Annotated in this window: 52 protein-coding genes (2 of these 52 running past the window's edge); 19 read left to right on the forward strand and 33 right to left on the reverse strand. The window is 67.8% G+C overall.

Annotated features, from left to right (window positions below; genetic code table 11):
* The 4 genes in view from ACPTTC_RS15080 to ACPTTC_RS15095 are tightly spaced (at most 46 nt apart) and all read left to right on the forward strand, a layout consistent with a single transcriptional unit that may run on beyond the window.
* On the forward strand, nucleotides 1-415 hold the 3' portion of the coding sequence (locus ACPTTC_RS15080) for a Fur family transcriptional regulator (protein WP_175970954.1). The gene continues 47 nt to the left of window position 1, outside the view; only the last 415 of its 462 coding nucleotides appear in the window; its start codon lies beyond the left edge, outside the window; it ends in the stop codon at nucleotides 413-415.
* Between the two features lie 46 nt (nucleotides 416-461).
* Nucleotides 462-1,376: a metal ABC transporter solute-binding protein, Zn/Mn family gene (locus ACPTTC_RS15085; protein ID WP_423392943.1), complete on the forward strand. Its 915-nt coding sequence runs from the start codon at nucleotides 462-464 to the stop codon at nucleotides 1,374-1,376.
* A gap of 14 nt (nucleotides 1,377-1,390) precedes the next feature.
* The gene (locus tag ACPTTC_RS15090; RefSeq protein WP_423392944.1) at nucleotides 1,391-2,275 is read left to right on the forward strand and encodes an ABC transporter ATP-binding protein; all 885 of its coding nucleotides are present in this window, start codon (nucleotides 1,391-1,393) and stop codon (nucleotides 2,273-2,275) included.
* Nucleotides 2,268-3,050, forward strand: coding sequence for a metal ABC transporter permease (locus ACPTTC_RS15095; protein WP_423393366.1), 783 nt, complete (start codon nucleotides 2,268-2,270; stop codon nucleotides 3,048-3,050). The genes ACPTTC_RS15090 and ACPTTC_RS15095 overlap by 8 nt, the downstream gene beginning before the upstream one ends.
* Before the next feature lie 126 nt (nucleotides 3,051-3,176).
* Here ACPTTC_RS15095 and fghA read toward each other — a convergent pair whose 3' ends face one another.
* The 3 genes from fghA to ACPTTC_RS15110 form a co-directional block, all read right to left on the reverse strand.
* The gene (gene fghA / locus ACPTTC_RS15100; protein ID WP_423392945.1) at nucleotides 3,177-4,025 is read right to left on the reverse strand and encodes an S-formylglutathione hydrolase; all 849 of its coding nucleotides are present in this window, start codon (nucleotides 4,023-4,025) and stop codon (nucleotides 3,177-3,179) included.
* A 16-nt stretch (nucleotides 4,026-4,041) separates the two neighbouring features.
* Nucleotides 4,042-5,148, reverse strand: coding sequence for an S-(hydroxymethyl)glutathione dehydrogenase/class III alcohol dehydrogenase (locus tag ACPTTC_RS15105; RefSeq protein WP_011353045.1), 1,107 nt, complete (start codon nucleotides 5,146-5,148; stop codon nucleotides 4,042-4,044).
* A gap of 275 nt (nucleotides 5,149-5,423) precedes the next feature.
* The gene (locus ACPTTC_RS15110) at nucleotides 5,424-6,860 is read right to left on the reverse strand and encodes a xylulokinase (RefSeq protein WP_423392946.1); all 1,437 of its coding nucleotides are present in this window, start codon (nucleotides 6,858-6,860) and stop codon (nucleotides 5,424-5,426) included.
* A 439-nt stretch (nucleotides 6,861-7,299) separates the two neighbouring features.
* Here ACPTTC_RS15110 and ACPTTC_RS15115 point away from each other — a divergent pair, with 439 nt between their 5' ends.
* On the forward strand, nucleotides 7,300-8,676 hold the full coding sequence (locus ACPTTC_RS15115) for a nucleobase:cation symporter-2 family protein (protein WP_226200794.1): 1,377 nt from the start codon (nucleotides 7,300-7,302) through the stop codon (nucleotides 8,674-8,676).
* Between the two features lie 381 nt (nucleotides 8,677-9,057).
* Here ACPTTC_RS15115 and ACPTTC_RS15120 read toward each other — a convergent pair whose 3' ends face one another.
* The 3 genes from ACPTTC_RS15120 to ACPTTC_RS15130 are packed head-to-tail and all read right to left on the reverse strand — an operon-like array spanning nucleotide 9,058 to nucleotide 15,074.
* Entirely contained in the window at nucleotides 9,058-10,581 is a 1,524-nt protein-coding gene (locus ACPTTC_RS15120; RefSeq protein ID WP_423392947.1) for an efflux transporter outer membrane subunit, read from the reverse strand.
* Nucleotides 10,581-13,781 (reverse strand): efflux RND transporter permease BpeB, encoded by a 3,201-nt coding sequence (bpeB, locus tag ACPTTC_RS15125; protein WP_423392948.1) that lies wholly within the window; start codon nucleotides 13,779-13,781, stop codon nucleotides 10,581-10,583. Before bpeB ends, ACPTTC_RS15120 begins: the two co-directional genes overlap by 1 nt.
* Before the next feature lie 15 nt (nucleotides 13,782-13,796).
* Nucleotides 13,797-15,074, reverse strand: a complete 1,278-nt coding sequence (locus ACPTTC_RS15130; protein ID WP_226200797.1) for an efflux RND transporter periplasmic adaptor subunit — start codon at nucleotides 15,072-15,074, stop codon at nucleotides 13,797-13,799.
* Nucleotides 15,075-15,476: 402 nt separating this feature from the next.
* Here ACPTTC_RS15130 and ACPTTC_RS15135 point away from each other — a divergent pair, with 402 nt between their 5' ends.
* On the forward strand, nucleotides 15,477-16,118 hold the full coding sequence (locus ACPTTC_RS15135; RefSeq protein ID WP_011353051.1) for a TetR family transcriptional regulator: 642 nt from the start codon (nucleotides 15,477-15,479) through the stop codon (nucleotides 16,116-16,118).
* Nucleotides 16,119-16,207: 89 nt separating this feature from the next.
* Here the strand turns inward: ACPTTC_RS15135 and ACPTTC_RS15140 are convergent, their stop codons facing one another.
* Complete coding sequence (locus ACPTTC_RS15140) at nucleotides 16,208-16,885, reverse strand: cysteine hydrolase family protein (protein ID WP_423392949.1); 678 nt, start codon at nucleotides 16,883-16,885, stop codon at nucleotides 16,208-16,210.
* A gap of 151 nt (nucleotides 16,886-17,036) precedes the next feature.
* On the opposite strand from ACPTTC_RS15140, the gene ACPTTC_RS15145 reads away from it, so the two are divergent.
* Nucleotides 17,037-18,053, forward strand: coding sequence for a helix-turn-helix domain-containing protein (locus ACPTTC_RS15145; RefSeq protein WP_226200799.1), 1,017 nt, complete (start codon nucleotides 17,037-17,039; stop codon nucleotides 18,051-18,053).
* Nucleotides 18,054-18,095: 42 nt separating this feature from the next.
* Here ACPTTC_RS15145 and ACPTTC_RS15150 read toward each other — a convergent pair whose 3' ends face one another.
* The 7 genes from ACPTTC_RS15150 to ACPTTC_RS15180 all read right to left on the reverse strand — a co-directional run bounded on the left by ACPTTC_RS15150 (nucleotide 18,096) and on the right by ACPTTC_RS15180 (nucleotide 23,669).
* Nucleotides 18,096-18,803, reverse strand: coding sequence for a CoxG family protein (locus ACPTTC_RS15150; RefSeq protein WP_423392950.1), 708 nt, complete (start codon nucleotides 18,801-18,803; stop codon nucleotides 18,096-18,098).
* Nucleotides 18,804-18,832: 29 nt separating this feature from the next.
* Complete coding sequence (locus ACPTTC_RS15155) at nucleotides 18,833-19,192, reverse strand: DUF427 domain-containing protein (protein WP_175956505.1); 360 nt, start codon at nucleotides 19,190-19,192, stop codon at nucleotides 18,833-18,835.
* A 137-nt stretch (nucleotides 19,193-19,329) separates the two neighbouring features.
* Complete coding sequence (locus tag ACPTTC_RS15160) at nucleotides 19,330-19,767, reverse strand: carboxypeptidase-like regulatory domain-containing protein (RefSeq protein WP_423392951.1); 438 nt, start codon at nucleotides 19,765-19,767, stop codon at nucleotides 19,330-19,332.
* Between the two features lie 105 nt (nucleotides 19,768-19,872).
* Nucleotides 19,873-21,357 carry a DegQ family serine endoprotease gene (locus tag ACPTTC_RS15165; protein WP_175956501.1) on the reverse strand — a complete coding sequence of 495 codons (1,485 nt, stop codon included), beginning with the start codon at nucleotides 21,355-21,357 and terminating at the stop codon, nucleotides 19,873-19,875.
* Nucleotides 21,358-21,468: 111 nt separating this feature from the next.
* A complete protein-coding gene (locus tag ACPTTC_RS15170) occupies nucleotides 21,469-22,815 on the reverse strand; it encodes an ATP-binding protein (protein WP_175956499.1) in 1,347 nt (448 codons plus the stop codon).
* 3 nt (nucleotides 22,816-22,818) lie between these two features.
* The gene (locus ACPTTC_RS15175) at nucleotides 22,819-23,481 is read right to left on the reverse strand and encodes a response regulator (protein ID WP_175956497.1); all 663 of its coding nucleotides are present in this window, start codon (nucleotides 23,479-23,481) and stop codon (nucleotides 22,819-22,821) included.
* Entirely contained in the window at nucleotides 23,448-23,669 is a 222-nt protein-coding gene (locus tag ACPTTC_RS15180) for a hypothetical protein (RefSeq protein ID WP_226200803.1), read from the reverse strand. Before ACPTTC_RS15180 ends, ACPTTC_RS15175 begins: the two co-directional genes overlap by 34 nt.
* Here ACPTTC_RS15180 and dacB point away from each other — a divergent pair.
* The 3 genes from dacB (at nucleotide 23,668) to ACPTTC_RS15195 (ending at nucleotide 27,737) form a co-directional block, all read left to right on the forward strand.
* Nucleotides 23,668-25,194: a D-alanyl-D-alanine carboxypeptidase/D-alanyl-D-alanine endopeptidase gene (gene dacB, locus ACPTTC_RS15185; protein WP_423392952.1), complete on the forward strand. Its 1,527-nt coding sequence runs from the start codon at nucleotides 23,668-23,670 to the stop codon at nucleotides 25,192-25,194. The two genes, ACPTTC_RS15180 and dacB, sit on opposite strands and share 2 nt — an antisense overlap.
* 393 nt (nucleotides 25,195-25,587) lie before the next feature.
* Nucleotides 25,588-26,502 carry a sterol desaturase family protein gene (locus tag ACPTTC_RS15190; RefSeq protein WP_423392953.1) on the forward strand — a complete coding sequence of 305 codons (915 nt, stop codon included), beginning with the start codon at nucleotides 25,588-25,590 and terminating at the stop codon, nucleotides 26,500-26,502.
* Between the two features lie 95 nt (nucleotides 26,503-26,597).
* Complete coding sequence (locus tag ACPTTC_RS15195) at nucleotides 26,598-27,737, forward strand: SGNH/GDSL hydrolase family protein (RefSeq protein ID WP_423392954.1); 1,140 nt, start codon at nucleotides 26,598-26,600, stop codon at nucleotides 27,735-27,737.
* An 81-nt stretch (nucleotides 27,738-27,818) separates the two neighbouring features.
* Here the strand turns inward: ACPTTC_RS15195 and ACPTTC_RS15200 are convergent, their stop codons facing one another.
* The 6 genes from ACPTTC_RS15200 to pyk all read right to left on the reverse strand — a co-directional run bounded on the left by ACPTTC_RS15200 (nucleotide 27,819) and on the right by pyk (nucleotide 34,609).
* Nucleotides 27,819-28,847 carry an L-threonylcarbamoyladenylate synthase gene (locus ACPTTC_RS15200; RefSeq protein WP_011353063.1) on the reverse strand — a complete coding sequence of 343 codons (1,029 nt, stop codon included), beginning with the start codon at nucleotides 28,845-28,847 and terminating at the stop codon, nucleotides 27,819-27,821.
* Nucleotides 28,848-28,855: 8 nt separating this feature from the next.
* Entirely contained in the window at nucleotides 28,856-30,052 is a 1,197-nt protein-coding gene (locus ACPTTC_RS15205; protein ID WP_423392955.1) for a 5-(carboxyamino)imidazole ribonucleotide synthase, read from the reverse strand.
* Between the two features lie 80 nt (nucleotides 30,053-30,132).
* Entirely contained in the window at nucleotides 30,133-30,654 is a 522-nt protein-coding gene (purE, locus tag ACPTTC_RS15210) for a 5-(carboxyamino)imidazole ribonucleotide mutase (protein ID WP_039360624.1), read from the reverse strand.
* A gap of 16 nt (nucleotides 30,655-30,670) precedes the next feature.
* Nucleotides 30,671-31,561 (reverse strand): phosphoribosylaminoimidazolesuccinocarboxamide synthase, encoded by an 891-nt coding sequence (locus ACPTTC_RS15215; protein ID WP_423392956.1) that lies wholly within the window; start codon nucleotides 31,559-31,561, stop codon nucleotides 30,671-30,673.
* 233 nt (nucleotides 31,562-31,794) lie between these two features.
* A complete protein-coding gene (fba, locus tag ACPTTC_RS15220; RefSeq protein WP_011353066.1) occupies nucleotides 31,795-32,859 on the reverse strand; it encodes a class II fructose-bisphosphate aldolase in 1,065 nt (354 codons plus the stop codon).
* Nucleotides 32,860-33,172: 313 nt separating this feature from the next.
* On the reverse strand, nucleotides 33,173-34,609 hold the full coding sequence (pyk, locus tag ACPTTC_RS15225) for a pyruvate kinase (RefSeq protein WP_226200808.1): 1,437 nt from the start codon (nucleotides 34,607-34,609) through the stop codon (nucleotides 33,173-33,175).
* Here pyk and ACPTTC_RS15230 point away from each other — a divergent pair.
* A complete protein-coding gene (locus tag ACPTTC_RS15230; protein WP_021164118.1) occupies nucleotides 34,608-34,736 on the forward strand; it encodes a hypothetical protein in 129 nt (42 codons plus the stop codon). The two genes, pyk and ACPTTC_RS15230, sit on opposite strands and share 2 nt — an antisense overlap.
* A 157-nt stretch (nucleotides 34,737-34,893) precedes the next feature.
* Here ACPTTC_RS15230 and ACPTTC_RS15235 read toward each other — a convergent pair whose 3' ends face one another.
* From ACPTTC_RS15235 to ACPTTC_RS15245, 3 genes are all read right to left on the reverse strand, one after another.
* Complete coding sequence (locus ACPTTC_RS15235) at nucleotides 34,894-36,090, reverse strand: phosphoglycerate kinase (protein ID WP_423392957.1); 1,197 nt, start codon at nucleotides 36,088-36,090, stop codon at nucleotides 34,894-34,896.
* A gap of 279 nt (nucleotides 36,091-36,369) precedes the next feature.
* The gene (locus ACPTTC_RS15240) at nucleotides 36,370-36,693 is read right to left on the reverse strand and encodes an AzlD domain-containing protein (RefSeq protein ID WP_174940363.1); all 324 of its coding nucleotides are present in this window, start codon (nucleotides 36,691-36,693) and stop codon (nucleotides 36,370-36,372) included.
* Nucleotides 36,690-37,445: an AzlC family ABC transporter permease gene (locus ACPTTC_RS15245; protein WP_175956477.1), complete on the reverse strand. Its 756-nt coding sequence runs from the start codon at nucleotides 37,443-37,445 to the stop codon at nucleotides 36,690-36,692. The genes ACPTTC_RS15240 and ACPTTC_RS15245 overlap by 4 nt, the downstream gene beginning before the upstream one ends.
* 193 nt (nucleotides 37,446-37,638) lie before the next feature.
* On the opposite strand from ACPTTC_RS15245, the gene ACPTTC_RS15250 reads away from it, so the two are divergent.
* The 6 genes from ACPTTC_RS15250 (at nucleotide 37,639) to ACPTTC_RS15275 (ending at nucleotide 42,207) form a co-directional block, all read left to right on the forward strand.
* Nucleotides 37,639-38,562, forward strand: a complete 924-nt coding sequence (locus ACPTTC_RS15250) for a branched-chain amino acid transaminase (RefSeq protein WP_011353071.1) — start codon at nucleotides 37,639-37,641, stop codon at nucleotides 38,560-38,562.
* A 50-nt stretch (nucleotides 38,563-38,612) separates the two neighbouring features.
* Nucleotides 38,613-38,807, forward strand: a complete 195-nt coding sequence (locus ACPTTC_RS15255) for a zinc-finger domain-containing protein (protein WP_006749970.1) — start codon at nucleotides 38,613-38,615, stop codon at nucleotides 38,805-38,807.
* Nucleotides 38,808-38,955: 148 nt separating this feature from the next.
* Nucleotides 38,956-39,993: a lipopolysaccharide heptosyltransferase II gene (gene waaF, locus ACPTTC_RS15260; RefSeq protein ID WP_175970930.1), complete on the forward strand. Its 1,038-nt coding sequence runs from the start codon at nucleotides 38,956-38,958 to the stop codon at nucleotides 39,991-39,993.
* 115 nt (nucleotides 39,994-40,108) lie between these two features.
* Nucleotides 40,109-40,555: a nuclear transport factor 2 family protein gene (locus ACPTTC_RS15265; RefSeq protein WP_006749968.1), complete on the forward strand. Its 447-nt coding sequence runs from the start codon at nucleotides 40,109-40,111 to the stop codon at nucleotides 40,553-40,555.
* Between the two features lie 34 nt (nucleotides 40,556-40,589).
* Nucleotides 40,590-41,627: a hydrolase gene (locus ACPTTC_RS15270; RefSeq protein WP_175956473.1), complete on the forward strand. Its 1,038-nt coding sequence runs from the start codon at nucleotides 40,590-40,592 to the stop codon at nucleotides 41,625-41,627.
* Nucleotides 41,620-42,207 carry a DUF2946 family protein gene (locus ACPTTC_RS15275; RefSeq protein WP_423392958.1) on the forward strand — a complete coding sequence of 196 codons (588 nt, stop codon included), beginning with the start codon at nucleotides 41,620-41,622 and terminating at the stop codon, nucleotides 42,205-42,207. Before ACPTTC_RS15270 ends, ACPTTC_RS15275 begins: the two co-directional genes overlap by 8 nt.
* A gap of 39 nt (nucleotides 42,208-42,246) precedes the next feature.
* Here ACPTTC_RS15275 and ACPTTC_RS15280 read toward each other — a convergent pair whose 3' ends face one another.
* Nucleotides 42,247-43,941: a M48 family metalloprotease gene (locus ACPTTC_RS15280; RefSeq protein ID WP_423392959.1), complete on the reverse strand. Its 1,695-nt coding sequence runs from the start codon at nucleotides 43,939-43,941 to the stop codon at nucleotides 42,247-42,249.
* 274 nt (nucleotides 43,942-44,215) lie between these two features.
* Between ACPTTC_RS15280 and moaC the strand changes: the two genes are divergently transcribed.
* Complete coding sequence (gene moaC / locus ACPTTC_RS15285) at nucleotides 44,216-44,704, forward strand: cyclic pyranopterin monophosphate synthase MoaC (protein WP_423392960.1); 489 nt, start codon at nucleotides 44,216-44,218, stop codon at nucleotides 44,702-44,704.
* 91 nt (nucleotides 44,705-44,795) lie between these two features.
* Nucleotides 44,796-46,001 (forward strand): hypothetical protein, encoded by a 1,206-nt coding sequence (locus ACPTTC_RS15290; RefSeq protein ID WP_423392961.1) that lies wholly within the window; start codon nucleotides 44,796-44,798, stop codon nucleotides 45,999-46,001.
* 119 nt (nucleotides 46,002-46,120) lie between these two features.
* Here the strand turns inward: ACPTTC_RS15290 and ACPTTC_RS15295 are convergent, their stop codons facing one another.
* From ACPTTC_RS15295 to recA, 9 genes are all read right to left on the reverse strand, one after another.
* Nucleotides 46,121-46,471 carry a TonB family protein gene (locus tag ACPTTC_RS15295; RefSeq protein WP_175970924.1) on the reverse strand — a complete coding sequence of 117 codons (351 nt, stop codon included), beginning with the start codon at nucleotides 46,469-46,471 and terminating at the stop codon, nucleotides 46,121-46,123.
* Nucleotides 46,472-46,925: 454 nt separating this feature from the next.
* Nucleotides 46,926-48,704, reverse strand: a complete 1,779-nt coding sequence (locus ACPTTC_RS15300) for a PglL family O-oligosaccharyltransferase (RefSeq protein WP_423392962.1) — start codon at nucleotides 48,702-48,704, stop codon at nucleotides 46,926-46,928.
* Between the two features lie 153 nt (nucleotides 48,705-48,857).
* The gene (locus ACPTTC_RS15305) at nucleotides 48,858-49,454 is read right to left on the reverse strand and encodes a pilin (protein ID WP_423392963.1); all 597 of its coding nucleotides are present in this window, start codon (nucleotides 49,452-49,454) and stop codon (nucleotides 48,858-48,860) included.
* A 97-nt stretch (nucleotides 49,455-49,551) separates the two neighbouring features.
* Nucleotides 49,552-50,256, reverse strand: a complete 705-nt coding sequence (locus ACPTTC_RS15310; protein ID WP_423392964.1) for a TerC family protein — start codon at nucleotides 50,254-50,256, stop codon at nucleotides 49,552-49,554.
* Between the two features lie 156 nt (nucleotides 50,257-50,412).
* A complete protein-coding gene (gene sucD, locus ACPTTC_RS15315; protein ID WP_124652116.1) occupies nucleotides 50,413-51,294 on the reverse strand; it encodes a succinate--CoA ligase subunit alpha in 882 nt (293 codons plus the stop codon).
* A 68-nt stretch (nucleotides 51,295-51,362) separates the two neighbouring features.
* Nucleotides 51,363-52,529: an ADP-forming succinate--CoA ligase subunit beta gene (sucC, locus tag ACPTTC_RS15320; RefSeq protein ID WP_175760170.1), complete on the reverse strand. Its 1,167-nt coding sequence runs from the start codon at nucleotides 52,527-52,529 to the stop codon at nucleotides 51,363-51,365.
* Between the two features lie 68 nt (nucleotides 52,530-52,597).
* Nucleotides 52,598-53,194, reverse strand: coding sequence for a DUF2889 domain-containing protein (locus tag ACPTTC_RS15325; RefSeq protein WP_423393367.1), 597 nt, complete (start codon nucleotides 53,192-53,194; stop codon nucleotides 52,598-52,600).
* A 146-nt stretch (nucleotides 53,195-53,340) separates the two neighbouring features.
* Nucleotides 53,341-54,210, reverse strand: a complete 870-nt coding sequence (recX, locus tag ACPTTC_RS15330) for a recombination regulator RecX (protein ID WP_423392965.1) — start codon at nucleotides 54,208-54,210, stop codon at nucleotides 53,341-53,343.
* On the reverse strand, nucleotides 54,210-54,993 hold the 3' portion of the coding sequence (gene recA / locus ACPTTC_RS15335) for a recombinase RecA (protein WP_175956449.1). Its footprint extends 287 nt past the window's final position; 784 of the gene's 1,071 nt are visible here — the last part of the coding sequence; its start codon lies off the right edge, out of view — the gene reads right to left on this strand; it ends in the stop codon at nucleotides 54,210-54,212. Before recA ends, recX begins: the two co-directional genes overlap by 1 nt.

A 54,993-nucleotide genomic window follows, 5' to 3' on the forward strand; every position in this document is an offset into this window, starting at 1 on the left:
ATTCGCCGCCGAGCACGGGCTCGCGTGGACGCCGCTGCGCCGCCAGGTCTACGAACACGTGCTGGCCGCGCAACGCCCGATCGGCGCGTACGACCTGCTCGCCGAACTCGAGCCGCAGCGCGGCCGCGTGCCGCCCACGACCGTCTATCGCGCGCTGGATTTCCTCGTCGAGCACGGCTTCATCCACCGGATCGAATCGAAGAACGCGTTCTTCGCGTGCTGCGAGATCGGCGTGCCGCACGAAGGGCAGTTCCTGATCTGCGATTCGTGCGGCGACACCGTCGAGATTCCCGGCGGCGACCTCGCCAAGCAGTTGTCCGCGAGCGAGCCCGCGCACGGCTTCGAAGTCCACCACCAGGTCGTCGAGCTGAGCGGCCTGTGCGGGCATTGCAAGCACAAGCCCGTGCAACGCTGACGCGTATCGTGCGGCGCACGCGCCGCCCCTTCCAACGAGGAGTTCCATGTCCATTGCCCTGAAGCGCGCGCCGCGGCGTGCCCTGTCGCCTGTCCGCTGGCTCGCCAGCACCGTTGCCGTCCTGTCGCTCGCGGCGCCCGCGTTCGCGCAGGCCGCGACCGTCAACGTCGTGGCCGCCGAGAATTTCTACGGCGACGTCGCGACGCAGATCGGCGGCAGCCATGTCGCGGTGACGAGCATCCTCAGCAACCCGGACCAGGATCCGCACCTGTTCGAAGCGAGCCCGAAGACGGCCCGCGCGCTCCAGCACGCGCAGGTCGTGATCTACAACGGCGCCAACTACGATCCGTGGATGAGCAAGCTGCTCGGCGCGTCGAAGCAGGCGAAACGCGCGACGATCGTCGTCGCCGACCTGGTCGGCAAGAAGGCCGGCGACAACCCGCACCTGTGGTACGACCCGGCGACGATGCCGGCCGCCGCGCGCGCGATCGCGGCCGAGCTTGGCCGCGCCGACCCGGCGAACAAGGCCGACTACGACGCGAACCTGCAGAAGTTCGTCGCGTCGCTGAAGCCCGTCGACGACAAGGTTGCCGCGCTGCGCGCGCAGTACAAGGGCGTGCCGGTCACGGCCACCGAGCCCGTGTTCGGCTACATGTCCGACGCGATCGGCCTCGACATGCGCAACCAGCGCTTCCAGCTCGCGACGATGAACGACACCGAGGCGAGCGCGCAGGACGTCGCCGCGTTCGAGAGCGACCTGCGCAAGAAGCAGGTGCGCGTGCTGATCTACAACAGCCAGGCTGAAGAACCGATGACCAAGCGCATGCTGAAGATCGCGCGCGACGGCGGCGTGCCGACCGTCAGCGTCACCGAGACGCAGCCGGCCGGCAAGTCCTTCCAGCAATGGATGGCCAGCCAGCTCGACGCGCTCTCGGCCGCGCTGGCCGCCGGCAAGCAATAAGCAACCGCAACGAAATGACCGTCACTCCTCACGCACTCGCCGTCGATCGCGTCACGCTCGAACTGGGCGGACGCACGATCCTGCGCGACGTCAGCTTCTCGATCGAACCCGGCGAATTCGTCGGCGTGCTCGGGCCGAACGGTGCGGGCAAGACGACGCTGATGCGCGCGGTCCTCGGCCTCGTGCCCGTGTCGGCCGGCACGCTGTCCGTCGGCGGTGTGCCGGTCGTGCGCGGCAACGCGTCGATCGGCTACATGCCGCAGATCAGGAGCGGCCTCGCGAACCGCAGGATGCGCGGCTACGACTTCGTCGCGATGGCCGCCGACGGCCACCGCTGGGGGCTGCCGCACACGAATGCGGCGACGCGCCGCGACGTCGACCGCGTGCTCGATCTCGTCGGCGGCCAGGCGCTCGCGCGCCGACCGCTGTCGGAACTGTCCGGCGGCGAGCGGCAGCGCCTGCTGCTCGCGCAATGCCTGCTCGGCAGCCCGAAGCTGCTGCTGCTCGACGAGCCGCTGATCAGCCTCGACCCGAACCACCAGCGCGGCGTGGTCGAGCTCGTGCGCAACGTACAGCGCGAGCTCGGCATCACCGTGCTGTTCTCCGCGCACGAACTGAATCCGCTGTTGAACGCGCTCGACCGCGTGCTGTATCTCGGCAACGGCGTTGCCGCGCTCGGCACCGTCGACGAGGTGATCACGAAGCCCGTGCTGTCGCGGCTCTACGGTTCGCCGATCGACGTGATGCGCGTGAACGGCAAGATCTTCGTGATGTCGGGCGACGTCGAGATCGAGAAGCACGATCACGAACACGAGGACGACGACGGCCACTCGCACCGCGGTGGCGGTGGCCATCACCACCACGGACACGCTCATCCCGGGCATGCTCACGATGTTTGAATACGACTTCATGATCAACGCCTTCGCGGCGTCGGGGATCGTCGCGGTGCTCGCGGGCATCGTCGGCTACTTCCTGGTGCTGCGCGGGCAGACCTTCGCCGGCCATGCGCTGTCGCACGTCGGCTTTACCGGCGCGACGGGCGCGGTGCTGCTCGGCATCTCGCCGATCTGGGGGATGGTCGGCTTCACGCTCGCGGCCGGCATTGGAATGGGCGCGCTCGGCGAGAAGCTCGCGGGCCGCGACGTCGCGATCGGCGTGATCCTGTCGGGCGCGCTCGGCTTCGGCCTGCTGTTCCTGCATTTCTACACGTCGTTCGCGACGCAGGTCACCGCGCTCTTGTTCGGCAACGTGCTCGCGGTGAGCCACGATACGCTCGCGGTGCTCGCCGCCATCGGCGCCGTGAGCCTGCTCGCGCTCGCGCTGATCGCGCGGCCGCTGCTGTTCGCGTCGCTGCAGCCCGAACTGGCCGAAGCCAAGGGCGTGTCGCTGCGCACGGTGTCGGTGCTGTTCCTCGCGGTGTGCGCGCTCGCGGTGGCCGCCGCGACGCAGATCGTCGGCGTGCTGCTGGTGTTCACGCTGCTGGTCGGGCCGGCTGCCGCCGCGCAGAACGTGACGACGCGGCTGTCGACCGGCGTGCTGCTCGCCGCGCTGTTCGCTTTGTTCGAAGCGTGGCTCGGCATCGTGCTCGCGTATCACACCGACTGGCCGACGAGCTTCTGGATCACCGCGCTGTCGGCGCTCGTGTACGGCGCAAGCCTGTTGCGGCGTCACTGATCGCCGCCTGGCGGATCATCGCCCGACGAAATCAAAAACGCCGGCGTGCCCGAAGGCAGCGCCGGCGTTTTTCATGCGTCCGCGATCGTGCGGCGCGCCGTGTGCGTTACCTGCTTTCCTTCCCTTTCATCGTGCAAGCACGCGCGCGTGATGCGCGATGTGATCGGCGATGAACGTCGAGATGAAGTAGTACCCGTGGTCGTAGCCCGGATGGCGGCGCAGCGTCAGCGGCTGGCCGGCCTTCGCGCACGCGGCTTCGAATATGTCGGGGTTCAGCTGGTTCGCGAGGAACTGGTCGGCGAGGCCCTGATCGACGAGGATGCCGTCCGCGAACTTCGGCGCATCGGCACGCGCGACGAGTTCGCTCGCATCGTGCGCCTTCCATGCGTCGCGATCGGCGCCGAGGTAACCCGAGAACGCCTTCTCGCCCCACGGGCAGCGTGTCGGCGCGGCGATCGGCGCGAACGCCGACACCGACCGGTACAGGCCCGGATGGCGCAACGCGAGCGTCAGCGCACCGTGCCCACCCATCGAATGCCCGAAGATCCCGAGCCGCGCGCCGTCGATCGGCAGCTCGGCCGTGACGAGCGCGCGCAGCTCGCCCGTCACGTACGACTCCATCCGGTAGTGCGTCGACCACGGCGCCTCGGTCGCATCGACATAGAAGCCCGCGCCGACGCCGAAATCCCACGCGTCGGTCTCGCCCGGCACGCCCGCGCCGCGCGGGCTGGTGTCGGGCATCACGAGCGCGATGCCGTGCTGCGCCGCGTATTGCTGCGCGCCGGCCTTGATCGCGAACGTCTCGTCGGTGCACGTGAGCCCCGCGAGATAGAACAGCGCCGGGACGCGGCCGTGCGCGGCCTGCGGCGGCAGGTACACCGAGAACTTCATCGGCAGGCCGATGGCCGCCGAATCGTGACGGTAGAAACGCTGCTCGCCGCCGTGGCACGCGTGCGAGGAAACGAGTTCGAGCATCGCGGTGCGCTCCCGGTCAGTACAGCACGACCGAGCGGATCGACTCGCCGGCCTTCATCAGGTCGAAGCCTTCGTTGATCCGCTCGAGCGGCAGCGTGTGCGTGATCAGGTCGTCGATGTTGATCTTGCCTTCCATGTACCAGTCGACGATCTTCGGCACGTCGGTGCGGCCGCGCGCGCCGCCGAACGCCGAGCCCTTCCACTCGCGGCCCGTCACGAGCTGGAACGGACGCGTGCTGATTTCCTCGCCCGCTGCCGCCACGCCGATGATGAACGACTGGCCCCAGCCCTTGTGCGTGCACTCGAGCGCCTGGCGCATCAGCTTCACGTTGCCCACGCATTCGAACGAGTAGTCGGCGCCGCCGTCGGTCAGCTGCACGATGTGGTCGACCACGTTCTCGACTTCGTTCGGGTTGATGAAGTGCGTCATCCCGAACTTCTTCGCGAGCTCGACGCGCTTCGGGTTGATGTCGACGCCGATGATCTTGTCCGCGCCGACCATCTTCGCGCCCTGGATCACGTTCAGGCCGATGCCGCCGAGGCCGAACACGACGACGTTCGCGCCCGCCTCGACCTTCGCCGAGTACACGACCGCGCCGACGCCCGTCGTCACGCCGCAGCCGATGTAGCAGATCTTGTCGAACGGCGCGTCCTCGCGCACCTTCGCGACCGCGATCTCCGGCACGACGATGTAGTTCGAGAACGTGGACGTGCCCATGTAGTGGAACAGCGGCTTGCCGTCGAGCGAGAAGCGCGACGTCGCGTCGGGCATCAGCCCCTTGCCCTGCGTCGCGCGGATCTTCTGGCACAGGTTGGTCTTGCGCGACAGGCAGAACTTGCATTCGCGGCATTCGGGCGTGTAGAGCGGAATCACATGGTCGCCCTTCCTCAAGGTGCCGACGCCAGGGCCGACGTCGACCACGACGCCCGCGCCTTCATGGCCGAGGATCGCCGGAAAGATCCCTTCCGGATCGGCGCCCGACAGCGTGTAGTAGTCGGTATGACAGATGCCCGTCGCCTTCACCTCGATCAGCACTTCGCCGGCGCGCGGCCCTTCCAGATCGACTTCCTCGATCGTCAGCGGCGCGCCCGCCTTCCATGCAATCGCTGCTTTCGTCTTCATCGTGTGACTCCTGTCTGTGTGTGAGGTCGGCCCGGGTTGACGCGTCAGCGCTCATGTCGACCGGCGTGGGTGCGTCAGCACCGACGCTGGCCCCATGCTTCGCACCGGGGTCCATGCAAAGCTGTCGAAACCGTGCCGCGCGGCATCGCGCACGGCACGGCGAAAGAATCTCGTGCTCGCCATGATGGCCGGTTCGGCCGCGCGTCGCGTGCGGGAAACGGTCGCCGGCTTGCCACGATGCGTCATGGCTGACGCAAAAGAACAAGTGTTCGAGTTTAAACGCCCGTCGTGAACCATGCATCCGTGCGCGCATACAGATCGATGAAGCGTGCGTGGCGCGCGGCCAGCGCGCGATCGTCGCGCGGCTCGGCAACCGGCGACGCGGCCGGCGCCAGCGCGTGCAACGCGTCTTCCCGCCAGTGCCCGATCGCGACGCCCGCGAGCAGCGCGGCGCCGCGCGTCGCGGCGTTCGGGCAGTCGATCGCGTGGAGCGACGCGCCCAGCGCGTCGGCCAGCAGCTGGCGCCAGCGCGGATCGACCGAGCCGCCGCCCGCGAGACGCAGCGTCGCGACCAGATCGCCGCGATCGGCATCGCGGATCGCATCGAGCCCGGCGCGCAACGCGAACGCGACGCCTTCGAACGCGGCGCGCATCATCGCACCGCGCGTGTCGCCGAGCCCGAGGCCGAGCCAGCCGCCGCGTGCATCGGGGTTCATCCACGGCGAACGCTCGCCCGTCAGGTACGGCAGGAAGCACAGGCGCTCCGACGCGGCGTGGGCGAACGCATCGTCATATGCATCGGCCCACCGCGCGTAACCGAGCCAGCCGCGCACGGCTTCGAGCGCAAGCCCGACGTTCTGCATCGCGGCCATCGTGTAATAGCCGCCGCCGGCCGCCGCGCGATACCGATGCAGCCCGCGTCGCGCGGGCGGCAGCGCATCCGCGAGCACGACGATCTGGCCGCCGCTGCCCGTCGTCAGCAGCGCGTCACCGGCGGCGGCGAGCCCGCTGCCGAGCGCCGCGCATGCGGTGTCGGCCGCGCCCGTCGCCAGCGGCACGCCGGCAGGCAGGCCAAGCGCAGCCGCAGCCTGCGCGCCGAGCGTGCCGCAGTGCGCAGTCGACGAACGGATCGGCGCAAACCGGTCGGCCGGCAGGCCGAGCGCGTCGATCAATGCGAGATCCCATTCACCGTCGGGTGTCGCGAGCGCGGTCGCGCACGCATCGCTCGGATCGGCCGCGACGTCGCCGCCCAGTGCGATGCGCAACCAGTCCTTCGGCTGCACGGCCCAGCGCGCGTCGCGCAGCGCATCGGGTTCGTGCGCGGCGAGCCAGCGCAACAGCGGGCCGGCCATGCCCGGCGCGACGGGATTCGGTGCAGCGGGCCAATCGGCCGCATCCGCTTCGCGCACCGCGCGCGTGTCGGGCCACAGCAGCGCGGGCCGCACCGGCTGCCCCGCCGCGTCGATCAGCACGGCGCCGTGCATCTGCCCCGAGAACCCGATCGCCGCCACCTGCGCACGCTCGTCGGCCGGCAGCCGCGCGGCCGCGCGCACGAGCGCCTGCCACCACGTGTCCGGCGCGATCTCCGCCCAGCCGGGCTGCGGCGACGACAGCGCATAAGGTTCGCTCGCGACCGCGCGCTCGACGCCGTCGGCATCGAGCGTGACGAGTTTGACGGAGCCGGTGCCAAGGTCGATTCCGAGCAGGCGCATGACGTGGGGGCGAATTCGAATGAACGGATGTCGATGATAACGGGATCGCGATGCGCGCCCCGTTTTTTGCCGCCACCTCGGCAGGCCGAAAACGCGGTTGCCGGCCGGGTTCAACCCGGCTGCGCCTTGCGGGCAAAAGCGGCCGTTCGCGGGTTAACCCGGCGCGATTTTTCCCAGGCACTTTTTGCCACTATGCACCCCACCCGATACACACCATAAAGCGGCCGATATTTGACACGGGGGCCAGCGCTATTTTGAAGGGCTATAAAACCGGGAAACCTCACTCCTGCGGCTGTTTCCCGATGATCGACACCCTGTTTCATGCCGAATTGGCATATCGAACCCGCAAAGAACGGAATAGTACCCAGCGCTCTTGTTGCGTGGATTCATTCCGCATAACTTCGTATCACCCCGAAAACAAGATCATGGAGTGAGACAGATGCAATCGAACACGGTCCATCCGTGCGATGAGGTGCTGCCGACCGGCAAGCTGGTAACGCTTGGCCTGCAACACGTCCTCGTCATGTACGCCGGCGCTGTCGCCGTGCCGCTTATCGTCGGCGCCGCGCTCAAGCTGCCGAAAGACCAGATCGCGTTCCTGATCAGCGCCGATCTGTTTTCGTGCGGCATCGCCACGCTGATCCAGACGCTCGGCCTGTGGATCTTCGGGATCCGCCTGCCCGTCATCATGGGCTGCACGTTCGCGGCAGTCGGCCCGATGATCGCGATCGGCACCAACCCCGGCCTCGGCATCCTCGACATCTTCGGCTCGACCATCGCGGCCGGGATCATCGGCATCGTGCTGGCGCCGATGATCGGCAAGCTGTTGCGGTTCTTCCCGCCCGTGGTCGTCGGCACCGTGATCGCGGTGATCGGGCTGTCGCTGATGGAAGTGGGCATCAACTGGGCGGCCGGCGGCGTCGGCAACCCCGAATACGGCAGCCCCGTCTATCTCGGCCTGTCGCTGCTCGTGCTGACACTGATTCTGCTGATCAACAAATACGGCCGCGGCTTCATCGCGAACATCTCGGTGCTGCTCGGCATCGTCGCCGGCTTCGCGATCGCCTTCGCGATCGGCCGCGTGAATACCGACGGCGTCGCGCACGCACCGTGGGTCGGCTTCGTGATGCCGTTCCACTTCGGCCTGCCGCATTTCGACCCGCTGTCGATCGTGACGATGGTCACGGTGATGTTCGTCACGTTCATCGAATCGACCGGCATGTTCCTCGCGGTCGGCGACATGGTCGATCGCCCGGTCAACCAGGAGCGCCTCGTGCGCGGCCTGCGCGTCGACGGCCTCGGCACGCTGATCGGCGGCATCTTCAACTCGTTCCCGCATACGTCGTTCTCGCAGAACGTCGGCCTGATCGGCGTGACGGGCGTGAAAAGCCGTTTCGTGTGCGCCACCGGCGGCGTGATCCTCGTGCTGCTCGGCCTGTTCCCGAAGATGGCGCAGGTCGTCGCGTCGGTGCCGCCGTTCGTGCTCGGCGGCGCAGGCATCGTGATGTTCGGGATGGTGGCCGCGAACGGCATCAAGGTGCTGTCGAAGGTCGACTTCGTGAACAACAGCCACAACCTGTTCATCGTCGCCGTGAGCGTCGGCATGGGCCTCGTGCCGGTCGTGTCGCCGCACTTCTTCTCGAAGCTGCCGCCCGCGCTCGCCCCGATCCTGCACAGCGGCATCCTGCTGGCATCGGCGACAGCCGTGATCCTGAACGTCGTGTTCAACGGCGTGAAAGGCGAGAAGGATGCGCGCTGCGACATCCGCCGCGCCGGACACGACTTCGACGGGCGTCCCGCCGACGTGCACCACTGAGCGCCACGCGCCGGACGACGGCGCGAAGCGGTAACGAAAGACGCCACGGCATGCCGTGGCGTTTTTGCTTTGCGGGGGCTGGACTGTGCGCGGGGATCGGACGGCCGGACAGTCGGACGGTCGGTCATGGCGCGTGAAAGCCGGTCGCCCGCGGGCGCGGCACGGGATGCCGGTTCGGTTGGCCACGCAGGATGACGGGGCCGGCGCAACAAGCCGCACCGGAGTCCGATGCGCCCATCGTCACCCGAACCGTCTTCACGCCGCTCGATTCGGGCATGCAAAAGAAAACGCCACGGACTTTCGTCCGTGGCGTTTTCGATACCGCATACAGCCGGTTCGAAGGACAAGCGCGATCGAGACCGCGCCGGCCCCTCCTTGCGCTTACCCGTTCGTCGCCGCTGCCGACGCAGGCGCCGGAGCGGCCGCCTTGTCGTAGTCGACCGGCGCATCCGGCGCGCGCGGCGTCTCGCCGGCCCGCTCGGTCCACCCGCCGCCCAGCGCACGGTACAGGTTGACCAGGTTGGTCCAGCGTGCCAGACGCGCATTGATCAGCGTCTGCTGCGCGTTGTACAGGTCCGTCTGCGCGGTCAGCACCGACAGGTAGCTGTCGACACCGTTCTTGTAACGCAGGTCCGACAGGTCGAAACGTCGCTGCTGCGCGTGCTCGTTGCGCTCGAGCGCCGCGATCTGCTGGTCGTACGTGCCGCGTGCGGCCAGCGCGTCGGCCACGTCGCGGAACGCCGACTGGATCGCCTTCTCGTAGTTGGCGATCTCGATGCGCTTCTGCACGTGCGCCAGGTTCAGGTTCGCGATGTTCTGACCGCCCTCGAAGATCGGCATCGTGATCTGCGGCGCAAACGACCACGCCGCCGTGCCGGCCTTGAACAGGCCGCCGAGCGTCGGGCTTCCGGTGCCGAACGCGCCCGTCAGCGAGATCTTCGGGAAGAACGCTGCGCGCGCCGCACCGATGTTCGCGTTCGCGGCCAACAGCGACTGCTCGGCCTGCATCACGTCGGGGCGACGCGTCAGCAGATCCGACGGAAGGCCCGCCGGCACGTCCGTCAGCAGGTTCTGCGCGTCGAGCGGCAGGCCTGCCGGCAGATCGTCCGGCAGCGGCTCGCCGATCAGCAGCACCAGATAGTTCAGCGCCTGCGCACGCGCACGCGCCTGCTCCTGCTGGTTCGCAAGCGCCGTCTCGACGACCGTCTGCGCCTGGCGCAGGTCGAGCTCGGTGCCCGTGCCGTTGTCGAACTGCAGCTTCGTCAGGTTGTACGAGTCCTGCGCCGTCTTCAGCGTGTTCTCGGTAACCTTCAGCAGATCCTCGGTCGACAGCAGCGTCAGGTATTGATCGGCCACCTGCGATACCAGCGAGATCTCCTGCGCTTGACGCGCATAAGACGTCGACAGGTACTGCGCGAGCGCCTGGTCCTTCAGGCTCTGCACGCGGCCGAACAGGTCGAGTTCCCACGACGCCGAAAGGCCGACGTTGTAGGCACGCGAGATATACGGCGCGCCCGTCGTCGACAGGCCCTGCGGCACGCGCTGGATGTTGCCCGTGCCCGTGCCGTCGAGCGTCGGGAACAGCCCCGCGCGCGTGATCTGGTACTGCGCGCGCGCCGCCTCGATGTTCAGCACCGACACGCGCAGGTCGCGGTTGTTTTTCAGCGCGATCTCGATCAGCCGCTGCAGGCGCGGATCGACGAAGAACTCGCGCCAGCCGATGGCGGTCGCCGCCTGGCCGTTCGCGCTGCGCGCGCCGGCCGCACCCGGCTGCGTCGCGTAGACGCCGCCGGCAGGGTACGCCTGCGCGACGGGCGCGTCGGGCCGCTTGTAATGCGGCGCCATCGTGCAGCCCGTGGCAAAGAGCGCGACCGCGATTGCAGTCAAAGCGTGTTTTTGCATCATCACTGTCCCTTGTTGCCTTCGTCGCCGTTGCCCGGCTTCTCTTCGTGGTGCGAGTGCTCCTGAGCCAGGCGCAGCGCCTCGTCGACGTCTTCCTTCTCGCCGCTGAAGATCGCGCGGATCTTCACGAAGAACATCGGGATCATGAAGATCGCGAGGAACGTCGCCGTGATCATCCCGCCGATCACGCCCGTACCGATTGCGTGCTGGCTGGCCGAACCCGCGCCGTTGCTGATCGCGAGCGGCATCACGCCGAGAATGAACGCGAGCGACGTCATCAGGATCGGACGCAGCCGCAGGCGCGCCGCTTCCAGCGCGGCCTCGATCGGCCCCATCTTCTCCGTCGTCTGCAGTTCGCGCGCGAACTCCACGATCAGGATCGCGTTCTTCGCGGACAAGCCCACGGTCGTCAGCAGGCCGACCTGGAAGAACACGTCGTTCTCGAGGCCGCGCATCGTGGCCGCAAGCAGTGCACCGATCACGCCGAGCGGCACCACCATGATCACCGAGAACGGGATCGACCAGCTTTCATACAGCGCCGCGAGACACAGGAACACGACGAGGATCGAGATCGCGTACAGGATCGGCGCCTGCGAGCCGGACTGGATTTCCTGGAACGACAGGCCGGTCCACGAGTAGCCGATACCGACCGGCAGCTTCTTCGCGAGCCCTTCCATCGCGGCCATCGCCTGGCCGGTCGACTTGCCCGGCGCGGCCTGACCCTGGATTTCCATCGCCGACACGCCGTTGTAGCGCTCGAGCTTCGGCGAACCATACGTCCAGTGACCGGTCGCGAACGAACTGAACGGCACCATCCCGCCCGACCCGTTGCGCACGTACCAGATGTTCAGGTCGTCCGGCGTCATCCGGAACGGTGCGTCTGCCTGCACGTAGACCTTCTTGATCCGGCCATCGGTATCGAGGAAGTTGTTCACGTACTTCGACGCCCATGCGATCGAGAACGTCTGGTCGATCGCATCCGCCGTCACGCCGAGCGCGTTCGCCTTCTCGCGGTCGATGTCGACCTTGTACTGCGGCGTATCGTTCAGGCCGTTCGGACGCACACCCTGCAACGTCGGATCCTTCGAGGCCATCCCGAGCAGCTGGTTACGCGCGGCCATCAGCGCATCGTGGCCGAGACCCGCGTTGTCCGTCAGCTCGAAGTCGAAGCCGGCAGCCGTACCGAGTTCCGGAATCGACGGCGGGTTGAACGGGATCACCATCGCGTCCTTGTAGCCCGCGTAGCGCCCGAACATCCGGCCGATCAGCGCCTGCACCTTCTGGTTCGCATGCTGACGCTGCGAGTAGTCCTTCAGGCGCACGAACACGAGACCGGAGTTCTGGCCGCGGCCGGCGAAGCTGAAGCCGTTGACCGTGAACGCCGATTCGACGATGTCCTTCTCGTCCTTCAGCAGGTAGTCGGAAATGTTCGCGAGCGTCTTCGCGGTCGTTTCCTGCGTCGAGCCCGACGGCGTCTGCACGATCACGAACATCAGGCCCTGGTCTTCATCCGGCAGGAACGACTTCGGCAGGCGCACGAACAGCAGGCCGACCGCGACGATCACGACCAGGTAAATGATGAGCCAGCGGCCCGAGCGCTTGATCACGTGGTGCACGCCGACGTGGTACTTGTCGCGGCTGTTGTTGAACGTGCGGTTGAACCAGCCGAAGAAGCCCTTCTTCTCTTCGTGATGCCCTTGCGGGATCGGCTTGAGGATCGTCGCGCACAGTGCCGGCGTCAGAATCAACGCGACGAGCACCGACAGCACCATCGCCGACACGATCGTCAGCGAGAACTGGCGATAGATCGCGCCGACCGACCCGCCGGAGAACGCCACCGGCACGAACACCGCCGACAGCACGAGCGCCACGCCGACGAGTGCGCCGGTGATCTGGCCCATCGCCTTGCGGGTCGCCTCCTTCGGTGACAGGCCCTCTTCCGCCATCACGCGCTCGACGTTCTCCACGACCACGATCGCATCGTCCACCAGCAGGCCGATGGCGAGCACGAGGCCGAACATCGACAGCGTGTTGATCGAGAAGCCCACCATCGACATGATCGCGAACGTGCCGAGCAGCACGACCGGCACCGCGATCGTCGGGATGATCGTCGCCCGCAGGTTCTGCAGGAACAGATACATCACGAGGAACACCAGCACGATGCCTTCGAGCAGCGTCTTGACCACTTCCTCGATCGACAGCTTCACGAACGGCGTCGTGTCGTACGGGTACTTCACGACGAGGCCGTGCGGGAAGAACGGTGCCAGTTCGTCGATCTTCGCGCGCACGGCCTTCGCGGTCGCGAGCGCATTCGCGTTGGTCGCGAGCTGGATACCGAGTGCCGCGGTCGGCTGACCGTTGTACTTCGTGTCGAAGTTGTAGTTTTCACCACCGAGTTCGATCTTCGCGACATCCTTCAGGCGAACCTGCGAGCCGTCCTGGTTGACCTTCAGCAGGATGTTGCCGAACTGCGCGGGCGTCTGCAGCAGCGTCGATTCGGTGATCGTCGCCTGCAGCATCGTGCCCGGCGTGGCCGGCGTGCCGCCGATCTGGCCGCCCGCGATCTGCACGTTCTGTGCGGAGATCGCGGTCGACACGTCGACCGGCGTGAGGCTGTAGTTCGTCAGGCGGTCGGCATCGAGCCAGATCCGCATCGCGTACTGCGAGCCGAACAGCGTGACGGTACCGACGCCGTTCAACCGGCTGATCGGGTCCTTCACGTGCGACGCCACGAAGTTCGCGAGGTCGTACTTGTTCATGCTGCCGTCTTCGGAGTTGAAGGCGAGCACCAGCAGGAAGCTGCTGCTCGACTTCGTCACCGAGAGGCCGAGCTGCTGCACGACCTGCGGCAGAATCGGCGTCGCGAGCGACAGCTTGTTCTGCACCTGAACCTGTGCGATGTCGGCGTTGGTACCCGGCGCGAAGGTCAGCGTGATCGTCGCGTTACCCGAGTCGTCACTGGTCGACGACATGTACAGGAAGTTGTCGAGACCGCTCATCTGCTGCTCGATCACCTGCGTCACCGTGTCTTCCACCGTCTTCGCGGAAGCGCCCGGGTAGTTCGCGGTGATCTGGATCGATGGCGGCGCGATCGTCGGATACTGTGAGATCGGCAGCGTGAAGATCGCTGCAACCCCGGCCAGCATCAGGATGATGGCGATCACCCACGCAAAGATCGGGCGATCGATAAAAAACTTTGCCATGAAACAGGCTCCCTGTTATTGCGCGCTCGAAGCAGCGGCAGCACTCGCCGGCGCAGCGCCCGATGCGGCAGCACCGGAAGCGGCAGCGGCGCCGGAACCGGCGGCAGCCGGCGCGGCGGATGCGGCAGCAGCACCCGACGCGGCATCGGCCGCCGGTGCGAGCTGCGCGGCGACGGTCTTCACGGTCGCACCCGGGCGCACCTTCTCGACGCCCTGCACGATCACGTGATCGCCCGCCTGCAAACCGCCTTCGACGATCCAGTTCGGGCCCTGCATGCCCGTCGTCTTCAGCGGACGCGGCTCGACCTTGTTGCTGGCGTTCACCACCATCGCGATCGCCTGGCCCTTCTGGTCATGCGTGACGCCGATCTGCGGCACCAGGAACGCGTTCTCGTTCACGCCTTCCTCGATTCGCGCACGCACGAACATGCCCGGCAGCAGCACGCGCCCCGGGTTCGGGAACACCGCGCGGATCGTCACCGAGCCGGTGGTCTGGTCGACCGTCACGTCCGAGAACTGCAGCTTGCCCTGCTCCGAGTAGGTCTTGCCGTCCTCCAGGATCAGCGACACCTTCGCCGCGCCCGGGCCGCTCGTCTTCAAGCGGCCGCTCTGCACGTCCTGGCGCAGCTTCAGCCCGTCGAGGCTCGACTGCGTGAGGTCCACGTACACCGGATCGAGCTGCTGCACCGTCGACATCAGCGTCGCCTGGCTTGCCTGCACGTAGGCACCCGGCGTCACCTGCGAGATGCCGACGCGGCCGGTGATCGGCGACACGACATCGGTATAGCCGAGGTTGATCTGCGCGGTGTCGACCGCTGCCTTGCCGGCCGCGACGTCCGCCGCGGCCTGGCCTTGCGTGGCCACCGCGTTGTCGTAGTCCTGCTTGCTGACCGCGTTCGCGGCCACCAGCACCTTGTAGCGTGCGACCAGCGCGTTCTGCGTGACGAGGTTCGCCTGCGCCTTCGCGAGCGTCGCCTTCGCGCTGTTCAGCGCGGCGACGTACGGCGCCGGGTCGATCTTGTACAGGCGCTGACCGGCCTTGACGTCGGTGCCTTCGGTGAATTCACGGCGCAGCACGATGCCGTCGACCCGCGCGCGGACCTGCGCAACGAGGAATGCACTGGTGCGGCCCGGCAGGTCGGTGAAGACCGGTACGGCTTGCGGCTGGACGGTGACGACACCGACTTCCGGTACTTGCGGCGGCGGTGCCGATTCTTTTTTTCCGCACGCGGCCAGGAAAACGGCGGCCGTCGCGACAGTGATTAAGCGGTATGGAACCCGTTCGACGCGCATGGAGCGACCTCTGTGTATAACCAATGGAATAAGTGCCGCACCCCACCGGAGGGAGTGCAACACGGATGCGCCTCACGGCGCAGATCGAACACCTGAAATACTGGACTGCTAGATACAGCAAGCGGCACGAAACCTCCGTGCCGACAGGTTGCCCCGCAACTGCGGACTGGTACTTTGGCGGGAATCAGCAGAGTGGGATATTAACTGATTGCCACTTGGGTCATTCGATCGTAGGGTGGTATTGTATATACATTCATGAATGTATGTAAAAAGCCCGTTTATGCCCCGCCCGCGGTCCAGTCTTACGGATTGTTACCAGCCGCAAGCATAGCCGGTCTATCTGGCTGCGACGAGGGTTGCAGACCCCAAATTCACCTACGATCATTCCAATCAGGCCTGCACATGGTCAGACGTACCAAGGAGGAGGCGCTCGAGACGCGCAATCGCATTCTCGACGCCGCCGAGCACGTGTTCTTCGAGAAGGGCGTGTCGCATACGTCGCTCGCGGACATCGCCCAGCATGCCGGCGTGACGCGCGGCGCAATCTACTGGCATTTCGCGAACAAGAGCGAACTGTTCGACGCGATGTTCGACCGCGTGTTTCTGCCGATCGACGAACTGAAGCGGATGCCGCTCGACGCGCCGGGCGGCAATCCGCTCGAGAAGATCCGACAGATCCTGATCTGGTGCCTGCTCGGCGTGCAACGCGACGCGCAGTTGCGTCGCGTGTTCAGCATCCTGTTCATGAAGTGCGAGTACGTCGCCGACCTGGAGCCGCTGTTGCAGCGCAACCGTGCGGGAATGAGCGAGGCGCTGCACGCGATCGACGCCGATCTCGCGGGGGCCGTGCGGCTCAAGCTGCTGCCCGAGCGGCTCGATACGTGGCGCGCGACGCTGATGCTGCACACGCTCGTCAGCGGATTCGTGCGCGACATGCTGATGCTGCCCGACGAGATCGACGCCGAGCAGCATGCGGAGAAGCTCGTCGACGGCTGTTTCGACATGCTGCGCTACAGCCCGGCGATGCTGAAAGACGGCGACTGACCGCGCGACGCGCGCTCGCCTGCGGTTTTTGTTTCATCGGGCGGCGCGCCGGGCCGCACCAACGCGCTGCCCCCTTCCCCCCGCCCGGTTCAGGCCGCCTTCGCGCGCTGCGCGCGGGCCAGCTGGTTCGATGCGGCGACCGAACCACGCTTCGGCAACGGCGCACCGGCCAGCCCCGCGATCCACGCGTCGGTCGGCATCACGGCCGCGAAATTCGACTGGAACACCACCGCGTACGCGCGGTGAATCTCCTCGGCGCTCGCCGCGCCCGCTTCGTTCTCGTAAGGCAGCGCGCCCGTCGCGTCGTCCAGGTACTCGACATTCAGCCCCGCGTGCGCCGCGTGATAGACCGTCGACGCATTGCAGTTGTGCGTCATGTAGCCGGCCACGGCGAGCGTGTCGATCCCGTGCGCCTCGAGCCACGCGGCGAGGTCGGTCCCGGCAAACGAGCTTGCCTGCTTCTTCTCGATCCGGTGCGCGTACGGCCGGCCGGCAACGACCGCGTGCAGCGCGACGCCGTCGGAGCCGGGCGCGAAGATCGGCGCGCCGGCCGGCGCGACGTGCTGGACGACGATCACGGGCACGCCGGCCGCATGCGCGGCATCGATCGCGCGGCCGATGTTCGCGAGCGACACGTCGAGCGGCGGATACTCGATCGGCAGATTGCCCGTCACGTATTCGTTCTGGACGTCGATCACGATCAGCGCACGGCGGGAAGCCGGAGGGGAAACGATCGGGGAAGCGGAATGCGGGACGGCGTTCGACATGACGGGCTCCTGGTCCGGGGGCGCGGCCCCGCCCCGGAACGGGACGGCCAGCGGCGCGATGCGATGCATTGTCGGTGCGCATCGTTCACGCAGATAGTGGCCCGATAGTCATTCTTCGATAGAATCGGGCCATCGCCATTCCGGAGCCCCCATGACCGCCGTCGCCTCGTCCACCCGGCCCGCCCCGCCCGTTCCGACCGTCGTTGCCGTGATCGCGTACGACGGCATCAGCCCGTTCCACCTGTCGGTGCCGTCGGTCGTGTTCGGCAAGGAACGCGACGCAGCCGCGTCGCCTGCGTTCGAGTTTCGCGTCTGCTCGGCCGAGCGTGGCCCGCTGTCGACGACGGGCGGCTTCACGATCACCGCACCATACGGGCTCGACGGGCTCGACGATGCGGACATCGTCATCGTGCCGGCATGGCGCGATCCGGACGAAGCGCCGCCCGACGTGCTGCTCGACGCCGTCCGCGCGGTCGCCGCACGTGGCGCGCAGCTCGTCGGGCTGTGCCTCGGCGCCTACGTGCTCGCCGCGGCCGGCCTGCTCGACGGCCGCCCGGCCACCACGCACTGGGCGTGGGCCGACGACTTCGCGCGACGCTTTCCGCGCGTGAAGCTCGATCCGGACGTGCTGTACGTGGACGACGGCAACCTGATGACGTCGGCCGGCACGGCAGCCGGGCTCGACTGCTGCCTGCACGTCGTCCGGCTGCGCTTCGGCTCCGACGCCGCGAACCAGATCGCGCGCCGCCTCGTGATCCCGCCGCACCGCCAGGGCGGGCAGGCGCAATACGTGCCGCAGCCGGTCGCCGCGCACCCGCGCGACGCACGGCTCGCGGGGCTGCTCGACTGGGTGCGCGCCCACCTCGACGCGGCGCACAGCGTCGATTCGCTCGCCGAACGCGTGCTGATGAGCCGGCGCACGTTCACACGCCACTTCCGCCAGGCGACCGGCACGACCGTCACCGCGTGGCTGCAGGCCGAGCGGCTCGCGCGCGCGCAGCATCTGCTGGAAACCACCGGACAATCGATCGACGCGATCGCGCAAGCGGCCGGCTACGGGTCGAGCGTGTCGCTGCGCCAGCATTTCGCGGGCACACTCGGCACGTCGCCGTCGGCCTATCGAAGGGAATTTCGCGGCGCCGGAGCCGGCGCCGAGGTCGTGCGGTAACGCGCGTGTCGGCCGGGCCTCGCAGCGGAACCGGCCGGCCGCTCAGCCGCCGTTGATCCAGCGTGCCGCGTAAAGCAGCAGCGCGACGAAGACGATCATCGCGGCCCACGCCCACACGGGCACCGTGCCGGAGCCGCGATGCGGGAGCGCGCTGGCGGCACGCCCGGTCAGCGCGCCGCCGAGGTGCGGCGGCAGCGCACGCTTGGTCGCGGCCACCAGCGACGCAGGCCGCAGGAACACGTGCTGGCGCCGTGGCGCGGCCGAGCGCGCGCGATTCGGCGCAAGACCGTGCTTCGCCTGCACGACCGCACAGAATTCACGGAAGAAATCGTCGGTCCATTCGCGCAGCGTATTTTCGATCTGCCGCCCCGGAAGCTCGGTGAGCGGACCGCTCGCCGTCGCCCAGACCACGTACTCGATGCGCGTGGCGTTCGCATCGTTATCCGGCATCAGGACGAGTTCGACCTGGCCGCGCAGCGCGCCGAGCCCGTCGGCCCGCGCCTTGAAGTTGAGCACGCGGCGCGGCTGCCCTTCCGCGTCGCCCTGCTCGGCGGCAGCATGCGCACGCACGTCGTAGCGGGCGCGCAGCGGGCCGAGCGGCACCGTGATCGTCAACGCAAACTCGCCATGCGCAAGCTTCACGAAGGATTCGCAATGCTCGAAGCTCGCGCGCAGCAACGCGAGATCCTCGAACGCCTCCCGCACGACAGGCGGGGCGAGCGGTATCCGTAATGTGTCGTTCAGTTCCATGACGCCTCCCCCGATGAACACGCGCCGCATCAGGACGTCTCGACGAGACTGTCGATCCGTGCAGCGTCGAAGGCCACGTAGTGCGCGAGCGCCAGCGCGGCCTCCTTCGGTTCCTCGTAACTCCATGCGGCGTTCTCGATCACGCCGTCTTCGGTCTGCAAGTCGAAGTGCACGGCCTCGCCCCTGAGCGGACAGGCCGACGTGACGCCTGATTTCACAAGCCGGCGCATGTTGACGTCGCCGCGCGGCAGGTAGTGGGTGTCCGGCAGGCCCGTTTCGCGCACGGTCAGCGCGCCGTGCGAATCGGCGTATGTGATGCCACGATGGATAACGCGAACGCGATGGCGGTTCGGCACGATTTCGAGACGAGGGTCGGCTGCGTCGGACATCGTTTCTCCTTGGGGCGGTCAGGCCAAGCCAGGCCAGGCTCAGGAAACGAAAAAGCCACGGCACGGGTGCCGTGGCTTTCATTATGGGCGAAACCGCAGCCGAATGCGCGACCCCGATCGGGGCCGCGCGCGGCGGGCTACTGCGCGCTCCACTGGAATGCGGTTTTCGCACCGCCCTTCGCGCCGACCGTGACGGCGCGGGATTCTTCGTTACCCTGATACGACGCATGCACCGTATAGCGGCCCGGCGGCACCTTCACGAGCATGTATGGCCCGCGCGCGTCGGTCTTCAGCACTTCGGTTCCCTTGCCGTCGACGATCCGCACATGGACGTCAGCCAGGAACTCGCCGCCCTTGCCGGTGAACCGCAGCGCCAGCGGCCAACTCGACTCGTTGTGCTGGAACGCCGTCGATTCGTCCTGTCCGACGCCGCCGGACACGAAAGTGACGTCGCCCTGCTGGCGCGCGGCGGGCAAGCCGTCCGACTGCGCGTACGCGCCGGTCGCCCCGGCTGCGAGGCCGGCGGCCAGCGCCGCGGCGACGGCAATTCGGGACACGTTGCGTAGATATTGCATGGCTCTCTCCTTGGGGTCGGAACACATACAGGGCGCTGCGCCACCCATTCGGAACGGCGGCGGCGCCCGCCGCGGCCGGCCTGGCCGGCCGTCGGCCGTGGCCGGTCAGCTCAGGTCGACCGGCACGAAGATCTGTGCATTATCGCGCTGGATCAGCAGAGCAAGACTGTTGCCCGCGCTCTTGACCGCGTCACGCAACTGCTCGGGGCTCGTGACCGGGCGGCCGTTGACCGCGAGGATCACGTCACCGGGCTGGATGCCCGCGTTGGCGGCCGGCCCGCCGGCCTGCTGCACGATCAGGCCGTGCGACAGGTTGTCGGCGCTGCGCTCCTGCGGCGACAGCGGACGCACCGCGACGCCCAGGCGCCCCTGCTCGACGGGGCCGCCGTCATTCGACGCGAGCTTCGCATCGGCCATCGCGCCGAGCGTCACGCTGATCGACTTCTTCGACTTGTCGCGCCAGATCTGCAGGTCGGCCTTCGAACCCGGCTTCAGGTTCGCGATCTGCGCGGGCAGCGACGTCGAATCGGCGACCGGCGAGCCGTTGACCGACAGGATGACGTCACCCGGCTGCAGGCCGGCCTTCGCGGCCGGGCCGTTCGGATCGACCGAGCTGACGAGCGCGCCGTCCGGCTTCTGCAGTCCGAACGAGCTCGCGAGCGTCTGGTTCAGCCCCTGCACGGCGACGCCGAGGCGGCCGCGGCTCACGTGGCCCGTCTTCACGAGTTCGTCCTTCACCTTGATCGCCTCGTTGATCGGGATCGCGAACGACAGGCCCTGGAAGCCGCCCGTCTGCGAGTAGATCATCGAGTTGATGCCGATCACCTCGCCTTGCAGGTTGAACAGCGGGCCGCCCGAGTTGCCGGGGTTCACCGGCACGTCGGTCTGGATGAACGGCGTGTAGTTCTCGTCGGGCAGCGCGCGCGACTTCGCGCTGATGATGCCCGACGTGACTGTGTTGTCGAAGCCGTACGGCGAACCGATCGCGACGACCCACTGGCCGACCTTGCTCTGCGCCGGGTCGCCGATCTTCACGGTCGGCAGGCCGCTCGCGTCGATCTTCAGCACCGCGACGTCGGACTGCTTGTCCGAGCCGACGACCTTCGCCTTGTATTCGCGCTTGTCGGTCAGCTTGACCGTGACGACGTTCGCGCCGTCGATCACGTGCGCATTGGTGAGGATGTACCCGTCGGAGCTGATGACGAACCCGGAACCGAGGCTCGCGCTCGGCTGGTCGTCCGGCTGCGCGTCGCCGCCCATGCCCGGCACCTGGCCGTAGAAATGCTTGAAGAACTGGTAGAACGGATCGCTCGGGTCGATCGGCAGTTGCGGCTGCGGTACGCGCCGCGACACCTGCTTCACGACGTGCTTCGCGCTGATGTTCACGACCGCCGGGCCGTAGGTCTCGACGAGCCCCGAGAAATCGGGGATGCCGGTCTTGGCGGCCGCTTCGGCCGGCATCAGCGCGGCTGCCTGCGCCGGCGTGATGATCTGCGGATCGGCGCGGCGCGTGCCGGCGACGTAGCCGGCGGACAGGGCGGCCGCCACGGCGACCGCGACGGCGCCGCGCGCAAGGAATCGGGTGTTCATCGTAGGACCTCCTCTTTGTTAGAACGCAGCGTAACGACCCTGACTTAAAGGAGGCTTAATCAGCCTTAAGCGGGGCTTAAGCGGCCGCCGGCGCCCGCCCGGCGGCGTTCTTCACACGGATTCGGACGGCTGCGGCGCCTCGGCCGGCATCTCGGCATCGCGGAACACGACGCTCACGAGCAGGCCGCCCGCGGCCGCGTCGCCGAGCGACACCGTCGCGCCCTGCTGCGCCGCCACGCGTTTGACGATCGCGAGCCCGAGCCCGCTGCCCGACACGTCGGTGCGCGCCCGCGCGGAGCTGTCGCGGTAGAAGCGGTCGAACACGCGCTCACGCTCGTCGGCCGGAATGCCGGGCCCGCTGTCGCCGATCTGCACGCATGCGCGACCGGCCGCGTCGCGGGTCAGCGACACGTCGATGCGGCCGCCGTCCGGCGTGTACTTCACCGCGTTGTCGAGCAGGTTGCCGAACATCACGCGCAGCGCGCCGACGTCCGCGACGACGCTCGCCGCGCGCGTCTCCTCGAAACCGAGATCGATGTCGCGCCGCTGCGCGAGCGGCGCCAGCGCGGCCACGCATTCGGCGAGCAGCGCCTGCAGGTCGACCGGCTCGCGCATCGTCGCGCCATCCGGTTCGGCGCGTGCGAGCGCGAGCAGTTGCTCCGTGAGGCGCGTCGCACGCGACACGCCGTCCTGGAGATCCGCGACCGCCTCGCGGCGCGATGCGTCGTCCTTCGCGCGGGCGACGAGCTGCGCCTGGATCTGCACGGCCGCGAGCGGCGTGCGCAGTTCGTGCGCGGCGTCGGCCACGAAGGCCTTCTGCGTGTCGAGTGCAGCCGACAGCCTCGCGAGCAGCCCGTTCAGCGCCCGTACGAGCGGCTGCACCTCGAGCGGCAGGCGCGCATCGGGGAGCGGATCGAGCGCTTCCGGCCGGCGCGCCTCGACCGCGCGCGTCACGCGACCGAGCGGTGCGAGCCCGCGCCCGACGATCACCCACACGGCCGCGCCGAGGAACGGCAGCAGCACGATCAGCGGCCACAGCGTGCGCAGCGCGACGTTCGCCGCGAGCCGGTTACGCACCGACAGCGGCTGCGCGAGCTGCACGACGTTGTCGCCGACGATCGCGCCGTACACGCGCCATTCGCCGCGATCGGTGCGCTCGGTCGAGAAGCCGAGCTCCGCGCGCGGCGCGATCGGCGCACGCGGATGCGAGAAGTACATCAGCACGCCGTTGCGGTTCCATATCTGGATCACGATGCCTTCGTCGCCGTTGGTGCGCGAACCGAACACCTGCGAGAACGGCTCGGACGGCAAGGCCGCTGCGATTTCCTGCAACTGGTAGTCGAACAGTTCGTTCGCCTCGGCGAGCGCCTGCCGGTAGATGAGCCAGCCCGCGATGCCCACGCCAGCGACGACGATCGCGAGCAGCCAGATCAGCAATTGATGACGAATCGACCTCACGCGTCAGCTTTCCTTGACGACCATGTAGCCGAGCCCGCGCACGTTGCGGATCAGGTCCGAGCCGAGCTTCTTGCGCAGCGCGTGGATGTAGACCTCGACCGTGTTGCTGCCGATCTCCTCGCCCCAGCCGTACATCTTCTCCTCGAGCTGGCTCTTCGACAGCACCGCGCCGGGCCGTGCGAGCAGCGCCTCGAGCAGCGCGAACTCGCGCGCGGACAACGCGACGGGCACGCCGTCGAGCGTTACCTGGTGCGAAGCGGGATCGAGCGTCAGCGCGCCATGGCGGATCAGCGATTCGCTGCGCCCGGCCTGGCGGCGGATCAGCGCGCGCATCCGCGCGCCCAGCTCATCGAGGTCGAACGGCTTGACGAGGTAGTCGTCGGCGCCCGCGTCGAGCCCCTTCACGCGATCGGCCACCGCGTCGCGCGCGGTGACGATCAGCACCGGCAGCGCCAGCCCGCGTGCGCGCAGCGTGCGCAGCACGTCGATGCCGTCGCGCTTCGGCAGGCCGAGATCGAGCAGCAGCAGGTCGTACGCCTCGCCGCCGAGCGCCGTCAGGGCGGCGTCGCCGTCCTGAACCCAGTCGACCGCAAAGCCGTCCGAGCGCAGCGCCTTGCGCACGCCTTCGGCAATCATTCGATCATCTTCGACAAGCAGAATCCGCATCGGGACAGGCATCCATGGGGCAAGTCAAACACGCCGACCATTGTAGCGCCGCGAATCGCATGCGCGGCACCGTGCAATGCAACAGAAAGGCGGATTGCAAGGAGGCTGTCCGGACTTGTCTCTACAATGTGCGCTTTGGCGCCGCGCGCGCCCTGCCCGAACGTCGTGCTTCTCCCGTATTCGCTCATGCCGATTTCCGATCTTTCCACCCGGTTCGCCCCCCGCGCCTGCCTGCGGGCAGCCGCCATCGTCGCCACCTGCACGGCCCTCGCCTTCGCGCCTGCCGCGCAGGCCCGCAAGAAATCCCGCAAGGAAGCGCACAAGACGACCGTCGTGTCGCCCGCCGCACGCGCGGCCGGCCTGCCGGCGTCCGTGCTCGTCGCGCTGCAGCGCGCGAAGGTGCCGGCGTCGGCGATGAGCGTCGTCGTCGAGCGCGTCGGCGATCCGGAACCGCTGATCGCGTGGAATGCGAGCCGGCCGATGCTGCCCGCCTCGACGATGAAGCTCGTGACGACCTTCTCGGGCCTGTCGATCCTCGGCCCCGACTACCGCTGGCGCACGACCGCCTACACGGACGGCACGATCGATCCCGACGGCACGCTGCAGGGCAACCTGTACATCAAGGGCACCGGCGATCCGAAGCTCGTGCCCGAAGAGCTGATCGACCTCGTCGACAAGTTGCGCAAGGCCGGCGTCAAGCGCGTGACCGGCGGCCTGGTGCTCGACAAGAGCTACTTCGCGCCATCGACGCGCGATCTCCCTTCGTTCGACGACGACGCGAGCGCGCCGTACAACGTCGGCCCCGATCCGCTTCTGTACGCGTTCAAGGCCGTGTCGTTCACCGTCACGCCGGGCGACGACGGCAAGGTGGCCGTCGACGTGCTGCCGCCGCTCGCGGACCTGTCGATCGACAACCAGCTGGTCGAAGGCACCGGCTCGTGCAGCGCGGCCGCCGCGGCCGCGCGTCCGACGCTGACCGCCGGCAGCGGAATCATGACCGCCTCGTTCGCCGGCGACTACCCGCTGCGTTGCGGCGCGCACACGACCAACCTCGCGATCCTCGATCACACGACGTTCTTCGCGCGCGGCTTCCTCGCGCTGTGGCAGCAGGACGGCGGCACGATCGCGGGGCCGGTGAGCGAAGGCAAGGTGCCGGCCACCGCGCGGCCCCTCGCCGTGCATCACAGCCCGGTGCTCGGCAGCATCGTCTACGACATCAACAAGTTCAGCAACAACGTGATGGCGCGCAACCTGTTCCTGACGATCGGCGCGGTCAGCGGCAAGCCGCCCGCGACGCCCGAGCAGTCGAGCCGCGTGATCCAGGCGTTCCTGCAGAAGAACGGCATCGCGATGCCCGACCTCGTGCTCGAAAACGGCTCGGGACTGTCGCGCGAAGAGCATGTGAGCGCGCTGTCACTCGCCGCGCTGCTGCAGGCCGCGAACGCGAGCCCCGTCGCGCAGGCCTTCGTCGATTCGCTGCCGATCGCCGGCATCGACGGTACGATGAAGAACCGCCTCACCAACGCCGGCGTGCTCGGCAACGCGCACATCAAGACCGGCACGCTGCGCGACGTGCGTGCGATCGCCGGCTACGTCGCCGGTGCGGACGGCCAGAGCTACATCGTCGTGAGCTTCATCAACGACGATCACGCGGAAGGCGCGCGCGCCGCGCACGACTCGCTGCTCGAGTGGATCTACGCAGGCGCCCACTGACGTTTCCGCGCGCCGCGACACATGGCGGGCCTGCTGCCGGCGCGCGTCGGCTCGCCTCGGCATCGGGACGCACCCGCGCAACGGGTCGACCTGACGCGCCGCCGGGGCGACCTGCCCGTGCGCCTGCACACCGAACTAAGCCCTCCCCGGTTTGAAACGGTAGCCGCCTCCGGCGCGCGACGCACTGCGCACCACCCGCGCCCGCAAAACAGGGCCATACCGCCCGGCCCCGTGCCGCGCGGCTTCCGTAAAAACCCTGTCCTCAGAGGGAACCCTCTACGCTCCCCCCTCGCCTAGCGCGTGGCGATTGCGTAGGCTGTTGGCCTGACCGATATCTACAACGGGCCATACGCCCGGCCTCAAGGCTTGCAGGGGAAAGAAGGAGACACGCCCATGCGATTCGACGTCGAATTGCTTCTGCTCGCGCTGGCGCCCGTCTTCCTGCTCTGCATCGCGTGGGAGGCCTGGCACCTCGCCCGCACTCGTGCGCAGGACCCTGTCTATGCGTGGCGCGACACGCTGTGCAACGCGGCGCTCGCGCTGATGCACCAGGGCGCCGACAAGATCGCGTGGCTGTTCGTGATCCCCGTCTATGCGTACTGCTACCAGCACTATCGCCTGTTCACGTGGCACGACGGCTGGCTGTCGTTCGCGGTGCTGTTCGTCGCGCAGGATTTCCTCTACTACGTATTCCATCGTGCAAGCCATCGCGTGCGCTGGCTGTGGGCCGCGCACGTCGTGCACCACTCGTCCGAACGGATGAATTTCTCGACCGCGTTCCGCCAGAGCCTGATGTACCCGGTCGCGGGGATGTGGGTGTTCTGGCTGCCGCTCGCGTTCGCAGGCTTTCCGCCGCAACAGGTCGTCGGCATCGTGCTGATCAACCTCGCGTTCCAGTTCTTCGTGCATACGCAGGCGATCGGCAAGCTCGGCTGGCTCGAATACGTGCTGAACACGCCGTCGATCCACCGCGCACACCATGCGCGCAACCCGCGCTACATCGACCGCAATTACGCAGGCGTCCTTGTGATCTGGGATCGCCTGTTCGGCAGCTATGTCGAGGAAACGCTCGACGATCCGCCGCAGTACGGGATCGTCGAGCGGCTCGACTCGAACAACCCGCTCGTCGCGACGTTCCACGAGTGGGTATCGATGGCCGGCGACGCGTTGCGCGTCGCCGGCTGGCGCAACAAGCTGCGCGCGATTTTCGGCCCGCCCGAATGGGCGAGCGCTTATCATGCGCAGATTGCCGAGGCCGCGAACCCCGGTCCGCGCACCGTGCCGCTTGCGGCTGCGCGAGACCAATAAACCGTTTCAGCCAACGGCCGCCGCGCAGCCCGGAACCGAGCAGGCATGCGGCAGATGAGAAACACATCAGGCCATATCTACGAGGAGATCGAACGATGCAGACACAACAACACGCACCCGCCCGCACCCGTCGGCGCATGCTGCGCACCGCGCAAGTCGCGATCGCCGGCGCCGCGCTCGCGCTGCTCGCCGCATGCGGCGGCGGTGACGACAACAACAGCAGCAGCGCATCGAACACGCCGCCGTCGGGCGTAAAAATGCAGATCGTGTCGTTCGGCGACAGCCTGTCCGACGCGGGCACCTACTCGCAGATCAAGCTCGGCTTCGGTGGCGGCCGCTTCACGACCAACCCGGGCCAGGTGTGGACGCAGGACGTCGCGCAGTACTACGGCGACACGCTGCAGCCCGCGAACCAGGGCGGCTTCGGCATTCCGCTGCAGGCCACCGGCGGCCTCGGCTACGCACAGGGCGGCTCGCGCGTGACGCAACAGCCGGGCATCGGCCACGCGGACGCCAGCGTGCCGAACGCCGACTACGCGCAGGCGACCACGACGCCGATCGCCGACCAGGTCAAGCAATACCTGTCGCAGCACGGCAGCTTCAACGCCGGCCAGATCGTGCTGATCAACGGCGGCGCGAACGACATCTTCTACCAGGCGCAAGTCGCGCAGGCGCAAGGCAACACGCCGGCCGCCCAGCTCGCGGCAGCGCAGGCGATCGGCCTGGCCGCGCAGCAGCTCGGCGGGATCGTCCAGCAGATCGTCGCGGCTGGCGCAACGCACGTGTTCGTCGCGAACGTGCCGGACATCGGCGGCACGCCGCTCGCGCTGCAGGGCGGCACGCAAGCCGCGTTCACGCAACTGTCGGGGCTGTTCAACCAGACGCTCGTCGGCACGCTCGCCGCGCTGAAGGTCGACACGACGAAGTACGCGGTGGTCGATTCGTTCACGTGGCAGGACGGCATCGCGGCCAACTACCAGGCGAACGGCTTCAGTGTGTCGAACACCGACACCGCCTGCAACCTGAAGGCGATGGTCCAGGCCGCCACGCAGTACGGCGTCGCGAACGCAACGGCATTCGGCTCGTCGCTGTTCTGCTCGCCGCAGACCTACACGGTCGCGAACGCGGACCAGACCTACATGTTCGCCGACACGGTCCACCCGACGACGCACCTGCATGCGCTGTTCGCGCAGTACGTCGAACAGCAGATCGCAAAGTCCGGCGTCGGCAAGTAAGCAGCCGGCCACACGCCCAAACGAAAACGCCCGACCGGATTGCCGGTCGGGCGTTTTTTCATTCCAGCGCCGGGATGGGCGTCAATCGCGCGCTTCGAACGCGGCCGCCGCGCGGCCGAGGCGATCGTTGACCGCGATCCATTCGACGGTCTCGGGCAGCTTCTCGACGAGAATCCGCGCAACCTGCGCGCGGTCGAGCGCACGCAGCATCCCGTACAGGTCGCGCGCATACGCCTGCGGATCTTCCGGCGCCGCGACGAAATGCACGCCGTCGGCCTGCGCCCAGCGTCCCGCGCGCGACGCGCGTGCGACGAGCGCGACACGCTCGCCGTCGGTCTGCGCGGCCGCGAGCAGCGGCTCGAGCGCGTCGAACGGCAGCAGCGCGAGCGGCGTGCGCGGCGCGTAATGCGCTTTCAGCGTACCCGACGCGCGCGGCGCGGTCGCGTCGCTGCCGTCCGGCAGCCGCGGGGCGCGACCGAGCACGTCGGCGATCTGCTGCGGCGTCACGTGGCCCGGACGCAGCAGCGCCGGAAAGCCGCGCGACAGGTCGAGAATCGTCGATTCGATGCCGACTTCCGATGCGCCGCCGTCAAGCACGTGCACGGTGTCGCCGAATTCGTCGCGTACGTGCTGCGCGGTGGTCGGGCTCACATGGCCGAACCGGTTCGCGGACGGTGCGGCCACGCCGCCATGCCCGCCGCGCCGCGCGCTGAACGCGGCCAGCAGCGCCTGCGCGACCGGATGCGACGGGCAGCGCAGCCCGACCGAATCCTGGCCGCCGCTCACGGCGTCCGGAATGCGCGCATGACGCTTCAGGATCAGCGTCAGCGGGCCCGGCCAGAACGCATCGATCAACGCCTGCGCGTCGGCCGGCAGATCGTCGGCCCAGTAACCGGGATCGCCGCCCGGCGGCAGGTGCACGATCACCGGATGATTCGCGGGGCGCCCCTTCGCCGCGTAGATGCGCGCGACGGCCTCGGGATTCGCCGCGTCACCGCCAAGCCCGTAGACGGTTTCGGTCGGAAAGGCGACGAGCTGGCCCGCATCGAGCAGCGCGGCGGCCGCGTCGATCTGCGCGGCCGTCACCGAGTTCGGGAGATCGATGGACATCGGCCGGCTCAGTCGAGCGGCACGCGCAGCAGTTGCGCGCACGCGGTGGCCGCGGCAACGGCTTCGTCGCGCGTTTCAGCCGTGAAGTTCACGTGACCCATCTTGCGGCCGACACGCGCGTCTTCCTTGCCGTACAGGTGCAGGTGCGCGGCGGGCATCGCCGCGACCGTGTCCCACGGCGGCGTGACGGCATCGGCCGCGGCCCCGTTCGGGAACCACACGTCGCCGAGGATGTTCAGCATCGCGGCCGGCGAATGCTGGCGCGGGTTGCCGAGCGGCATGCGCGTCATGGCGCGCACCTGCTGCTCGAACTGGCTCGTTGCGCACGCATCGACCGTGTAGTGGCCGGAGTTGTGCGGGCGCGGCGCCATCTCGTTCGCGACGAACGAACCGTCTTCCAGCACGAAGAATTCGACGCACAGCACGCCGACGTAGTCGAGCGTATCGGCAATCCGCACGGCGGCCCGCTGCGCCTCTTCGACGCGCGCGGCATCGGCGGCCGGCGCGGGCACGACCGTCAGCGCGAGGATGCCGTTGTGATGCACGTTCTGCGCGAGCGGGAACGCGGCCGAGCGGCCGTCCGCGCCCCGCGCGATCAGCGCCGACACTTCGTATTTCAGCGGCAGGCGCTTCTCGAGCACGCACGGCACGCCGCTCAGCGCCGCATGCGCGTCGCGCGCTTCCTGCGCGGTGCTCACACGCACCTGGCCCTTGCCGTCGTAGCCGAGCCGCGCGGTCTTCAGGATGCCCGGCAGCACCGCGTCGAGCGCGGCATCGTCGAGCGCGGCGAGTGCCGCCGGCGATTCGATCACGACGTGCGGCGCGACGGGCACGCCCGACGCTTCGATGAAGCGCTTCTCCGCGATCCGGTCCTGAGCGATCGCGACGCAGCGGCCGGCCGGCGCGACGAACGTCGTGCGCGCGAGGAAATCGAGGCTCGCGGCCGGCACGTTCTCGAACTCCGTCGACACCGCGTCGCACAGGTCGGCCAGCTCGGCGAGCGCGGCTTCGTCGTCGTAGGCCGCGCGCAGGTGGCGGTCGGCGACCGCGCCGGCGGGGCTCGCCGGATCGGGATCGAGCACGGCGACGCGATAGCCCATCGACTGGGCGGCAAAGCAGAACATGCGGCCGAGCTGGCCGCCGCCGACCATGCCAAGCCACGCGCCGGGCAGGATCGGGGAAACGGAATCAGGAGTTGCGGTCATGTCAGTGGTCGGTCGCGGCGGGCGCTGCCCGCCGCAGTGGGGAGGTCAGGCGGCCGCGACGCGCGGCCGCCGGTGCGCCGTCATTCCAGCGGCGGCAGCACCATCGCGTGCGCGGCTTCGTTCTGACGCACGCGGAACGCGGCGAGCCGGTTCGCATAGTCGACCGAGTTGCCGGACAGGATCGACACCGCGAACAGCGCGGCGTTCGCAGCGCCGGCCTCGCCGATCGCGAACGTCGCGACCGGCACGCCCTTCGGCATCTGCACGATCGAGTGCAGCGAATCGACACCCTTCAGGTACTTGCTCGCGACCGGCACGCCGAGCACCGGCACCGTGGTTTTCGCGGCCAGCATGCCGGGCAGGTGCGCGGCGCCGCCGGCGCCCGCGATGATCGCGCGCAGCCCGCGCTCGCGCGCCTTCTCGGCATAGTCGAACATCTCGTCGGGCATCCGGTGCGCGGACACGACCTTCGCCTCGTACGGCACGCCGAATTCCTGCAGGATGGCAACCGCGTGCTTCATCACGTCCCAGTCGGAACTCGAACCCATCAGCACGCCGACGAGCGGCGCGCTGTGCGTGTGGGCAGTCTGAACTTCGCTCATGTGTTCCGTTCCCCGATCAGGCGAGCGCCTGGCCCGTGATGCGCTCGAGCGCTTCCTGGTACTTCGCGGCCGTCTTCTCGACGACGTCGGCCGGCAGCGCCGGCGCCGGCGCCGTCTTGCCCCACGGCTGCGCCTCGAGCCAGTCGCGCACGAACTGCTTGTCGAACGACGGCGGGTTCGTGCCGACTTCGTACTGGTCAGCCGGCCAGAAGCGCGACGAATCGGCCGTCAGCACTTCGTCCATCAGGTACAGCTTGCCGTGGTTGTCGAGGCCGAATTCGAACTTCGTATCGGCGATGATGATGCCGCGCGTCGCCGCGTAGTCGGCCGCTTCCTTGTACAGCTTGATCGAGATGTCGCGGATCGTCGCGGCCAGCTCGGTGCCGATGCGGCGCTCGGTTTCCTCGAACGTGATGTTCTCGTCGTGCTCGCCCATCTCGGCCTTCGCGGCCGGCGTGAAGATCGGCTCGGGCAGCTTCTGCGCGTTCTGCAGGCCTGCCGGCAACTGCACGCCGCACACGGCGCCCGACGCCTGGTATTCCTTCCAGCCGCTGCCGGCCAGGTAGCCGCGCACGACCGCCTCGATCATGATCGGCTCGAGGCGCTTGACGACCACGCCGCGGCCCTTCACCTGCTCGACCTCGTCGGCCGCGACGACCGCTTCCGGCGCGTCGCCCGTCAGGTGGTTCGGCACGATGTGCGCGAGCTTGTCGAACCAGAAGTTCGCCATCTGGTTCAGCACGCGGCCCTTGTTCGGAATCGGCTCGCCCATCACCACGTCGAATGCCGACAGGCGATCGGTCGTGACGATCAGGAGCTTGTCGTTGCCGACCGCGTAGTTATCGCGGACCTTGCCGCGACCGAGGAGCGGCAGCGAGCGGAGCGTGGATTCGTAGAGGGTAGACATCGTCTTTTCGCAGATAAGGAGCCAAACCAAAAGGGAAACGCCGTTCCCCGCGGCAGGCGGGAACGGCGGTCTTGCAATACGTCGGCGAACCGGCCGGGCGACGGCGCCCGGGCGATTGCCGGCCGGCCCTCGTTCGGCCGGACGGAGCGGCTGCCCGGGGCCGGATCAGATCCGGCCGGGCGGCCTTGCCTTTGCCCGATGCCAGCATCGGGCGCGGCAATCGTACTACAGTCTCAGCGCACGACCTGTGCGAGCGCGCCGGACTTGTACTGCTCGGCGATCTTGTCGAGCGACACCGGCTTGATCTTGCCGGCCTGGCCTTCGCAGCCGAACGCGAGGTAGCGGTCGACGCAGACCTGCTTCGCCGCTTCGCGCGCGGGCTTCAGGTAGTCGCGCGGATCGAACTTGCCCGGGTTCTCGAACAGGTAGCGGCGGATCGCACCGGTGATCGCCAGACGCAGGTCGGTGTCGATGTTGATCTTGCGCACGCCGTGCTTGATGCCTTCCTGGATTTCCTCGACCGGCACGCCGTAGGTTTCCTTCATGTCGCCGCCGAATTCGCGGATCTCGGCCAGCAGTTCCTGCGGCACCGACGACGAACCGTGCATCACGAGGTGGGTGTTCGGGATGCGCGCGTGGATTTCCTTGATGCGCTGGATCGACAGGATGTCGCCCGTCGGCTTCTTCGAGAACTTGTACGCGCCGTGCGACGTGCCGATCGCGATCGCGAGCGCATCGCACTGCGTGAGCTTCACGAAGTCGGCGGCCTGCTCCGGATCGGTCAGCAGTTGCTCGCGGGTCATCGTGCCTTCCGCGCCGTGACCGTCTTCCTTGTCGCCCTTCATCGTCTCGAGCGAGCCGAGCACGCCGAGTTCGGCTTCGACCGTCACGCCGATCGAGTGCGCCATCTCGACGACCTTGCGCGACACGTCGACGTTGTACTCGTACGACGCGACCGTCTTGCCGTCGGCTTCCAGCGAGCCGTCCATCATCACGCTGGTGAAGCCGCTGCGGATCGCGGCCATGCAGACTGCCGGCGACTGGCCATGATCCTGGTGCATCACGACCGGGATGTGCGGGTACGACTCGACGGCTGCTTCGATCAGGTGGCGCAGGAACGGCTCGCCCGCGTACTTACGCGCGCCGGCCGATGCCTGCATGATCACGGGCGCGCCGACCTGGTCCGCCGCCGCCATGATCGCCTGGACCTGCTCCAGGTTGTTCACGTTGAAGGCCGGCAGGCCGTAACCGTGCTCTGCCGCGTGGTCCAGCAATTGACGCATTGATACGAGAGGCATTGTGGAACTCCTTGGAATGAAAACCGGTGCGCCCTGACGCCGGCGCGGCGCTCGCTCCCGGTCGAACCCGGGATGGCGCGGCGCGGCTGAGCGTCGAATAGCCGCATTTTATCGCGAAGCGCCTCCAATTCCGACCGCCCGGTGGCGCCGACTCGCAATTTGTTACGTTGGCACGGCACAATGCGGGCAAAAAAGAGAAAAAAAGCCGCGTGGGGCTTCGGACCCCACGCGGCTTTCGCGTGAAAAACGGTGTCGGATCGATTCCTCAGCCGATCCGACCGGCCCGCAGGCCGGCCCGATGCTCAGTGGGCGCTCAATAGTGCTCGCCGACCCGCACGATCTTCAGCGTGTTGGTGCCGCCCGCCTGCCCCATCGGCTCGCCGACGGTCAGCACGACCATGTCGCCGTGCTGCACGTAGCCCTGCTTGACCACGATCTCGAGCGCCGCCTGCAGTGCCGAGTCGCGATCGCTGTTGAAGTCGACATGCAGCGGCGTCACGTTCCGGTACAGCGCCATCGTGCGCTCGCTGCCGACACGCGGCGTCAGCGCGAAGATCGGCACGTGCGTGTAGTGACGCGACATCCACAGCGCGGTCGCGCCCGATTCGGTCAGCGCGACGATCGCTTTCGCACCCAGGTGATACGCGGTGAACAGCGCGCCCATCGCGATCGACTGGTCGATCCGCGTGAACGTGCGGTCGAGGAAATCCTTGTCCAGCTCGACCTCTTCGGACTTTTCCGCCTCGACGCACACGGCCGCCATCGTCTCGATCGTAACGACCGGGTACTTGCCGGCAGCCGTCTCGGCCGACAGCATCACCGCGTCGGTGCCGTCGAGCACCGCGTTCGCGACGTCCGACACTTCCGCACGCGTCGGCACCGGTGCGTAGATCATCGATTCCATCATCTGCGTCGCGGTGATCACGAGCTTGTTCGACTCGCGCGCCATCCGGATCATCCGCTTCTGCAGCGCCGGCACGGCCGCGTTGCCCACTTCCACCGCGAGGTCGCCGCGCGCGACCATGATACCGTCGGATGCGTCGAGAATGCTTTGCAGCGCCGGAATCGCTTCCGCGCGCTCGATCTTCGCGATCATCTTCGGCTTGATGCCGTACGGCGCGCCCGCGATATTCGCGAGCTGGCGCGCCATTTCCATGTCGGTCGCGTTCTTCGGGAACGACACCGCCACCAGATCCGCGCCGAGCGACATCGCGGTGCGGATGTCCTCCATGTCCTTCGCGGTCAGCGCGGGAGCCGACAGGCCGCCGCCCTGGCGGTTGATGCCCTTGTTGTTCGACAGCTCGCCGCCCACCTTGACGATCGTGTGGATCTCGTCGCCGAGCACGCGTTCGACGGTCAGCACGATCAGGCCGTCGTTCAGCAGCAGCAGGTCGCCCGTGCGCAGGTCGCGCGGCAGTTCCTTGTAGTCGAGGCCGACACGCTCGTCGTTGCCAAGCTCGCAGCCCGCGTCGAGGATGAAGGACTGGCCCGGCTCGAGCGTCGTCTTGCCGTTCTCGAACTTGCCGACGCGAATCTTCGGGCCCTGGAGGTCGGCCATGATCGCGATCTCGCGGCCGACCTTGCGGGCGGCCTCGCGCACCATCTCGGCGCGCTGGCGGTGATCGTCGGCGGTGCCGTGCGAAAAATTGAGCCGCACGACGTCGAGGCCCGCCTGCATCATCTGCAGCAGAATCTCCGGCGAACTGGAAGCCGGGCCGATCGTGGCGACTATCTTGGTGGCGCGCTGCATGAAACTCCTCATCTGGATCAAGGTGGATGCGCTGGGTGAAACGCTGCGAGAGCCGGAAGCGGCAGGCCCAGCGGCGGCCGTTCCGGGGGGCGTGCCGGTGCTTGCGCCCGGCATCGCTTTGTTCTGAATCTCGTGGTGTTGCTCGGCCGCGTCGCCGGCGGCCGCCGGTGCGCGCGGGGCGGTGTTCGCCCGCGCGGGCGCGCGTTTGCGCTTGCCCGCGCCGGCCGGCTGCTCCGCTGTCGCGGAGCGCGCGGCCTTCGTCACCCCTGCGCGCGCCGCCACGCTCAGGCCGCCCGCGTTTCCAGCACTTCCACCGCCGGCAGCTTCTTCCCCTCGAGGAACTCGAGGAAGGCGCCGCCGCCCGTCGAGATGTAGCTGACCTGGTCATGGATGCCGTACTTCGCGATGGCCGCGAGCGTGTCGCCGCCGCCCGCGATCGAGAACGCGGACGATTTGGCGATCGCTTCCGCGAGCGTCTTGGTGCCGTTGCCGAACTGGTCGAACTCGAACACGCCGACCGGGCCGTTCCACACGATCGTGCCGGCCTTCTCGAGCTGGCTCGCGAGCGCCTTGGCCGTATCGGGGCCGATGTCGAGGATCATGTCGTCCGCTTCGATGTCGGCGACCTGCTTCACCGTGGCCGCGGCCGTCGGCGAGAATTCCTTGGCCGTCACGACGTCGGTCGGGATCGGCACCGATGCGCCGCGCTCGCGCGCTTCGTCGATGATCGCCTTCGCCTCGTTGACGAGGTCGGCTTCCGCGAGCGACTTGCCGATCGACAGGCCGGCCGCGAGCATGAAGGTGTTCGCGATGCCGCCGCCGACGATCAGCTGGTCGACCTTGCCGGCCAGCGACTTCAGGATCGTGAGCTTGGTCGACACCTTCGAGCCGGCGACGATCGCCACCAGCGGGCGTGCCGGGTTGCCGAGCGCCTTGCCGAGCGCGTCGAGTTCGGCGGCCAGCAGCGGGCCCGCGCACGCGACCGGCGCGTACTTCGCGATGCCGTGCGTGGTCGCTTCCGCGCGGTGCGCGGTGCCGAACGCGTCGTTCACGTACACGTCGCAGAGCTTCGCCATCTTCTGCGCGAGCTCGTCCGAATTCTTCTTCTCGCCCTTGTTCACGCGGCAGTTCTCGAGCAGCACGACCTGGCCCGGCGCGACATTCACGCCGTTCTCGACCCAGTTCGAGACGAGCGGCACGTCGCGGCCGAGCAGCTCGGCGAGGCGCGTCGCGACCGGCGCGAGCGAGTCTTCCGGCTTGAATTCGCCTTCGGTCGGACGACCGAGGTGCGACGTGACCATCACGGCCGCGCCGGCGTCGAGCGCCGCCTGGATGGCCGGCACGGACGCACGCACGCGCGTGTCTTCGGTGATGTTGCCCTGGTCGTCCTGCGGGACGTTCAGGTCGGCGCGGATGAACACCCGCTTGCCGGCGAGCTGGCCGGCGGCGATCAGGTCGGTAAGACGCTTGACTTGGCTCATGTTGAACAGATTGAAGTAGTGGATGGGGAAAGGGGGTTCACGCTGGACGTGCGCGGGCTGCCGCGAAAGGGCGCCGGATGCGGCCGTGGCTGGCGGTTCGCATGACGCGCACGGGTAAAAAATCTCGAACGGGCATTCTAGCCGATCCACCCGGCAGACTGACCCGCGGGCGGCGAATTCCGCCTATTTGGGATCGCGCGCGGGAACGGACACATCGCCGCAACGCAGCAATGCATCCGCACGAGCGGCCAGTACCCGACGGGCCGGAACGGCGGCCCATCAGAAAATCAGGCGCAGCGCGGTGAACACGAGCATCCCGACGACGATCGTGCCGAGCATGCTGCGCCGCCACAGGAACCAGCCGAGGCCGGCGAGCGCCGCGTAGAACGGATGGTTGGACAGCGCGAACGACAGCCCGGCCGGCGTTTCGAGCACGTCGGGCAACACGACGGCGACCAAGGCCGCGGCCGGCGCGTAGCGCATGGCGCGCTGCGCGCGCTCGGGCAGCACGGTGCGTTCGCCGCCGATCAGGAACAGCGCGCGCGTAACGGCCGTGACGATCGTCATCCCGATGATGACGATCCAGATTTCCGTCGCGCTCATTCGATCTCCTTCTCGTGCACGGTTTCGGTGCGGATGCGCCGCCAGTCGGCCCGCTCGACGAAGAAATCGGCCGTGCAGCCGGCCGCGAGCGCGGCGAGCACCGCCAGCGGCAGCGCGAGCCGGTACGGCAGGTCGAACGCGACGAGCGACACGACACCGGCGACCGCGACGGCCGCGAGCGTCGAGCGGTTCGCGACCGCCGACACCATGATCGGAATCAGCGCGAGCGTGCCTGCCAGCTCCAGCCCCCAGCTCGCGGGAAAGACGCTCGCGAGCAGGATGCCGGCGAGCGACGACACCTGCCACGACAGCCAGCTCGCGAGCGCCATCCCCCAGAAATACGCCTCCTTGCCGGGCACGTGGCCGTACGCGAAGCCCTGTTTCTGGAACAGCAGGTAGATCACGTCGCCGTTGAAATAGCCGATCGCGAGGCGCCGCCACAGCGGCAGGTAGGAAAAATGGGGAGCAAGCCCGGCGCTGAAGATCACGAAGCGCGTGTTGACCATCGCGGCCGTGAGCAGGACGGTCCAGATCGGCAGCTTCGCCGCGAGGAGCGGCAGCACCGCGAGCTGCGACGAGCCCGCGTAGACCAGCAGCGACATCGCGCTCGCCTGCCCGAGGGTCATCACCGACTTGCTCATCGCGATGCCGGTGACGAGCCCCCACGAGAAAATCGCCATCAACGTCGGGGAATAGTCGCGCGCGCCCTGGATCAGCGCGAAGCGGTCGGTGGCGGACAATCGAGCGAGCATGGGAAGCGGGCCGCAGCGGGCGGTTCGTCGGGGCGCCGGCGCCTCCTGCCGGTACGACCCGTCGTTATTGGAATCGGTACCGGGCGATTATAGCGCCGGCCCCGCGCCGACCGACCGGATCGCCTTCAAATGACGCTAAAATGAGCGTCTTTCCGGCTCAACGCTGCATACAACCGCATCCCAGGAGAAATCTATGTCAATGGCCGACCGCGACGGCAAGATCTGGATGGACGGCAAGCTGATCGACTGGCGCGACGCCAAGATCCACGTCCTGACCCACACGCTGCACTACGGCATGGGCGTCTTCGAGGGCGTGCGCGCGTACAAGTCGGCCGACGGCAGCACCGCGATCTTCCGCCTGTACGAGCACACGAAACGTCTGCTGAATTCGGCGAAGATCTTCCAGATGGACGTGCCGTTCGACCGGGAAACGCTCGAAGCCGCGCAGCTCGAAGTCGTGCGCGAGAACAAGCTCGAGTCGTGCTACCTGCGCCCGATCATCTGGGTCGGCTCGGAAAAGCTCGGCGTGGCCGCGAAGGGCAACACGATCCACGTCGCGATCGCCGCATGGCCGTGGGGCGCGTACCTCGGCGAGGAAGGCCTCGCGAAGGGCATCCGCGTGAAGACGTCGTCGTTCACGCGCCACCACGTGAACGTGTCGATGGTGCGCGCGAAGGCGTCGGGCTGGTACGTGAACTCGATCCTGGCGAACCAGGAAGCGACGGCCGACGGCTACGACGAAGCGCTGCTGCTGGACGTCGACGGCTACGTGTCGGAAGGCTCCGGTGAGAACTTCTTCCTGGTGAACAACGGCAAGCTGTACACGCCCGACCTGTCGTCGTGCCTCGATGGCATCACGCGCGATACCGTCATCACGCTCGCGAAGGACGCCGGCATCGAGGTGATCGAGAAGCGCATCACGCGTGACGAGGTCTACACGGCCGACGAAGCGTTCTTCACCGGCACGGCCGCCGAAGTCACGCCGATCCGCGAGCTCGACAACCGCACGATCGGCAGCGGCGCACGCGGCCCCGTCACGGAAAAGCTCCAGTCGGCGTTTTTCGATATCGTGTCGGGCAAGAACGCGAAGTACGCGCACTGGCTGACGAAGGTCTGAGCGCGCCGCGCCACCGACCGCCCCACAAAAGAGTGATAAGAGAAAGTCTCATGAGTGAAATCAAGGAAATGCCGCTGGTCGAGCTGACGGCCAAGGATCTGCCCGCGTACTGCCCGAACCCGGCCATGGCGCGCTGGAGCGCTCACCCGCGCGTCTTCATCGACGTCTCGCACGGCGAAGCACGCTGCCCGTACTGCGGCACGCGCTACAAGCTGCGCGACGGCGAGGTCGTCAAGGGCCACTGAGCCCCGGCGGCCGGGCCTGCAGGTTTGCAGGACCGCCGACCCGCAAGGCGGCGCAGCCGGATTGCCGGCGCGCCGCCCTTCTCCATTCTGGCAACCCGAACGCGGCGCCTGAGCGCCGTGCTTCATTACGACATCGGAAGTCGACCTGATGCGTCGAGCGCTGGTTATCGCACCGAACTGGATCGGTGACGCATTGATGGCGCAGCCGCTTTTTGCGCTGCTGAAGAAAAACCATCCCCGCATCGCGATCGATGCCGTCGCGCCCTCGTGGGTCGCGCCCGTGCTCGAACGGATGCCCGAGATCCACGATGTCTACGCGACCGATCTCGCGCACGGCAAGCTGCAGCTGCTGCGCCGCTGGCAGCTCGCGAGCGACCTGCGCGACGTCGGCTACGACGCCGCGTACGTGCTGCCGAATTCGCTGAAATCCGCGGTGATCCCGTGGCTCGCGAACATCCCGCTGCGGGTCGGCTACACGGGCGAGCACCGCTACGGGCTGCTCAACGTGCGGCACGCGAACCCCGACAAGTCGGGCGAGCGGCCGCCGATGACGGCTCACTACGCGGCGCTCGCGTACGCGCCGGGCGCGAAGCTGCCCGAATCGATGAAAACGCTGCCCGCGCCGCGCCTCGACGCCGACCTGAACGAGACGGCGCGCGTGTCCGCGCGTTTCAATCTCGATACACGCAAGCCGCTCGTCGTGTTCTGCCCCGGCGCAGAGTACGGCCCGGCCAAGCGCTGGCCGCCCGAGCACTTCGCGACGCTCGCCACCATCGTCCATCAGTCGTTCCCGTACACGCAGATCGTCGCGCTCGGCTCGCAGAAGGACGCCGCCGCGGCACAGGCGATCGCCGACCACGCGCCGAACGTGCGCAACCTGTGCGGACAGACTTCGCTGTCCGAGGCGTGCGCACTGATCGCGCGCGCGAACGCGGTGGTCACCAACGATTCGGGGCTGATGCACGTTGCCGCCGCGCTACGCCGGCCGCTCGTCGCGCTGTACGGATCGACCGATCCGCGCCACACCCCTCCGCTGTCGGACCTGGCGAAGGTACAATGGCTTCATCTCGAATGCAGTCCCTGCTTCGAACGCGAGTGCCCGCTCGGCCACCTGAAGTGCCTGCGCGAACTCGGTCCCGAGCAGGTATTCGGCGATTTGCGCGGCATGCTCGTCGGGCAGCGCTGACCCTGGCCGGCAGCGTCGCACGACGCGCCGGGCAATCCGATTCACCGGTGTACGGCGGCTCCATCCGGGCCGCCGTGCTGAATACGGCGCGCGACGCGCGCGAGAGATAACCCCGATGCCACGTTTTGCCCGCCTCTTCGAAGCCGCCGCCGATACGCTGAACGCCTACTACCAGGCCGTCGCCGATGCCAATCTCGACGCGCTGCTGGGATTGTGGATCGACGAGGATTTCGCCAGCTGCGTGTGGGCGGACGGCGAGCATCTGCACGGCCTCGACCAGATCCGCAGCGGGCTCGCCAACCGGCTCGCCACGCGCCCCGTGACGATCGAGCCGCTCGACATCCGCGTGTACGACAGCCTCGGCACGGTCGTCTATACGATCGCCGAAGCGCATCAGCAGGCCGACCTGACGGCCGAACCCGACATGGTTTTCGCCACGTACGTGATGATTCACGAACGCGGCGAGTGGCGCATCGCGCATATTCACGCGAGCCCGATTCCCGAACAAGCGGCCGGACAATTCGCCGCGAAGATCCGTCATGGGCAGGGTCCGCTGCACTGACGAAAAGACGAAGCAACGCATCCGCGGGGCGATCATGAGTACGGCTTCTCCGCCCACATCGCCGCTGACCGGGGCTCCGGCCCCCGACGACGACAACCTGCGCTATCGCGCACCACGCTGGCTGCCGAACAGCCATGCGCAAACCATCGTGCCCGCGCTGTTCGCGCGGCGCCCCGTCGTCGCTTACCGACGAGAGCGATGGGAAACCCCCGACCACGACTTCATCGATCTCGACTGGGTCGCGCATCTCGACAGCGCCGCGCCGCAGCCCGATGCGCCGCTGTTCGTGCTGTTCCACGGCCTCGAAGGCAGCTCCGGCTCGCACTACGCACTCGCGATGATGGCCGCCGCGCGCGCGAAGGGCTGGCACGCCGTCGTGCCGCACTTCCGCAGTTGCAGCGGCGAGATCAACCGCCAGCCGCGCTTCTACCATCTCGCCGACAGCGCCGAGGTCGACTGGATCCTGCGCCGGCTTGCCGCGCAGCATCGCGGGCCGCTGGTCGCGGCCGGCGTGTCGCTCGGCGGCAACGTGCTGCTGCGCTGGCTCGGCGAGCATCGCAGCGACACGTCGATCCTGCGGGCGGCCGCCGCGATCTCGACGCCGATCGACGTGCACGCCGGCGGGCGTGCGCTGTCGCAAGGCTTTGCGATGGTCTACACGCGCAGCTTCCTGAAGACGCTCAAGCGCAAGGCGCTCGCGAAGCTCGACCAGTACCCTGGGTTGTTCGACCGCGAAGCCATGCTGCAGGCCGTGACGATGCGCGACTTCGACGAGGTCGTGACCGCACCGCTGCACGGTTTCGCGGATGCGGACGACTACTGGACCAAGGCGACGACACGGCCGCTGCTGCCCGCGATCGACGTGCCGACGCTGATTCTCAACGCCCGCAACGACCCGTTCCTGCCTGAATCGGCGCTGCCGGGGCCGGCCGACGTATCGCCGGCCGTCGAACTCGACCAGCCCGCGGCGGGCGGGCACGCGGGATTCATGACCGGGCCGTTCCCCGGCCGCCTCGACTGGCTGTCGGCGCGGGTGTTCGGCTATTGCTCCAAATTCGTCGACCATGGATGACATCGTCAGGCAGGCCCTCGCCAAATGGCCAGACGTGCCGCACTGTACCGGCTGGCTGCTGCTCGACCGGCGCGGCGAATGGCGGCTGCGCGATGACGCCGCGCAGGCGGCCGGCGAACTCGGCTCGCCGATCCGGCATGCGGCGCTGAACGCGTTCATCGGCCGCAACTATGAATGCGACGCGCACGGCCAATGGTTCTTCCAGAACGGGCCGCAGCGCGTGTACGTCGAGCTCGCCTATACGCCGTGGGTCGTCCGGCTCACCGAGCGCGACGGACAACTCACGCTCACCGACCATACCGGCGCGCCGTTCGAACCGGATGAAGCATGGCTCGACGACGCGGGTGGCGTGCTGTTTCGCGCGGCAGGCACGCCGCCGCGCATCGCGGCGCTGCACGACCACGATCTCGGGCTGTTCGCCGATCACGCGGATTTCGATGCCGCGCCGCCGGTGCTGCGCTGGCGCGACGGCCGCACCGTGCCGCTCGGCAACATCGTCTGCGCCGATGTGCCCACGCGATTCGGCTACATCGCAAGCCCGGCGCAACGGGCTCACGGCGCGACCGGCGGCGGCAACTGACCAGCAGCGGCTCCGTCCGCCTTTACCGCACGCCGGCCGCTACCCGCGGCCGTTCTTCTCGTCTTCGCGCTCTTCCTTGTAGCGCGCTTCGAATTCCAGCAGCCGCGCGCCGATCATCGACTGCTCGTAAAACGACACGTCCTTCGCGTCGCGCGCTTCCTTCAGCTGGCGAATCGCCGACGGCCACGCGCCGTCGAGCGCGAGCTTCTCCGCGAGCGCGCGGCGCCGCGCCGGCAGGTCGCCCTTGCCGTCGCTCGCCTTCGCAAGATAGTCCCACCAGTCCGGCTGCTCGGGATCGGCCTTCGCCTGCGCGCGTGCCTGCGCCTGCGCTTCGGCGAACCGGCGTGCCGCGATCAGCGCCTGAAGATGCGCGACGATCGCGGCGTGCGATGCCGGCCAGCGCCGCTGCGCGAGTGCCGCAAGTCGCACCGCGTCGTCAGCCCGCCCCGCGCGGCGCGCGATATCGGCGGCCAGCACGTCGAGGCTCGGCGAACTCGTCGCCGGATCGTCCTCGCGCCGCTCGCGCGCGTCGAACGTGGTGCGCGCCGACGCGAGCGCGTTGCCGGCCGCGTCGTACTCGCCGAGCAGCGCCTTCGCGAGCGCGATGCCGTACCAGTTCGCCGCGACGTTCGGCGCGGTGCGATCGTCGATCTCGAATTGCATCCTCCGCGCCTCGGCCGCGATATCGGTCGGCGCGCGGTTCTGCAGGACGCGCAGTCGCGCGCGCACGAACCCGTATTCGGCCGATTGGCGCGGCTGACGGTACGGCGCGCGGCGCGCGCGATCCTCCATGTCGGCGATCCGCTCGCCGGTCAGCGGGTGCGTGCGCGCATAGGCCGGCACGCCCGCATCGCCCATTGACGCGCGGTCGAGCCGCTCGAAGAAGCCCGGCATCCCGTACGGGTCATAGCCCGCGCCCGCGAGCAGCTGGAAGCCGACGCGATCGGCCTCGCGCTCGGCCGAGCGCGAAAAGCGCAGCTGGTTGTCCACCGCATACGCCTGCCCGCCCAACGCGATCGCGCTGCCGAGGTCGCCGCTTCTCGCGAGCACGCCGGCCAGCACGCCGAGCAGCATCGTCGCGAGCGCCGTATAGCCGGTCTTCTCGTTCGCACCGATCATCCGCGCGATGTGCCGCTGCAGCACGTGCCCCATCTCGTGGCCGACCACCGACGCGAGTTCCGATTCCGTCTGCGTCGTGACGACGAGCCCGCTGTTGATCCCGATGAAACCGCCCGGCATCGAGAACGCGTTGATCTGCGGATCGCGAACCGGGAACAGGTCGAAGTCCGGCGTGTAGCCGCCGATGAAGCGCGCGGCCGCCGCGGCCGCGAGCCGCGCCGCCATCGCGTTCAGGTAGTCGCGTACGAGCCAGTCGTCGAGATAGTCGGGATCGCGCCGCACTTCACGCATCACACGCTCGCCGAGCCGGCGCTCGGCCTGCGGCGTCAGCGAACCGCCGGAACCGTCGCCAAGGTCGGGCAGCTCGAGCGAGCGAAGCGGCGCACGCAGGCTCGCGGCCGGCGCCGACGCGCCGCCTGCGTCCGAAAATCGGCTCTCCGCGCCGCCGTAGGTGCCGAACACGCCGGCCGCGATACCGGATGGCACGGTGGAAATCGACCGGGCGCCGCCGGCCGCCGATTCGAGCGGCGGCGCGGACGCGCTCTGCGCATGGCTGCTCGGCGGCAATGCGAGCGCCACCGACAGCGACACGGCAAGCAACTGTTTGACACGCATGGCAGGATGAAAACGACGCCGTCCCGCGCGCCGGGCGCGCTTCGCGGCGTTTGGTCTGAATATTCGGATCATTGTACCGGCGGCATCGCGACTGTCCCGTGCGGCATACGCGCCATCTGCGTACCCGGCGCCACGAATGCCGCTGCTATGATAGGCGCCCGTTGAAACGTTGGATCGGATCGGGGTGCGGAGAGGGGATACCGCGCCCTGCCTGATCGCGAAGCAGGACCGCGGGACGTGCTCGCGCGAGCACGCCGTTCCACTGGAGCATGACATGTCAGAACTCACCCATTTCGATGCCGCCGGCCATGCGCACATGGTCGACGTCGGCGGCAAGCAGGAAACCCAGCGCATCGCGATCGCGCGCGGCACGATCCGGATGTTGCCGGCTACGTTCGCGCTGATTCGCGACGGCAAGGCCAAGAAAGGCGACGTGCTCGGCGTCGCGCGCATCGCGGCCATCCAGGGCGCCAAGCGCACGGCCGACCTGATCCCGCTGTGCCACCCGCTCGCGCTGACGCGCGTGGCCGTCGAGTTCGAACTCGACGACGCGCTGCCGGGCGTCCACTGCGTCGTGCAGGTCGAGACGTTCGGCCGGACCGGCGTCGAGATGGAAGCGCTGACGGCCGTGCAGGTCGGGCTGCTGACCGTCTACGACATGTGCAAGGCCGTCGATCGCGGGATGGTGATCACCGACGTGAGCGTGCGCGAGAAGCGCGGCGGGAAGTCGGGGGACTGGAAGGCGGAAGACGCGGCGGGTTAAGCGCCAGCAGCAACAGCAGCCATTCACGGGGTATCGTCGGCCGTAGCGATGCCCCGTTCAAACGATAAAAAGCCAGAAAAACACATCACCGATGAAGAACCTCACGCTGAAATACGGCGCGCCGCTGCTGTGCGCGCTCTCCCTGCTGCCGGCTGCCGCATCGGCCGCCGGCGCCTGCCCCGCTGCCGACACGGCCGCGCGCGCGGCCATCGACGCGCAGCACCGCGTGCAGCAGATCCGAATTCCGCCGAGCGACGGCGGCGGCGTCGACATTTCGCCGCCGCTGCGCGATGCGCTGCGTGCTTACAAGCAGGCGCTCGTCGGCACGATCGATGCGCGGCTCGCTTGCAGCGACGAACAGGTCGATCCGGTCGCGCTGAAACGCACGCTCGCGGCCGCGCTCGGCGTGCCGGCCCGGCCCGTCCAGCCGAAAGACGGCGAATCGGCGTTCGGTCGCAATCCGGACGTCGACGTCGAACGCGGCGGCACATCCCGCCCGTTGCTCTTCGTGCGCGCCGGCTTCGACATCGCATGCGGCGACGACAACCTGCTCACCGCTTACGCATGGGAAAACGGCGGCTGGCGGCGCGTGCTGCGCTGGCAGGCCGACGACTACAAGGACATCGGCGGCGCGTACGGTGCCGGATTCTGGTTCTCGGCGCTGCCCGGCGGGCAGGTCGCGGTCGTCCACGGCACGCCGTGGTGCGCGTCGCGCTGGAGCCAGTTCGCCGCGGACGTGGTCGCACCGGCCAACGGCTCGGCTGCGCAACGCACGGTGTTCCATTCCGCGAACGACTACGTGCTCGACGAAAACCCGATCCGGTTCAAGGTGCGCCCCGACGGCTTCGAGGTGCGCGCGACGGTCGGCTCGATGGACAGCGAAGTGATGACACGGCCGGGCATCTTTCGCTATCGCGTCGACGGCGGCACCGTGCAGCGCGTACAGCCCGTCGCGCTCAACGGCCGCGATTTCGTCGACGAATGGTTGAAGGTCGACGATGCGCTGGCGCGCGAATGGAGCGAGCCCGCCGCCGCAGCGGCCGCACTGAAAGGCCGGCAGGCGTTCAACAAGGCCGGCAAGGCGGCCGGCCGGGGGTTCGCGTACGGCCCGGTGCGCGGCTGCTCGGACAGCAAGGACCGCTTTCAGGTCGAGCTCGATCTGACGGGCAGTACCGGCGAAACGGTTGCGCGGCACTATGCGCTGATTCGCCAGGAACGCAACGGGTTCACGCTGCTCGGGCTGAGCACGGCGGCCGAGCCGGCTTGCCGCGGCGCGAACCTGATGCCGCAGCACTGAACGTCGGGCGTGTGCGCTGCGCAGGCCGCGCACCGACTGTCAGTGGGCATGCGCAACGAAGCGGCCGGCAGGAAAGGAAACCGGACGGCAACCCGCACGCAGGGCGCGCCGCCCATGCATCACTGGCCGCGCTGCGGCTCGAATACGAACGGTTGGGTCAGCAGGAACGGGTTCGCGGTCGCGCCCGTCTGCACGCAGGTCGCGTGCGTCATCGCGTCGACGGCCGCGCGGTCGGCAGCCGCATTGCGGCTGCTGGTCGTCACGGTGACGTTCTGCGCTTCGCCGGACGTCGTCATCAGCGCGCGCACGAGCACGGTCGCCGGGCGCGTGAGCGGCTTCGCGGTATCCGGGTAGACGGCGCGCGGAATGTGGCAGGTCAGCTTGCTTTCCTGCGACGACGTCAGCATCGCGCAGCCGGAAAACAGCATCGCGACGGCGGGCAGGATCAGGTAGGTCGAGCGAATAGACATGGTCGAATATCGTTCTTCAGCACTGTTCAGGACGCACGCGCCGCGCACCGGAAAACGTCGCCCGGCCGCATCGCATGCGTCACACTGCGCCGCGGCCATCGGACCGGCGCCCCGTTAAGGCCGCACGGCCGATCGATGCTCGGCCGCGATCCTGCGTGACGGACTTCCCGGCTGGCCGGGTGTTGCCTGCGTTCGCGCTGGCCCCCGCCTTCCACAGGGCGGCACGCGAGCGTTTTCGCGCATTGTGCACGCGCGGCCCGGCGAGCGGCGGCGATTTGACAATGGTTGACGCGAATCGCCGCGCCTTCGGCTGGAATCCACGCGATCCGCGAGGTAATCGATATGCGACCGGATTCGGCAGGTTGGCGCCGAGCTTTGACGCCCGACACGCGCCACTACTTCCTCACGGCACGGCACATGCCGGAATTCCCCGTTCCGGCAAGCGCTGCGCGCATCAATCCGAATCGTCGTCGTCCTCGTCGTCGGCCGCATCGGCCGGAACTTCGCCATATTTCGCGACAACCGCCGCCTTGAACGGCTTCAGCGCCGGCTGCTGGTCGCACAGCTTGTACAGCGCCGCCAGTTGCTGCGGCCAGTCCTTCAACTCCTTCGCAAACACGTGCAGGCGCGCGACGGTGTCGAGCGCGTCGGCCTCGCGGCCGGCCAGCGCCTGCAGCACCGCATAGCGGCGCAGCACCGTCTCGCCGGGCAGCAGCGCGATCGCGCGCTCATGCGCGGCGAGCTTGGCCGGCAGGTCATCCGCCGAAATCGGGAGCAGCGTGGCCGCACCGTATTCGCCCCACGCGCCGAACAGCAGCGACGGCGCATCGCGGTACTGCGCGGCCGGATCGCTGCCGTAATACAGCACTTCCGCGCGCTGGTAGTCGCGCAGCACCGGCACCGCCGCCAGTACGCCGCCGACCGACAGCACTGCAAACAACCCGAACGCCGCACGCCCCGGCAGGATGCGCAGCGGCTTCACTTCGAGCAGCCCGATCACGAACATCGCGGGCAACAGGAAGAACATGTACTGCTGCGGATACTCGACCAGCGCGTGCATCAGCAGGATGCCGATCAGCGCGAAGCCGAACACGCGCATGCTCGACTGCGGCGCACGCACCGCACGCACGAACCACGTCACGAGCGCAACGACGAGCACACCGAGGCCGACGAGGCCGGACTTCGCGAGCAGGTCGATGAAGATGTCGTGCGAGTTGTTCGCGATCTCGACGCCGCCCAGCGCGCGCACGAGCGCGAACTGGTGGGACGGGAACTCGCCCCAGCCGACGCCGAGCAGCGGATGCTCGCGGAACATCGCGAGCCCGTACTTCCACAGCGCGAGGCGCGGCGCGATCTGCCCCGCGTCACGCATCCGGTCGGCCGCGGATTCCGCGAGACCCAGATGGTAGTGGACGTTCGCCCAGCGCACCGCGACGTTCACCGCGATGAACGCCGCCGCAAGCACGACCGGGATGACCCACGCGCGCGCATTGCCCGGCGCACGGCGCGATTCGAGCCACGCCATCCAGAAGCCCGCGACGACCATCACCGCGACCTGCAGCCACGGCCCGCGCGACACCGTCAGCGCAAGGCCGACCGAAAGCACGATCGACAGCGCGAGCCATGCCCATACCGCGAGCCGGCGCACCTGCACGAGATACAGCGCGCCCGCGAGCGCGAACGCGATGTAGCTGGCCAGATGGTTCGCCTGCGCCATGTTGCCGTACGGACGGCGATCGACCGCGACGTTGTACATCACGACGAACGGCGACAGCGCCGACTCGAGGTGGAACAACTGCACGATCTGCGTTCCGACCGCGAACACGCCGCCGATGAGCAGCGCGCCGGCCATCATCCGCGACACGGCCTCGGCCAGCCCGTCGCGTGCGAGCGCATAGCCGGCCTGCATCGCGACCAGCGCGGCAGCAAGATAGCCGACCGCCAACCAGTTCATCGACGGCACCTTGAGCGGGATCAGCGCGACCTGCGCGACGAGCACCACGGCGAACCCGAGCGGCGCGGCGAACGCGGCCGGCGCCGCAAACGGCTCGGCCGGGCGCCCCGTGCGCGCGAGCAGCACGACGGACACCCCCACCAGCAGGTACAGCACCAGCGCGGAAAACTCGGAATAGAAAGTCGGAATCGGATACGTGTGATTCGTGATTGCGTACGGCACGATCAGGGCGACAGCCAGCGCAACGAGCGGCAACGAACGGGAAAAAGTAGAGGGCATGAGCGAACCGGATGTCAGCAACCGGCGCACTATACAAAACTTTCCCCCCTCTGTGCGGGGCCTTCGCGCAGCGCCCCGACACCGCGTGGCCACCCCGGCCGGCTGAAGCGGCGGCCGAGGTGCTGCCCGCACCGCCCTGCCCCGCCGCCATCACTACGCGCGGCACTCCGCCGGCGCATATTTCGCCGGCAGCGTCGCGGCGTCGCCCGGCAGCGGCCCGGCCCCCGGTGCCGGCAACGACGACGCATTCTTGCCGGCCGCGAAGCACTCCCACGCGATCGCACCGGCCTGCATCGCGCCCTTTTTGAGCGGCACGCGCGCAGTGGGCGCCTCGGCCTTGTCCGGCGCGGACGGCACGAGCACCAGCGTATTGGCGCCGGCCGCGGTGACGCGCGTGGTGAAGGCGACCGTGATCTGGCCAGTCTCGCCGTCGATCGCGACGGATTCGACGTTGCGGGTCGCGGCCGGCGGGCTGTAGCCGCCGTCGAGGCTCGCGCCGCTTGCGGCGTTGTCGGCGACGGCAAGCCGCGCGGACGACGCAAGCGCGAGCCCCTCGCCGACGCGCGAGCGCGCAAGGTAATCCTGGTACGCGGGAATCGCATAGGCCGCGATCACGCCGACAATCGCCAGCACGATCATCAGTTCTATCAGCGTGAAGCCGGCCGGCCGCCAGCGCGTCGACGGCCGGTTCGCGCGCCGCAGATCGGCGGCCACGCGACGGAACAGGGAAACGGAAAAGGCTTCGAACATGGCAGGCTCCGGAAACGAAAGACGCCTGCCGATAAAGGCAGGCGTCTCGATCGTAGCCAGCGGGCCATGAATCCGGCAGTCGGCCGGACGGCCAATGTCAGTGCGCGTGCGGTGCGTCGCGGCGCTTCCTGAGCGTATAACCGATCGCCACGACAAACAGCGCGCCCGCGATGCTCGCGCCGTAGAGGACCTCCGGCGTATCGAGCACCGGCCAGCGGTCGCCGACCGGGTCATTCACGATCAGCCCGCCCGCGATCCAGCCGAGCAGCCCGGCGCCGAGCGCCACGACGATCGGGAAACGGTCGAGCAGCTTCAGCACCAGCGTGCTGCCCCACACGATGATCGGCACGCTGACGACGAGCCCGAAGATCACGAGCGCGATCCGGTGCGACGGGTCGGCCTGTTCGGCCGCGCCCGCGATCGCGATCACGTTGTCGAGGCTCATCACCGCGTCGGCGATCACGATCGTCTTCACGGCGTCCCACAGCCGGCTGGCCGGCTTGATGTCGTCGTGCGCGTCGGCGGCCGGTGCCATCAGCTTGATGCCGATCCACAACAGCAGCAACCCGCCACCGAGCTTCAGAAACGGCACGTCGAGCATTGCAACCGCGAACGTGATCAGCGCGACGCGCAGCAGAATCGCCCCCGCGGTGCCCCAAATGACTCCGCGCAGCCGCTGGTTCGCGGGCAGGTTGCGGCATGCGAGCGCGATCACGACCGCGTTGTCGCCGCCGAGCAGGATATCGATGATGACTATCTGGAGGACGGCGCCCCAGTGCAGCGACGTCAGGAATTCGAGCATGGCGTGACGGGCAGGACGGCGGCCGCCCGCAGGCGACCCGGTTCATCGCCGGCACATGCGCGATGCATGCCCGGTGCTTACGAATTCATTGCGCGAGCATAACAAAAAACGCCGGCAAAGCCGGCGTTTTCTGCAGGACGAACCCTGGTCGAAATATTACAGCGCCTTCTTCAGCAGACGGCCCATTTCCGACGGGTTGCGCGTGACGGTGATACCGCACGCTTCCATGATTTCCAGCTTCGCTTCGGCCGTATCCGCACCGCCCGAGATCAGCGCGCCGGCGTGGCCCATGCGCTTGCCCGGAGGCGCCGTGACACCGGCGATGAAGCCGACGACCGGCTTCTTCATGTTGGCCTTGATCCACTCGGCCGCATTGGCTTCGTCCGGACCGCCGATTTCGCCGATCATCACAACTGCGTCCGTATCCGGATCGTCGTTGAACATCTTCATCACGTCGATGTGCTTCAGACCGTTGATCGGGTCGCCGCCGATACCGACTGCCGACGACTGGCCGAGGCCGAGTGCCGTCAGCTGAGCAACCGCTTCATACGTCAGCGTACCCGAGCGGGACACGACGCCGATGCGGCCCTTGCGGTGGATGTGACCCGGCATGATGCCGATCTTCAGTTCGTCCGGCGTGATCGTGCCCGGGCAGTTCGGCCCGAGCAGCAGCGTCTTGCGGCCTTCGCGGCGCATGCGGTCCTTCACTTCGATCATGTCGCGCACGGGAATGCCTTCCGTGATGCAGATCGCGAGATCCAGATCGGCTTCGACCGCTTCCCAGATCGCGGCCGCCGCGCCTGCCGGCGGAACGTAGATGACCGACACGGTCGCGCCGGTTTCTGCCTTCGCTTCCTTGACGCTTGCGTAGATCGGAATGCCTTCGAAGTCTTCGCCGGCCTTCTTCGGGTTCACGCCCGCGACGAATGCTTCGCGGCCGTTTGCGTATTCACGGCAGGCGCGCGTATGGAACTGACCGGTTTTGCCGGTAATGCCCTGCGTGATGACCTTCGTGTCCTTGTTGATCAGAATCGACATGTATTTTGACCTCTGTGCGATTGGCGTCGCGTGCAAACCGCGCCGCCATACCTATTCATTGAGCGCGCTTACTTGCCTGCGGCAGCCGCGACGACCTTCTGCGCAGCCTCTTCCATGCTGTCCGCCGAGATGATCGGCAGGCCCGAATCGGCCAGCATCTTCTTGCCGAGGTCCTCGTTCGTGCCCTTCATACGCACGACGAGCGGCACGTTCAGGTTCACGGCCTTCGAACCGGCGATCACGCCTTCCGCGATCACGTCGCAGCGCATGATGCCGCCGAAGATGTTCACGAGGATCGCCTTCAGATCCGGGTTCTTCAGCATCAGCTTGAACGCTTCCGTGACCTTCTCGGTGGTCGCGCCACCGCCGACGTCCAGGAAGTTCGCCGGCTCGCCGCCGAACAGCTTGATGGTGTCCATCGTCGCCATCGCCAGGCCCGCGCCGTTCACGAGACAGCCGATGTTGCCGTCGAGCGAGATGTATGCGAGGTCGAACTTCGACGCTTCGATTTCAGCCGGATCTTCTTCGTCCAGGTCGCGGTACGCGACGATTTCCGGGTGGCGGAACAGCGCGTTCGAGTCGAAGTTGAACTTCGCGTCGAGTGCGATGACCTTGCCATCGCCGGAGACGTTCAGCGGGTTGATTTCAGCCAGCGATGCGTCGGTTTCCCAGAATGCCTTGTACAGGCCTTGCAGGATCGCGCGTGCTTGCGGGATCGAAGCGGCCGGCACGCCGATCTTCGCGGCGAGGTCGTCGGCTTGCGCGTCGAGCAGGCCCGTCGACGGCTCGACGATGACCTTGTGGATCAGTTCCGGGTGCTTTTCGGCAACTTCTTCGATGTCCATGCCGCCTTCGCTCGAACCCATCAGAACGATCTTTTGCGACACGCGATCGACGACGAGGCTGACATACAGTTCCTGCTTGATGTCGGCGCCTTCTTCGATCATCAGGCGGTTGACCTTCTGGCCTTCCGGACCGGTCTGGTGCGTGACGAGCTGCATGCCGAGGATCTGGTTCGCGTATTCGCGAACCTGCTCGATCGACTTCGCCACCTTCACGCCGCCGCCCTTGCCACGGCCACCTGCGTGAATCTGAGCCTTCACGACCCATACCGGGCCGCCGAGCTCTTCTGCCACCTTGACGGCCTCGTCAACCGAGAACGCCGGCTTGCCGCGCGGTACCGCGACTCCGAATTTCCGCAGGATTTCCTTACCCTGGTACTCGTGAATCTTCATGCGTGATTCCCTTCAGTCTGAGAGTTGGATGAAAAGTCGCTTTAGACGCTTCTTCGAATGATTTCCGTTCATTCCTTCGTGCTGCCCTCACCGGGCACGTCCGGCCGCGCGCCATACCAGCGCGGGTAGTACTGCCGCACGACCTCGCCGTCGAACCGCAACGCCCGGCAGCGGCCGAGCTGGAAAGGCGCTTCGTCGTGCGCGTCGCCATGATCCGGCCCTTCGCCCCCCTCCTCGCGCACGTTCCACACATCACCGGCGAACGCCTGGATCTCTGCCGTCGGCAGCACGGCGCACAGTTCGGTGAGATGGGAGCAGCCTGCGACGCCGGCGAGCAGCCGGTTCGCGTTGCGGCGGAAATTGCGGAAGAGATTGAGCCCGATAAGGGCCCGATAGGCGGATTGACAGTGACCGGGATAGGGAACCCATTCCGAAGACGCTTCAGCGTCGACGACATTGAGGTCACGATCGATAGTCACGCGCAGCCAGAGTTCGTGGATCGGCAGGCCCTGGGGCCGGATGCCCGACGCAAGCGCGACATCGCGCGGCTTGTGGTCGGTCAGGCAGGCTTCGATGTCCCACAAGCCGTCGCCGCGCTCGTAAGCTTCCGCTCGGATTGCGCGTTGATGTCGCAACTGACGGGGCACGGGCTCGGATAGCGGCATGCTGGAGGTTGAGGCCGAAGAGGAAAACCCACGGATTTTAGCATATTGGGTATTTGAGACAGCTTGACGCGACGGCGGGTATTCCCGCCTGTCCGGAAGTGGTTGCGTTGCAGCAAAATCGCGCGACATGCGCGCGATCGGTGCGGTCAGTCGTCGATCGGGAAATCGTCGCCAACCTTCAGCAACTTCACGATGGTCGCACTCGAGAAGCCGCGCGCGGCAAGAAAGCGTGCCTGCTTCGCACGCTCGGCCGGCGTTTGCGGCAGTGCACCGAATTTCTTGCGCCAAACTGCCTGCGCGCGCGCCCATTCGGTCTCGCGAAGCTGGGCGTTCACCTCCTCGACGAGCGTAGCGCCGACCGCATGACGCTTCAGTTCGCTGACGATGCGTGCGGCGCCGACACGCGACGCACGACGATGCACGAGACTCTCGGCAAAGCGCGCATCGGACAGCCAGCCTTCCTTTTCCAGCGCGTCGAGCACGGGGTCGACGGATTCGTCTTCGCCGACGTAGGGCGCGAGCTTGCGCGCGAGTTCCGCGCGACTGTATTCGCGGCGAGACAGATAGCCGAGCGCGCGGCCCTTCAACGATCGCTGAGGCTTCGACGACTTGCGCTCGGCGGCGCCCGGCGCGTCACCCGACGAGGTACTGGAAGAAGCACCCGACGCGCGACGCGTGCGGCGCGGATGTTGGCTGCTGCGCGTATAGACATCTTCGCTGGCCGGCGCCGCCGCATCGGCGGCGCGATCGCCCGGGAAGCTGACACCGGAAACACGACGACGGGAGCGGTCGTGCGCGTCGAACGATTCATCGTCGTCGAACGGATCGTCCGGTGCGGCAATCTCAAACGAAACGAGGGCATCGTCGGATGCCCTCGTCGCGCTGCGGTTCGCGGCATTGCTGCCAGCGCCCCGCCAATCGGCGCCCGAGGATCCGGCTCGCCGGCCGGAGCGACCCGCCGTTTCGGGCGCGTCGCTCTCCTCCGGCTCGCCAGCCTGCCCCCGGCGCCCGACCATCACTCTTCTTCGTCCACCGCCTCGGCTTCGTTGACTGCGCCATCGGGCATGGCAACGACGCCGAGCGATTCGCGAATACGGTTCTCGATCTCGCGTGCGATTTCCGGATTCTCGCGCAGGAATTCACGCGCGTTGTCCTTGCCCTGGCCGATCTTCTCGCCGTTGTAGCTGTACCAGGCGCCCGCCTTGTCGACGATCTTCGCCTGCACGCCGAGATCGATGATCTCGCCCTGACGCGAGATGCCCTCGCCGTACAGGATGTCGAAGATCGCTTCGCGGAACGGCGGCGACACCTTGTTCTTGACGACCTTCACGCGGGTTTCGTTGCCGATCACCTCGTCGTTCTTCTTGATCGAGCCGATCCGGCGGATGTCGAGACGCACCGACGCATAGAACTTCAGCGCGTTACCGCCCGTCGTGGTTTCCGGGTTGCCGAACATCACGCCGATCTTCATACGGATCTGGTTGATGAAGATCACCAGGCAGTTCGTGCGCTTGATCGTGCCGGTCAGCTTGCGCAGCGCCTGCGACATCAGGCGGGCCTGCAGGCCCGGCAGCGAATCGCCCATCTCGCCTTCGATTTCGGCCTTCGGCACGAGCGCCGCGACCGAGTCGATGACGATCATGTCGATCGAGCCCGAGCGCACCAGCGCATCGGTGATTTCCAGCGCCTGCTCGCCGGTGTCCGGCTGCGAGATCAGCAACTCCGGCACGTTCACGCCGAGCTTCGACGCATACTGGACGTCGAGCGCGTGCTCGGCGTCGATGAACGCGGCCGTACCG

It is taken from the genome of Burkholderia mycopellens, from assembly GCF_964265025.1.
In the GTDB taxonomy this organism is placed as follows: domain Bacteria; phylum Pseudomonadota; class Gammaproteobacteria; order Burkholderiales; family Burkholderiaceae; genus Burkholderia.

What these genes read in the sequence shown, in the direction of transcription:
- fba (WP_011353066.1), bottom strand. Translation starts at nt 32,859, where the DNA reads ATGCCTCTCGTATCAATGCGTCAATTGCTGGACCACGCGGCAGAGCAC.
- ACPTTC_RS15155 (WP_175956505.1), bottom strand. Translation starts at nt 19,192, where the DNA reads ATGTCCGACGCAGCCGACCCTCGTCTCGAAATCGTGCCGAACCGCCAT.
- ACPTTC_RS15280 (WP_423392959.1), bottom strand. Translation starts at nt 43,941, where the DNA reads ATGCGTGTCAAACAGTTGCTTGCCGTGTCGCTGTCGGTGGCGCTCGCA.
- ACPTTC_RS15275 (WP_423392958.1), top strand. Translation starts at nt 41,620, where the DNA reads ATGGATGACATCGTCAGGCAGGCCCTCGCCAAATGGCCAGACGTGCCG.
- ACPTTC_RS15240 (WP_174940363.1), bottom strand. Translation starts at nt 36,693, where the DNA reads ATGAGCGCGACGGAAATCTGGATCGTCATCATCGGGATGACGATCGTC.
- dacB (WP_423392952.1), top strand. Translation starts at nt 23,668, where the DNA reads ATGCCGATTTCCGATCTTTCCACCCGGTTCGCCCCCCGCGCCTGCCTG.
- ACPTTC_RS15325 (WP_423393367.1), bottom strand. Translation starts at nt 53,194, where the DNA reads ATGCCGCTATCCGAGCCCGTGCCCCGTCAGTTGCGACATCAACGCGCA.
- ACPTTC_RS15160 (WP_423392951.1), bottom strand. Translation starts at nt 19,767, where the DNA reads ATGCAATATCTACGCAACGTGTCCCGAATTGCCGTCGCCGCGGCGCTG.
- ACPTTC_RS15235 (WP_423392957.1), bottom strand. Translation starts at nt 36,090, where the DNA reads ATGAGCCAAGTCAAGCGTCTTACCGACCTGATCGCCGCCGGCCAGCTC.
- ACPTTC_RS15130 (WP_226200797.1), bottom strand. Translation starts at nt 15,074, where the DNA reads ATGCGCGTCGAACGGGTTCCATACCGCTTAATCACTGTCGCGACGGCC.
- ACPTTC_RS15195 (WP_423392954.1), top strand. Translation starts at nt 26,598, where the DNA reads ATGCAGACACAACAACACGCACCCGCCCGCACCCGTCGGCGCATGCTG.
- ACPTTC_RS15310 (WP_423392964.1), bottom strand. Translation starts at nt 50,256, where the DNA reads ATGCTCGAATTCCTGACGTCGCTGCACTGGGGCGCCGTCCTCCAGATA.
- ACPTTC_RS15135 (WP_011353051.1), top strand. Translation starts at nt 15,477, where the DNA reads ATGGTCAGACGTACCAAGGAGGAGGCGCTCGAGACGCGCAATCGCATT.
- ACPTTC_RS15175 (WP_175956497.1), bottom strand. Translation starts at nt 23,481, where the DNA reads ATGCGGATTCTGCTTGTCGAAGATGATCGAATGATTGCCGAAGGCGTG.
- waaF (WP_175970930.1), top strand. Translation starts at nt 38,956, where the DNA reads ATGCGTCGAGCGCTGGTTATCGCACCGAACTGGATCGGTGACGCATTG.
- ACPTTC_RS15200 (WP_011353063.1), bottom strand. Translation starts at nt 28,847, where the DNA reads ATGTCCATCGATCTCCCGAACTCGGTGACGGCCGCGCAGATCGACGCG.
- ACPTTC_RS15250 (WP_011353071.1), top strand. Translation starts at nt 37,639, where the DNA reads ATGTCAATGGCCGACCGCGACGGCAAGATCTGGATGGACGGCAAGCTG.
- ACPTTC_RS15265 (WP_006749968.1), top strand. Translation starts at nt 40,109, where the DNA reads ATGCCACGTTTTGCCCGCCTCTTCGAAGCCGCCGCCGATACGCTGAAC.
- ACPTTC_RS15110 (WP_423392946.1), bottom strand. Translation starts at nt 6,860, where the DNA reads ATGCGCCTGCTCGGAATCGACCTTGGCACCGGCTCCGTCAAACTCGTC.
- ACPTTC_RS15105 (WP_011353045.1), bottom strand. Translation starts at nt 5,148, where the DNA reads ATGAAGACGAAAGCAGCGATTGCATGGAAGGCGGGCGCGCCGCTGACG.
- ACPTTC_RS15290 (WP_423392961.1), top strand. Translation starts at nt 44,796, where the DNA reads ATGAAGAACCTCACGCTGAAATACGGCGCGCCGCTGCTGTGCGCGCTC.
- bpeB (WP_423392948.1), bottom strand. Translation starts at nt 13,781, where the DNA reads ATGGCAAAGTTTTTTATCGATCGCCCGATCTTTGCGTGGGTGATCGCC.
- pyk (WP_226200808.1), bottom strand. Translation starts at nt 34,609, where the DNA reads ATGCAGCGCGCCACCAAGATAGTCGCCACGATCGGCCCGGCTTCCAGT.
- sucD (WP_124652116.1), bottom strand. Translation starts at nt 51,294, where the DNA reads ATGTCGATTCTGATCAACAAGGACACGAAGGTCATCACGCAGGGCATT.
- fghA (WP_423392945.1), bottom strand. Translation starts at nt 4,025, where the DNA reads ATGCTCGAACTCGTTTCCTCGCACGCGTGCCACGGCGGCGAGCAGCGT.
- ACPTTC_RS15150 (WP_423392950.1), bottom strand. Translation starts at nt 18,803, where the DNA reads ATGGAACTGAACGACACATTACGGATACCGCTCGCCCCGCCTGTCGTG.
- ACPTTC_RS15300 (WP_423392962.1), bottom strand. Translation starts at nt 48,704, where the DNA reads ATGCCCTCTACTTTTTCCCGTTCGTTGCCGCTCGTTGCGCTGGCTGTC.
- ACPTTC_RS15255 (WP_006749970.1), top strand. Translation starts at nt 38,613, where the DNA reads ATGAGTGAAATCAAGGAAATGCCGCTGGTCGAGCTGACGGCCAAGGAT.
- ACPTTC_RS15120 (WP_423392947.1), bottom strand. Translation starts at nt 10,581, where the DNA reads ATGATGCAAAAACACGCTTTGACTGCAATCGCGGTCGCGCTCTTTGCC.
- ACPTTC_RS15230 (WP_021164118.1), top strand. Translation starts at nt 34,608, where the DNA reads ATGAAACTCCTCATCTGGATCAAGGTGGATGCGCTGGGTGAAACGCTG.
- purE (WP_039360624.1), bottom strand. Translation starts at nt 30,654, where the DNA reads ATGAGCGAAGTTCAGACTGCCCACACGCACAGCGCGCCGCTCGTCGGC.
- ACPTTC_RS15085 (WP_423392943.1), top strand. Translation starts at nt 462, where the DNA reads ATGTCCATTGCCCTGAAGCGCGCGCCGCGGCGTGCCCTGTCGCCTGTC.
- recX (WP_423392965.1), bottom strand. Translation starts at nt 54,210, where the DNA reads ATGGTCGGGCGCCGGGGGCAGGCTGGCGAGCCGGAGGAGAGCGACGCG.
- ACPTTC_RS15165 (WP_175956501.1), bottom strand. Translation starts at nt 21,357, where the DNA reads ATGAACACCCGATTCCTTGCGCGCGGCGCCGTCGCGGTCGCCGTGGCG.
- ACPTTC_RS15145 (WP_226200799.1), top strand. Translation starts at nt 17,037, where the DNA reads ATGACCGCCGTCGCCTCGTCCACCCGGCCCGCCCCGCCCGTTCCGACC.
- ACPTTC_RS15140 (WP_423392949.1), bottom strand. Translation starts at nt 16,885, where the DNA reads ATGTCGAACGCCGTCCCGCATTCCGCTTCCCCGATCGTTTCCCCTCCG.
- ACPTTC_RS15245 (WP_175956477.1), bottom strand. Translation starts at nt 37,445, where the DNA reads ATGCTCGCTCGATTGTCCGCCACCGACCGCTTCGCGCTGATCCAGGGC.
- ACPTTC_RS15190 (WP_423392953.1), top strand. Translation starts at nt 25,588, where the DNA reads ATGCGATTCGACGTCGAATTGCTTCTGCTCGCGCTGGCGCCCGTCTTC.
- moaC (WP_423392960.1), top strand. Translation starts at nt 44,216, where the DNA reads ATGTCAGAACTCACCCATTTCGATGCCGCCGGCCATGCGCACATGGTC.
- ACPTTC_RS15295 (WP_175970924.1), bottom strand. Translation starts at nt 46,471, where the DNA reads ATGTCTATTCGCTCGACCTACCTGATCCTGCCCGCCGTCGCGATGCTG.
- ACPTTC_RS15205 (WP_423392955.1), bottom strand. Translation starts at nt 30,052, where the DNA reads ATGACCGCAACTCCTGATTCCGTTTCCCCGATCCTGCCCGGCGCGTGG.
- ACPTTC_RS15270 (WP_175956473.1), top strand. Translation starts at nt 40,590, where the DNA reads ATGAGTACGGCTTCTCCGCCCACATCGCCGCTGACCGGGGCTCCGGCC.
- ACPTTC_RS15095 (WP_423393366.1), top strand. Translation starts at nt 2,268, where the DNA reads ATGTTTGAATACGACTTCATGATCAACGCCTTCGCGGCGTCGGGGATC.
- ACPTTC_RS15305 (WP_423392963.1), bottom strand. Translation starts at nt 49,454, where the DNA reads ATGTTCGAAGCCTTTTCCGTTTCCCTGTTCCGTCGCGTGGCCGCCGAT.
- ACPTTC_RS15215 (WP_423392956.1), bottom strand. Translation starts at nt 31,561, where the DNA reads ATGTCTACCCTCTACGAATCCACGCTCCGCTCGCTGCCGCTCCTCGGT.
- ACPTTC_RS15115 (WP_226200794.1), top strand. Translation starts at nt 7,300, where the DNA reads ATGCAATCGAACACGGTCCATCCGTGCGATGAGGTGCTGCCGACCGGC.
- ACPTTC_RS15180 (WP_226200803.1), bottom strand. Translation starts at nt 23,669, where the DNA reads ATGAGCGAATACGGGAGAAGCACGACGTTCGGGCAGGGCGCGCGCGGC.
- sucC (WP_175760170.1), bottom strand. Translation starts at nt 52,529, where the DNA reads ATGAAGATTCACGAGTACCAGGGTAAGGAAATCCTGCGGAAATTCGGA.
- ACPTTC_RS15090 (WP_423392944.1), top strand. Translation starts at nt 1,391, where the DNA reads ATGACCGTCACTCCTCACGCACTCGCCGTCGATCGCGTCACGCTCGAA.